This window comes from Paracoccus sp. TOH, assembly GCF_030388245.1.
Lineage (GTDB): Bacteria > Pseudomonadota > Alphaproteobacteria > Rhodobacterales > Rhodobacteraceae > Paracoccus > Paracoccus simplex.
In genome coordinates, this window is record NZ_CP098360.1 from 230001 (window position 1) to 285249 (window position 55249).

The following is a 55249-nucleotide window of genomic DNA, read 5'->3' on the forward strand; positions in this document are numbered from 1 at the left end:
GGCCGGGCCGCTGACGGTGCCGCCGGGCCGCAGATGCTGGTGATCGACGGACAGGCGCGAGATCAGCAGGCGTTCGTCCAGCGACTGGACCCGGACCTGTCCCGCCACCTGCGGAAACGTCCGGTCCAGAAAGATGTTCAGCGCCTCGCGATCCATCTGCAATGCCATGCTTCCCCCCTGCCCCATCGGCGGCTAGAGTGGACGGCAAAGCCCGGCAAAGGCAAGCCGCGCCGTGGCGTCAGGGAGGACGAGATGAAGGACGGAGACCCCCAGCCGCTGGTGCTGCGCCAGGATCAGGGCCATGTCGCGCGGCTGATCCTGAACAGCCCGAATAACTACAACGCGCTGTCCACCGCGATGATCGACGCGCTGTCGGATGCGCTGGACGAGATCGCCGCCGATGACGGGGTCCGGGTGCTGGTGCTGGCGGCACGCGGCAAGGCCTTCTGCGCCGGTCACGACCTGCGCGAGATCCAGGGCGCCCGCAACGACGCGGATGACGGCCGCGCCGCCTATGAGCGGTTGTTCTCGCATTGCTCGGCGCTGATGCAGAAGCTGCCCGCCCTGCCCCAGCCGGTCATCGCCGAGGTGCAGGGCATCGCCACCGCCGCCGGCTGCCAACTGGTCGCCAGTTGCGACATGGCCGTCGCCGCCGAGGGCGTGCGCTTCGGCGTGAACGGGGTGAATATCGGGTTGTTCTGCTCGACGCCGATGGTGGCGCTGTCCCGCGCCATCCCGCCGCGCGCCGCCTTTGAACTGCTGGTCACCGGCGAGTTTATCGACGCCGCGCGGGCCCGCGAACTGGGGCTGGTCAACCGCGTCATCCCGCCCGAGACGCTGGAGGCCGAAACCATGGCGCTGGCCGCGACCATCGCCGGCAAGCTGCCCGCCGCCGTGCGCATGGGCAAGCGCGCCTTCCATGCCCAGGCGCGGATGGGGCTGGCCGACGCCTATGCTTCGACCGGCGCGGTGATCTGCGAGAACCTGATGCGGCCCGACACGGCCGAAGGCATCCAGGCCTTCCTGGAAAAGCGGCCGCCGGACTGGGACTAGCCCAGCGCCGCCAGCCAGGGGAAGGTCTCGAGCAGCCAATAGGCGAAGACCGGGAAGGCGCCGGTCACCAGCGCCAGGCCGACGACGACCAGCAGCCCCCCCATGATGCGCTCGATCAGCTGCAGATGCGGCTTGATGCGGTTCATCACAGGAATCGCCCGGTTGATGAAGATCGCCGACAGCAGGAAGGGAATGCCCAGCCCCAGCGCATAAACCGCCAGCAGCGCCGCGCCGCGCCCGGCCTCCGCGCCGGTGGCGGCCAGCGACAGGATCATGCCCAGCTGCGGCCCGATGCAGGGCGTCCAGCCAAAGGCGAAGGCCAGCCCCAGCACATAGGCCCCCAGCGCCGAGCCGCCCTTGTCACCGGCATCCAGCCGCGCCTCGGTATCCAGAAAGGGGATGCGGATGATGCGCAGGAAATGCAGGCCCATGACGATCACCACCACCCCTGCCCCGCGCGCCAGCCAGTCCTGCCATTGCAGGAACAGCCGCCCGAAGGCCGAGGCCGCCATGCCCATCAGCAGGAAGACCGTCGAAAGTCCCAGGATGAAGAACAGCGCCGGGACCACGGCGCTGCGTTCGCCGGATTTCAGCCCGCCGACGCCGATGCCGGTCATGTAAGCCAGATAGGGCGGCACCACCGGCAGCACGCAGGGCGACAGGAAGGACAGGATTCCGGCCAGCAGCGCGACCATCGCGGCGGGCAGGAAGGCGGCGTCTGCAAGCTCGATTCCCAACATGTCCGGCACCTTGGCGCAAGGAAAAGGCGCGGGAAAGCCCCGCGCCCCTCACTCTTTTGTGGGAAGGCTGCGACAGATCAGCCCATCGACCACCAGCCGCGCCGCTTGGGCCGTGCCGAAGTCTCCTCCTCGGCCAGCTCCGGCTCGGGCTTGGCGGCCGGAGCCTCGGCTTCATTGGCGGTTTCCGGCTGCGGCGCCGGCTGTTCTGCCTCGGCTTCCGGCGCCGGAGCTTCAGCTTCCGCAGCGGGCTCCTCGGCGGCAGGCGCTTCCGCCGCCTCGACCTCGGGTTCCACCGTCTGCGCCGCCTCGGCCACAGCAGCCTCGCCCTCGGCAGCCGTGACGCTCGGCTCGACCGGCTGGGCTACGGCGATCTCCGGGGCGCTGTCGGCGGCGGGCTCATCCTCGGCCTTGCGGCGCCGGGTGCGCGTACGGCGGCGGGGCGCGGCGGCCTCCTCGGCGACCGGTTGTCCGGCAGCGGCTTCCTCGGCGACCGGCTCGACCAGCTCGGGCGCCAAGCCTTCTGCGGCCTCTTCCGCGACCGTTTCGCCGTCCGCCTCTTCGGCGTGATGGCCTTCGCCGTCGCCGTTCTTGCCGCCGCGACGACGGCGACGGCGGCGGCGGCGCTTGCTGGCATCGCCTTCGCCATTCTCGGCTCGACCGTCCTCGGTCCGGCCGTCCTCGGCACGATCCTCGGCGGCGGCGTCCTCAACCTCGTCTTCCTCGGCCGGCTCCTCGTCGTCGATCTGCGCCATCAGCCGGGCATCGACCGAGACCACAGGCGAGGCCACCTCGGGCACGTTGCGGGTGGCGGTCTTGAACTTCTCGATGGCGTAATCGGGCGAGATCAGCCCCGGATCGGCTTCGACCCGCACCGCCATGCCGTAGCGGGCCTCGATATTCGCGATATGCTCGCGCTTGGCGTTCATCAGGAAATTGGCGACGGCGACCGGCGCCTTGACCAGCACCTCGCGCGAGCGTTTGCGGGTGCCCTCTTCCTCGATGGCGCGCAGGATGGTCAGCGCCAGACTGTCATCGGACCGGATCAGCCCGGTGCCGTGGCAATGCGCACAGGGCTGCGTGGTCGATTCCAGCATGCCCGGCCGCAGACGCTGCCGGCTCATCTCCAGCAGACCGAAGCCCGAGATGCGGCCGACCTGGATGCGCGCCCGGTCGGTCTTGAGCTTATCCTTGAAGCGCTTCTCGACGGCGGCGTTGTTCTTGCGCTCCTCCATGTCGATGAAGTCGATGACGATCAGCCCGGCCAGGTCGCGCAGACGCAGCTGGCGGGCGATTTCCTCGGCGGCCTCCAGGTTGGTCTTCAGCGCCGTGTCCTCGATCGAGCCTTCCTTGGTGGCCCGGCCCGAGTTCACGTCGATGGCGACCAGTGCCTCGGTCACGCCGATGACGATATAGCCGCCGGATTTCAGCTGCACGACCGGGTTGAACATGCCGCCCAGGTAGCTTTCGACCTGGAAGCGCGCGAACAGCGGCATCTGGTCCTGGTAATGCTTCACGTTCTTGGCATGCGACGGCATGATCATCTTCATGAAGTCCTTGGCGGTGCGATAGCCGCGATCGCCCTCGACCAGAACCTCGTCGATTTCCTTGCTGTAGATGTCGCGGATGGTGCGCTTGATCAGGTCGCCTTCCTCATAGACCGGCGCCGGGGCGATGGACTTGAAGGTCAGCTCGCGGATCTGTTCCCAGAGCCGCATCAGATATTCGTAATCGCGGCGGATCTCGGTCCGCGTCCGCTGGCTGCCGGCGGTGCGGATGATCAGCCCGGCGCCTTCCGGCACCTCCAGCTCGCTGGCGATCTCTTTCAGCTTCTTGCGGTCGGCGACGTTGGTGATCTTGCGCGAGATGCCGCCGCCGCGCGCCGTGTTCGGCATCAGCACGCAATAGCGGCCGGCCAGCGACAGATAGGTGGTCAGCGCGGCGCCCTTGTTGCCGCGCTCTTCCTTGACGACCTGGACCAGCATGATCTGCCGGACCTTGATCACCTCCTGGATCTTGTAGCGGCGGGCACGGGGCTTGCGGGGCGGCGCGATCTCCTCGGCCACATCCTCCTCGGCGACGGATTCGATGCCGTCATCCTCGGCGGCGTCGTCGCCATGCGCCTCATCGGCCTGCTCCTCGGCAACCTGCTCCTCGGCGGCGGTCGGGGCCGGCCCGGCGGCGATCTCCTCGGACGGCGCGGACTCGCCTTCCGACAGATCGACCACGGTCATGCCCGCGATCTCGTCCGAGACCACGACGGCATCGCCACTGTCGGCCGCAGCGGCCTTCGGCGCCTTGCGACGGCGCGGGCTGCGCTTGGGCTTATCGCTCTCGTCACTTTCTGCCGCGGCGGCCTGGCGTTCTTCCTCGATCAGGGCCTGACGATCGGCGGCGGGGATCTGGTAATAATCGGGATGGATTTCCGCGAAGGCCAGGAAGCCGTGGCGGTTGCCGCCGTAATCCACAAAGGCGGCCTGCAACGACGGCTCGACCCGCGTTACCTTGGCCAGGTAGATATTGCCCGCAAGCTGGCGCTTGTTGACGGTCTCGAAATCAAATTCTTCGACCTTCGTTCCATCGACCACGACCACCCGAGTTTCCTCGGCATGTGTGGCGTCGATCAGCATTTTCTTTGACATGTTTCCGTCTTTCGGGCAGCCGCACCGGCCCGCGCAGGGGCGGGATCGGGGTTTGGCTGCCGCATGAGGGGACAGCGAGCATCGTGCTGCCAGCAGCAATCGCGGCGACCGGGGAAAGCCCCTGCCACCGTTGCCGATCAAGCTGCATTGCGCGATCCATCGCGTCTGTTTACCTTTCTTGGCCCGTCCCGCACGAGGGCGGTCCGGGCGGCGATCTACGGTCGCCCAGAGGCCCCGTGGGGCTTGGGCAGGATTTTCCGCGCGTCGCACCACCGGCACTTTTCGGGTGTCGCGGCTGGCTACGCGCTGCGAAACTGTCGAGGAGGGACAACCAAAAGTTGCGGCGCCCGCCTTACAGGGGCAAGATAGCGGGGAAGCAGGCGTCGTTACAATCTGTTTTTAGACCCGCGGCCGGGATTCGCCGTTTTCGGCATCCTCCCGGCCAGCCGTGATCACAGATAATCGCCCCGGCTCAGCCCGTATTTCGCCATCTTCTCGTTCAGCGTCCGGCGCGGCAGGCACAACTCGTCCATCACCGCGGCGATGCTGCCCTTGTGGCGGCGCATGGTATTGTCGATCAGCATCTTCTCGAAGCTCTCGACATATTCCTTGAGCGGCTTGCCCTCGGTCGTCGTGGCCTCTTGCGTATCCTCGCCATCCGCCATCAGCAACGAGGCGATCGACCCCGAGCCGCGGCGGTTCTGCAGCACCGCGCGCTCGGCGACGTTGATGAGCTGGCGCACATTGCCCGGCCAGGGCGCCTGCAACAGCTGTGCGGCTTCCTGCGCGGTCACCTGCGGCGGCTCGCAGCCGTATTCCTCGGCGAATTGCTCGGTCATGCGGGTGAACAGGGACAGGATGTCCTCGCCGCGCGAACGCAGCGGCGGCAGGGTGATCTTCAGCGCCGTCAGGCGATAGAACAGGTCGGGACGCAGCGAATCCTCGGCCTTGCGCCCCTCGCCGCGGGCATTGGAAATGGCGATGATCCGCGTCTCGGCCGGGCTGCCCTGATCGGCGATGAAGGCCAGCAACCGGGCTTGCAACGGGTCGGACAGCGCCTCGATATCCTCAAGGCAGAGCGTGCCGCCGCGCGCCTCCTCGACGGCGGGCAGGCCGTTCTCGACCGGGCCGAACAGCTTCGCGGCCAGCACCTCGTCATTGTAGGCGGCACAGGAGATCGGCACGAATTTCTTCGAGGCGCGCGGCCCGACAGCATGCAGCGCATGGGCGACCAGGGTCTTGCCGGTGCCGGTCTCGCCGTCGATCAGCACATGGCCGTCGGCCTGGCCCAGGTCCAGGATATCCTCGCGCAGCCGGTCCATGACCGGGCTGGCGCCGATCAGCTTCGACATGACCTGCTGGCCTTCGGAAAGGTCGCGGCGCAGGGCACGGTTGTCCAGGGTCATGCGCCGGGCCTGGCTGGCCTTCTTGACCAGCTCGGTCAGGCGCTCGGGATTGAAGGGCTTTTCCATGAAATCCATGGCGCCGATCCGCATGGCCTCGACCGCCATCGGCACGTCGCCATGGCCGGTGATCATGATGACCGGCAGGCCGGAATCGATGCCCATCAGCCGCTTGAGGAAGGCCATGCCGTCCATGCCCGGCATCCGGATATCAGAAATGACCACCCCGGGCCAGTCCGCGCCGATGACCTTCAGCGCGTCGTCGGCGCTGGCGAAAGTCTCGGTGTCGAAGCCGGACAGGACCAGCCACTGGCTGATCGATTCGCGCATGTCGGGTTCGTCATCCACCACTGCGATCTTCAAAGTGCGGCTCATGGGCCTCTACCTCTTCTCGTTATTCCGCCGCCAGCCGGGTCCCCGCCTTCTGGCCGGGATCGTGCAGCGGCAGCTCAAGTTCGAATACGGCGCCCCGGCCGCCCTCATCCGACGCATTATGCGCGGTCAGGCGGCCCCCGAAATCGGCCGCGATCCCCGACGAGATCGCCAGGCCCAGTCCGGTCCCTTCTCCGGGCTTCTTCGTGGTGAAGAAAGGTTCAAACAGATTTTCCAGGTCCGAAACACCCGGGCCGTTGTCACGCACGGACAAGAATGCGTGAGAGCCCGAGCTGACGGTGATCTCGATGGCCGGATCGCGCAGGCCGCGCGTCGCATCCACCGCATTGCGCAACAGGTTGATGACGATCTGCTCCAACCGGATTCGGTCGCAATAGACCATGACCGGATAGCGCGGGATATTGCGCTGCAGCCGGATGGTGCGCGAACGCAGCTGCGGCTCCATCATCATCAGCGCGCTGGACAGCGCGGCGCGCAGATCGACCGGCTCGAAAGCCTCGCCGCCCTTCCTGGCATAGGATTTCAGCTGCCGGGTGATGGCGCCCATACGCTCGACCAGATCGTCGATGCGCTGGAAGCTCGACAGCGCTTCATCGGACCGGCCGCGCTGCAACAGCAGCCGGGCGCCGGCCAGATAGGTCTTCATCGCCGCCAGCGGCTGGTTCAACTCGTGGCTGACACCCGCCGACATCTCGCCCAGGGCGGCCAGCTTGCTGGATTGCTGGACGGTCTGCTCGGCCACGCGCAGTTCCTTCTGCATGCGCTCACGCTCGGCGATCTCGCGGGTCAGGCGCAGGTTCAGCGCCCGCAGATCGGCCGATTCGCGCATCCAGGCCGCCGATTCGACCCGCGCCCGGCGCGACAGCAGATAGAACACCGCCGCCAGCAGGATGGCAAAGCCCATGATCACCAGCGCCAGAACCGCGTTCACCCGCTCGCGCACCGAATCATAGGTGGTGAAGGCGATCATCTTCCAGCCGCGGAAGGGAATGCGGGTCTCGGACTGCATGACCGCGCGGCCCTGGACATAGGCGTCGGCGGGCGTGGCGGTCCAGTCCGCCGTCACCTGGAAGGCGCGGGCGATGGCCGAGGGCGCGGAACGCACCGCCAGCGCTTCGGGCAGGGTCAGGCCGCGCCAGCGCGGCTCGGTCGACAGGATGATCTGGCCGGAACTGTCGGTCACGGCAATGGCGTCGTAGATCCCGGCCCAGGACCGCACCAGCCGCGCCAGGTCGGCGCCGACCACGACCACGCCCAGCGTGCGCCCGTCCGCGACCACCGTGCGGGAATAGGTGAATTCATAGGCTCCCTGCGGCGAGGGCGAGACGGTGAACACCGTGTCCTTCGAGCGCAGCGCCTCGACGAAGAACGGCTCCTGCACGTAATTCGTGCCGATCAGGTTGCGATCGGTCGAGCCGACCACGCGCCCCGATGCGTCCAGCAGCTTGATCGAGGCGGCGGCGATCTCCTTCTGCGCCGAGATCAGCCGCGCCGAGGTGCCCGAGAATTCGTTGCCGATCAGCGCCGAAATCAGCGCCGGATCGCGCGCCAGCAGTTGCGGCACCACCGAGGTGCGCTGCAATTCCGACAGCAGGTTGCCGGTGTAAAGCGCCGAACGCAGCTCGGTCCGCACCCGGGTGGTTTCGGAAAAGCGCGCCGTCAGCCAGGCATTGGTAAACCAGATCGTGCCCGCGGCCACGACCAGCAGCGCGACGATCGCGCCGCGCAGGCCCCAACGGCTGGTCAACCCAGCCCTGCCCTCCGGGAACCCGGCAGAGTCCTGTTCTTCTCGCATGCGCCTCCGGCATCGCCCCGTCCAGGGGATCGACGAAGTCTAATCCGCGAAGGGTCGCTACTCAAGTCAGGCCGCGACAAGCTCCTGAACCAGCGAGGCGAACAGGCGCGCGCCGTCGGTTCCGCCATGCGCCGGATCGGCGGCCCGCTCGGGATGCGGCATCATGCCCAGCACCCGCCGGTTCTCGGACAGCACCCCGGCGATGTCCTCGACCGAACCGTTGACGCCCGGCACATAGGTGAAGGCGATGCGGTCCTGCGCCCGCAGCGCCGCCAGGCCGGCGGCGTCGATCTGGTAATTGCCGTCGTGATGTGCCACCGGCACCCGGATCTCCTCACCGGCCGCATAGGCCGCGGTGAAGGGGCTGGCCGCGGTCGCGACCTTCAGCACCACCTCGCGGCACAGGAAGCGCAACCCGGCATTGCGCATCAGGGCGCCCGGCAGCAGGTTCAGCTCGGTCAGCACCTGAAAACCGTTGCAGATGCCCAGCACGTAACCGCCGCGGGCCGCATGGGCCTTGATCGCGCCGGCGATGGGCGAATGCGCGGCGATGGCGCCGCAGCGCAGGTAATCGCCAAAGGAAAACCCGCCCGGCACCGCGACCAGGTCGGTGCCGGCAGGCAGCGCCTCGTCCTTGTGCCAGACGCGCGAGACCTCGGCCCCCGCCTGCCGCAAGGCGACGGCCAGATCGCGGTCGCAATTCGATCCGGGAAAGGTGATGACGGCAGCTTTCATGACGGACCTCCGGGATAATGCCTCGCGCCTCCCATACTGCAAGCCGGCGCAACTGTTAAGCGGCTTTGCACGACCGTCCGTCTTCTTCGTTCTCCAAACGCTCACATCCCCGACACCACGCCGGCCCCTTCACCGTTTCCCAAATACCCATGCGGCCCCACCACAAGCGAAAAGGGCCGGGGTTGCCCCCGGCCCTTCGCAATCCCATGCGGCGGATCAGCCCGCCAGCGCCTTGTTCAGGTATTCGTCGACCTTTTCCAGGTAGCCCATGGTGGTCAGCCATTTCTGGTCCGGCCCGACCAGCAGCGCCAGGTCCTTGGTCATGTGGCCGTCCTCGACCGCCTGCACCGTGACCTTCTCCAGCGTCTCGACGAAGTTCTTCAGCGCCGCGTTGCCGTCCAGCTTGGCGCGGTGCTTCAGCCCGCCGGTCCAGGCGAAGATCGAGGCGATCGAGTTGGTCGAGGTCTGGTTGCCCTTCTGATGCTCGCGATAGTGGCGCGTCACCGTGCCATGCGCGGCCTCGGATTCGACGATCTTCCCGTCCGGCGTCATCAGCACCGAGGTCATCAGCCCCAGGCTGCCGAAGCCCTGCGCCACGGTATCGGACTGCACGTCGCCGTCGTAGTTCTTGCAGGCCCAGACATAGCCGCCCGACCATTTCATCGCCGAGGCGACCATGTCGTCGATCAGCCGATGCTCGTAATGGATGCCCTTCTTCTTGAACTCGGCCTCGAACTCCTCCTCGTAGACCTTCTGGAACAGGTCCTTGAAACGGCCGTCATAGGCCTTCAGGATGGTGTTCTTGGTCGAAAGATAGACCGGATAGCCGCGGTTCAGGCCATAGTTCATCGAGGCGCGGGCGAAGTCGATGATCGACTCGTCGAGGTTGTACATCGCCATGGCGACCCCGGCGCCCGGGGCCTGATAGACCTCGTGCTCGATGGTCTCGCCATCCTCGCCGACGAACTTGATCGTCAGCTTGCCCTTACCCGGGAAGCGGAAATCGGTGGCCTTGTACTGGTCGCCGAAGGCGTGGCGGCCGACGACGATGGGCTGGGTCCAGCCGGGGACCAGGCGCGGCACGTTCTTGCAGATGATCGGCTCGCGGAAGATCACGCCGCCCAGGATGTTGCGGATGGTGCCGTTGGGCGATTTCCACATCTTCTTCAGGCCGAACTCCTCGACCCGGGCCTCGTCCGGGGTGATGGTGGCGCATTTCACGCCGACGCCGTATTGCTTGATCGCCTCGGCCGCATCCACGGTGATCTGGTCCGAGGTGCGGTCGCGCTCCTCGATGCCCAGGTCGTAATATTTCAGGTCGATGTCCAGATAGGGAAGGATCAGCTTCTGCTTGATGAAGTCCCAGATGATCCGGGTCATCTCGTCGCCGTCGAGCTCGACGACGGGGTTCTCTACCTTGATCTTCGACATGGGTGGTCCCTTCGATTAGGATTCGGCTCGGTGGCGCTATAGCGGCATTCAATGCGAAAGGAAAGCCCGGTATGCAATCGCATACCGATCAATGCGCCCACTTCGACAGACAGGCGTAAAGCAGCGGCGCCACCAGCCCGCAAGCGCTCGCCGGCAGCGCGAAGGAACTGGTGAAACCCTCGCACACGCCAAGGAACGAACGGCCAACCGTCAGGCCGACCAGCAGCAGGAAAAGCCAGGGCTGCTCCTCTCGCCGGATGCCGTGCGCAAAGGACAGCCGCAACGCCAGCAGGCAACGCAGGACCAAAGCAGTGCCTCGCCTATGCCGATCACCCGGGCTTCGAGCCGCGAAACGGCGCGGAATGCCTCGAAACCGCTGCCTGGCGCGTCATCCCCGGCGATCAGCGCCGCCACCAGTCGCAATCCGTGATCCAGCGCGGCCATCCCCAGCACGCATAAAGCAAGCGCGGCCAGCCGTCAGCCCATGTCAGCTCCGGAAATACACCCGCGCGCTTTCGCTGAGCCAGGACCACAGCGCCGGTGCGCCGCGTTCGATGCGCAGACCCACGCGCTCGACCAGCTGCTCGTAGGTCACGCGGTATTCGACCCAGGTTCCGCCGCCCGAGGCGATGTTCTGCATCACCGGCTGCGCCCGGTCCAGCGACTTGGCAAAGACCGCGTCCCGGGTCTCGTTGGCCTCGAACTCGGTCCAAAGCGCGCGCAACTCGCGGCCCTGGGCCTCGGGCAGCAGCCCGAAGATCCGCGCGGCGGCGGCCTGTTCGGCGGCCAGTTGCGCCGCGCCGTGATGCGCCGCGCCGCCCTGCGCATGGATCGGCACGTCGCCGGTGTCGATCTCGACCAGATCGTGCAGCAGCAGCAGGCGGATCACCCGGCCGATCGCCACCCCCTCGCCGGCATGGGGCGCCATGACCAAAGCGTAAAGCGCCAGGTGCCAGCTGTGCTCGGCGCTGTTCTCGCGCCGCGAACGGTCGCAAAGCAGGCTGGCGCGCAGCACCGATTTCAGCCGGTCGGCCTCGGCCAGGAAGGCCAGGCGCTGCGCCAGTTCGCCGCAGGGCGCACGCCCCTCCAGCAGGGCCTGCGCCGCCTCCATCGCCTCGGGCCATTCCGCCCAAAGCCGCCGGGCGCGGCCCGATGCCATGTTGTCGCGGACGATGGCGACATGATCGGGCAAGGGCTCGGGCGCGCCAAGCACCTGGAACAGCGGTTGGACATGGTCCATGCGCTTGGCCATGCGCGCGTCCGGGCTCTCGCCCGCCTCGAACTCGTGCCACAGCGCCAGCAACGCCTCGCCGCCGGGCAGCATGCCGAACAGCCGGCGTGCGGCGGCCTCCTCGGCCGCCTGCACGGCGGCCATGTCATGGGCCAGGTGGATCGGGTGGTCGCCCGTGTCGATCTCGACCAGGTCGTGCAGCAGGATCATGGCGATGGCCCGGTCCGAGGCACCGAACACCAGCGCATAAAGCGCGACATGCCAGCTGTGCTCGGCGCTGTTTTCCGGCCGCGACAGGTCCATCAGCACATTCGCGCGCTCGACCGACTTCAGCCCGTCGGCCTCGGTCAGGAAGGCGAAACGCCGGGTCAGGTCGGTCATCGGGGCCTCCTGTCGAAAGCGAGCCGGCTGAGCAGGCAGGACAGAATGAACGCCGGCAAAGCCAGAACTGCGCCAAGGAGCAGCCAATCCATCGCATGGCTGTAACCGCCATCGCCAGCCGGCCAAATGATGTAGGCGCACAGCGGCAGCAGTACCCCAAGGCACCACAGTGCCGTCAGAACGACAAAACCCGGACGAAGCACCTGAGGCCAAACGGACGCCAATCCGAAATGCCAGAGAAAGGAAGCCAATCCGCCGGCGATGACAAGGGCATCGAGCCGGCGTCCAAGCCCATTTCCGAAGGGAATCGGAACCCACCCCTGTTCGACCGCGCGGAAATTGACCGCGCGCAACTTGGCAACCAATGTCAGCAAAATGGCCACACAGGCCAAGAGCAACCCGGCGCCGGCCCAGATCAACCGACGCCGGCCAACCGTCACCGCGTGTTCTCGGTCAGGCGGCGCCGGACATAGGCCTGCACCGTGTCGATCATCGGCTTCATATGCGCCTCGTCGTCGCGGAAGAAGTGGTCGGCACCCTCGATTTCCTCGTGGGTGATGGTGATGCCCTTCTGCTCGCGCAGCTTGCCGACCAGCGCATGGGTGTCCTTGGGCGGCGCTACCCGGTCGGCGGTGCCGTTGATGATCAGCCCCGAGGACGGGCACGGCGCCAGGAACGAGAAGTCATACATGTTCGCCGGCGGCGCGACCGAAATAAAGCCGGTGATCTCGGGCCGGCGCATCAGCAGCTGCATGCCGATCCAGGCGCCGAAGCTGAAGCCCGCCACCCAGCAATGCTTGCTGTTGGGGTTCATCGCCTGCAGATAATCCAGCGCCGAGGCGGCGTCCGACAGCTCGCCGATGCCCTGGTCGAATTCGCCCTGGCTGCGGCCGACCCCGCGGAAGTTGAACCGCATGACGGTGAAGCCCATGCGGTGGAAGGCATAGTGCAAATTGTAAACGACCCGGTTGTTCATCGTCCCGCCGTATTGCGGGTGCGGGTGCAGGATGATGGCGATGGGGGCGTCGGGCGCGGCTTGCGCGTGATAGCGCCCCTCGAGACGACCTTCGGGACCGGGGAAAATCAGTTCGGGCATGGGCTTCCTTTGAAACTCGGGTTCCTTGACCCAGTGGCGTCGCGGCTCTAGATCGTCAATCTGGGAAGCGCGCCCGACATAGGCAAGACGCATTCAAGGACGGCGCCGGGGGAATTAGCCCCTGGCTCGCGCGTCGTCAATGGTTTGCGCCGGGAGGAGAGGCAAGATGAAACTGTCCACCAAGGGACGTTATGCGATGGTCGCCCTGGTCGATCTGGCCATCGCCAAGGGCGACGACCTGACATCGCTGGCCGAGATTTCCAAGCGTCAGGACATCTCGCTGCCCTATCTGGAACAGCTCTTCGTGCGGCTGCGCCGCGCCGGGCTGGTCGATTCCGTGCGCGGCCCGGGCGGCGGCTACCGGCTGGCCAAGGCTCCCGAGACCATCCGCGTGGCCGATGTGCTGGAGGCAGTGGACGAAACCGTCAGCGCGCTGCATGTCGGCGCCGGCGCTTCGGGCGGGGTCTCGGGGTCGCGCGCGCAGACGCTGTCCAACCGGCTTTGGGAAAGCCTGTCGGCGCATGTCTATGTGTTCCTGCACAATCACACGCTGGCGGATGTGGCAAGGAACCAACTGCTGCCCTGCCCCGCCCTGCCCAAGATCCTGTCGATCGTGGACGACTAGGCCATGCGGGTTCTGGTCGCCGGTCTGGGCAACATGGGCCGCAGCCATGCGCTGGCCTGGCTGAAGCAGCCGGGGGCCAAGCTGGTCGGTCTTGTCAACCGCAGCCCGGTCGACCTGCCCCCCGAGCTTGCTGCGATCCCGCAAAGCCAGGATTTCGACGAGGCGCTGCAACGCCTGCGCCCCGATGTCGCGGTGATCGCCACCTATTCCGACAGCCATGCCGATTATGCCGTCGCCGCGATGCGGGCCGGGGCGCATGTCTTCGTCGAGAAGCCGCTTGCCACCACGGTGGAGGATGCGCGCCGCGTGGTCGAGACCGCCGCCGAGACCGGGCGCAAGCTGGTAGTCGGTTATATCCTGCGCCACCACCCGAGCTGGCAGCGCCTGATCGCCGAGGCCCGGGCGCTTGGCGGGCCCTATGTATTCCGGCTGAACCTGAACCAGCAAAGCACCGGCCCGACCTGGGAGGTGCACAAGGCCCTGATGCGCACCACGCCGCCCATCGTCGATTGCGGGGTGCATTACGTCGACGTGATGTGCCAGATCACCGACGCGCCCCCGGTCGAGGTGCGCGGCATGGGCCTGCGCCTCTCGGACGAGATCGCGGCCGGGATGTACAATTACGGGCATTTCCAGGTGCTTTTCGAGGACGGCTCGCTGGGCTGGTACGAGGCCGGCTGGGGGCCGATGATGTCGGACACCGCCTTCTTCGTGAAGGATGTGGTCAGCCCCCGCGGCGCGGTCAGCATCCGCATGGCCGAGGATGCGCGCTCGGACGAGATCGACACCCATACCCAGACCTCGCGGCTGCGCCTGCACCGGGTCGGAGAACCCGACCGCGATCTGTCCATGGCCGGAGAACCCGGCCATCAGCAGCTTTGCGATGCCGAGGCCGCCTTCATGCTCCGCGCCATTGCCGAGAACATGGACCTGAGCCGCCACATGCGGGACGCCGTCTCCTCGCTTGCCGTCTGCCTGGCGGCCGATGAATCCGTCAGGACTGGCCAGCCGGTGCGATTGCGCTGATCGCGTCATGCCCTTGTCACCATTCCTTGCGAAACGGCGCGCATGGCCCTAAATGAGCCTTTCCTTTTGACCTAGCACGGTTTCGCAACCGGGGGACCCGCGCCATGTCCGATCTGCAGACGCCCTATTACCTGATCGACCTTGCCAAGCTGCGGGTGAACATGGAGCGGATCCGCTCTCTGCGCGAACGCTCGGGGGCGAAATGCCTGCTGGCGCTGAAATGCTTCGCCACCTGGTCGGCCTTCGACTTCATGCGCGACTTCATGGACGGCACCACCTCCTCCTCGCTGTTCGAGCTGCGGCTGGGGCATGAGAAATTCGGCAAGGAAACCCATGCCTATTCCGTCGCCTGGGCCGATCACGAGATCGACGAGGCGCTGGGTTACGCCGACAAGATCATCTTCAACAGCCTGGGCCAGCTCGACCGGTTCGGGACGCAGGCTGCGCAGCGCGGCATCGCCATGGGGCTGCGACTGAATCCGCGCTTCTCGACCTCGGGCTTCGATCTGGCCGACCCGGCCCGGCCCTTCTCGCGGCTGGGCGAATGGGATCTGAACCGGCTGGAGGCGGCGCTGGACCGCATCTCGGGCGTGATGATCCATTACAATTGCGAGAATGCCGATTTCGAGCTGTTCGACGCGCAGCTTGGCCGGATCGAGGCCGAGTTCGGCGGCTTCCTGGAAAAGCTGGACTGGGTCTCCCTGGGCGGCGGCATCCATTTCACCGGCGAGGACTATCCGCTGGACCGGCTGGCCGACCGGCTGAAGGCGTTCTCGGAACGTTTCGGCGTGCAGGTCTTCCTGGAACCGGGAGAGGCCAGCATCACCCGCTCGACTTCGCTGGAGGTGACGGTTCTGGACGTGATCCATCACGGCAAGGACGTGGCCATCGTGGATAGCAGCATCGAGGCGCATATGCTCGACCTGCTGATCTATCGCGAGACGGCGAAACTGCCGCAGGACGGCGAGCATCCCTTCCAGATCGCCGGCAAGACCTGCCTCGCCGGCGACATCTTCGGCGAGGGCCGCTTTCCGCAGCCGCTGCAGGTCGGCGACCGCATCAGCATCGCCGATGCCGGCGGCTATACCATGGTCAAGAAGAACTGGTTCAACGGCGTTCCCATGCCTGCCATCGCCATCCGGGCCGAGGACGGAACGATCCGCGAGGTTCGCCGGTTCAGCTACGACGATTACCAGGCCAGCCTGTCCTGACCAGGCGCAAGCCATCCCCTTTCCCAGCCCCCGAAAAGGAGAACGAATTGGCCAAGAACGTGCTCATCATCGGCGCCGGCGGCGTCGCCCAGGTGGTCGCGCATAAGGTGGCGCAGAACGCCAAGGAATTCGGAACGCTGCATATCGCCAGCCGGACCGTGTCCAAGGCCGAGAAGATCATCGCGAGCATTCGTGAAAAGGGCCATTCGGTCGAATTCACCGCGCATCCGCTGGACGCGATGGACAGCAAGGCGGTGGCCGGGCTGATCCGCCAGATCGACGCCGGAATCGTGATCAACGTCGGCTCGGCCTTCGTCAACATGACCGTGCTGCAGGGCTGCATCGAGACCGGCGCCGCCTATATCGACACGGCCATCCACGAGGATCCGGCCAAGATCTGCGAAACGCCGCCCTGGTATGCCAATTACGAATGGAAGCGCCGCGAGGATTGCGAGAAGGCCGGCGTCACCGCCATTCTGGGCGCGGGTTTCGACCCCGGCGTGGTCAACGCCTATGCCCGGCTGGCCGAGGACGAATATTTCGACAAGATCGACTCGATCGACATCGTGGACATCAATGCCGGCAGCCACGGCCGCTGGTTCGCGACCAATTTCGACCCCGAGATCAATTTCCGCGAATTCACCGGCACGGTCTATTCCTGGCAGGGCGGCGAATGGCGGCAGAACAAGATGTTCGAGGTCGGCCGCGAATGGGATCTGCCCGTGGTCGGCAAGCGCACCGCCTATCTGTCCGGCCATGACGAGGTGCACAGCCTCTCGGCCCGCTACAAGGACGCCGATGTGCGCTTCTGGATGGGCTTCGGCGAGCATTACATCAATGTCTTCACGGTGCTGAAGAACCTCGGCCTGCTTTCCGAGCAGCCGGTCAGAACCGCCGAGGGGCTGGATGTCGTGCCGCTGAAAGTGGTCAAGGCGGTGCTGCCCGACCCGGCCAGCCTCGCCCCCGATTACGAGGGCAAGACCTGCATCGGCGACCTGGTCAAGGGCACGCTGGACGGCAAGCCGGGCGAGGTCTTCATCTACAACGTTGCCGACCACAAGGACGCCTATAACGAGGTCGGCAGCCAGGGCATCAGCTACACCGCCGGCGTGCCGCCGGTCGCGGCGGCGATCCTGGTCGCCCGCGGCACCTGGGACGTGAAAAAGATGGCCAATGTCGAGGATCTGCCGGCCCGGCCCTTCCTGGAACTGCTGGGCGCCCTGGGCCTGCCCACCCGCGTCATCGACGCCTCGGGCGATCATCCGCTGTAAGCGTCAAGGCTCCGATCAACCTTAATCAACCCCGCGCCGAGGAACCCCGGCGCGGGGTTTGCGTTTTGCGCCTGCTGCAGCGCGCGGGGAAGTCCCGGGGAAGCATGGAGGGATCATGACACCGGCCGACGACAGAAACCACATGTTCCCCATCTCTGCGCCGGCCGAGAAACGGTCGCTGCCGCGTGTCGCGAACTGGGCGGTGATCGGCATCTTCCTGCTGCTGCTGTTCGGCTTCTTCGCCCAGGCCCGCAGCTTCCTGATGCCAGTCACGCTGGCGCTGCTGCTGTTTTTCGTCTTCATCCCCTTTCGGCGGCTGATGGACCGGCTGGGGATCGGCGCCGTGGTCACCGCCGCCATCGTGTCGCTGGGGTTGGTGGTCTCGGTGGTGGTGATCGGCTTCGTGATCTCCGGCCCGGTGAACCGGCTGGTCGAGAACGCGCCGCAGATCACCGAACGGCTGGAACAACGCTTCACCGAATTGCGCAGCAATTTCCGCGGCATCGAGCGCGCGGCCGAAAAGATCGACGAGATTGCCGGCGGCGGCGCGCCCAAGCCCGAACCCGCCGCCGCGCCGGACGCCACGCCGCCCGACGCGACGCTGACCGGCACGCTCAGCGCGGTCCCCGCCCCCGGCACGCCGCAGCCGCCCGACCAGCAGATCGAGGTCGAGGTGAACGCCACCCCGGAAACCTCGACGCTGGCCAGCGTGCTGAACCTTGGCCCGGCCTTCGTCGGCCAGATCATCTTCACGCTGTTCCTGCTGTTCTTCCTGCTGTCCTCGGGCGACCTGCTCTATCTGAAGATCGTGCAGAGCTTCGACAGCATGCGCGAAAAGCGCGCCGCCTATCTGGCGCTGCGCGAGATCGAGGACAGCCTGGGCACCTATCTGGGCGCCATCACCCTGATCAATGCCTGCCTTGCCGTCGCCATCGGCCTGGCGATGTGGGCCTGGGGCATGCCCAGTCCGCTGCTGTTCGGGCTGGCCGCCTTCCTGCTGAACTACATCCCCTATCTGGGGTCGGTCACCGGCATCATCATCGCGACCCTGGTCGGTCTTTTCGTCCATGACGACCTGTTCACGCCGCTGATGGTCGGGCTGACCTATCTGGGCCTGACCGCATTGGAAGGCCAGCTCATCACTCCGTATTTCGTCTCGCGGCGCTTGCAGCTCAATACGGTGGTGGTGTTCCTGACCGTGGCGCTCTGGGCCTGGCTCTGGTCGGTGCTCGGCATGATCGTGGCGGTGCCGCTGCTGGTGGTCATGCGCGTGCTGGCCGATCACATCCCCGGCCTGGAGAAATTCGGCAACTTCCTGGCCGGCGAGGATCCCCCGGCGCTGGAGGACGAGGACGAGGAGGAGGCGCGCGAACTGGTCGAGGCCGGCGACGAGGCCGAGACCGCCGCGGAAGCCTCGGCCGCGACCATGGTGCTGGCCACCAAGGAGTGATCGCCCGGCCCCATGCAGGCACTGGATAATCGCGCAAAACATGGCATGATCGCGACGCCAGCCGTGGACGAATCGCGACATGCCCGAATACGACGCCTCACCCGACCCGAACCAGCCGCGGCTGCGCATCGGCTTTCTGCTGACCCCGCGTTTCACGCTGTCGGCCTTTGCCACATTCGTGGACGTGCTGCGCCTGGCCGCCGATGACGGCGACGGCTCGCGGCCGATCCGCTGCCGCTGGCGGGTGCTTTCCCCCGACATGGCGCCGGTGCAGTCCTCCTGCGGGATGCGCATCGAACCCGAGGAGCGGCTGGGCGACCCGGCGCGCTTCGACTACATCATCACCGTCGGCGGGCTGATCGACGGCGGCCCCGGCCTTTCGCCGGACCAGGCCGCCTTCCTGCGCCGGGCGGCGGCAGCGCGGGTGTCGCTGGGCGGGCTTTGCACCGGGGTGTTCGCCATGGCCCGGATCGGGTTGATGGACGGTTACCGCTGCTGCGTCAGCTGGTTCCACCACCAGGATTTCCTGGCCGAGTTCGAGAAGATGCGCCCGGTCTCGGACCAGATCTTCGTCGTGGACCGCGACCGGCTTTCCTGCTCGGGCGGGGTCAGCGCCGCGCATCTGGCGGCCTTCCTGATCGACCGCCACCTGGGCCGGGCGGCGGCGCGCAAGGCGCTGTCGATCCTGATGATCGACGAGCCGATGGAGGGCGACCGCCCCCAGCCCGGCCTGCCGCTGGAGCTGAATGCCCGCGACCCGCTGGTGCGCCGCGCCCTGCTGGCCATGCAGCAGAACCTGCACGCGCCCCTGCCCATCGCCCGCATCGCCCGCGACCTGGGCGTCGGCCGGCGCAAGCTCGAGCGGCATTTCAACGCCGACCTCGGCATCCCGCCCGCCGATGCCTCGATCCGCATCCGGCTGGCGCAGGCCCGGATGCTGCTGGCGCGCACCGACCGCACCGTGACCCGCATCGCCGAGGAAACCGGCTTCTGCGACGCCTCGCATCTGATCCGGGTCTTCCGCGAGACCGAGGGCACCACCCCCGACCTCTGGCGCCAGAGCCGCGACATTCTGGCTGCGGACGCGCTTTAGGCCGCAGCGCGCGTTGCTTCCGCCCAGCCTGCAACCGCCGCCGATCCTTCGCATAATGGCGGCGTTTTTCGCATGAGCATGGGAGCAAGACATGCCGAACAAAGCCACAGTCCGGGGCCTGCTGATCGACGCCAGCCTCGCCCCCATCGCCGGGGGCAAGATCGTCGCCACGCTGGCCGGGTCCGACGTGTTCGAGGATGGGGTGCGGGTGGTGACGCAGAAGGTCGAGGCCACCACCGACGCGCAGGGCGCATGGTCGCTGCCGCTGATCGTCAATGCCGAGGGCGCCGCGGCCGGCACCAGCTGGACCATCGAGGGTTACGACCCCTATATCGCCAAGGTCTTCGAGCTGAAATCGCTGTTCATCGCCACGCCGCTGGCGATCACCCTGGCCGATCTGGAAAAGACCAGCGCGCAGAACCTGAGGGCGGCCAGAGAGGGCGATGCGGCGCGGCTGATCGTGGCGGCAAGCCATGACGCATACGAGGCCCTGCCGGCCGACCGCAAACGCGGCAATGACATCGTGCTGATCAAGGCGGCCTGACATCCCGGCACCCCGCCTGAAGGCGGCCGTATCACCTGCGATGTTCAGGGGGAGAATGGTAGCGGAGGAGGGATTTGAACCCCCGACACAAGGATTATGATTCCTCTGCTCTAACCAGCTGAGCTACTCCGCCACGGAGTGGGTGCGATTTACGGCGGGCGGCTGGGGGCGTCAAGGGCTCTCGAACAGTTTTCCGCAAGTTTTTCCGTGCCGTCCCCGTCGCATGGCGGACCCCGAAAAAACAGCGCGCCCGCCTTCGGGAAACCGGGGCGGGCGCTTGCATGAAAGCCGCTTGCGGATCAGACCGCGATGCCGTTGCGGCCGGCCAGATCGGTGAAGAACTGCCAGGCCACCCGCCCCGAACGCGAGCCCCGCGTCGCCTGCCATTCGATGGCTTCGGCGCGCAACTGGTCCTCGGCGATCTGCAGCCCATAGGCATCGCAATAGCCGCGCACCATGGCCAGGTATTCGTCCTGCGAGCAGGGATGGAACCCCAGCCACAGCCCAAAGCGATCCGACAGCGACACCTTCTCCTCGACCGCCTCGCCGGGATGGATCGCGGTCGAACGCTCGTTGTCGATCATGTCGCGCGGCATCAGGTGGCGCCGGTTCGAGGTGGCGTACAGGATCACGTTGGACGGCCGGCCCGAGATGCCGCCATCCAGAACCGCCTTGAGCGACTTGTACTGGGTGTCGTCATGGCTGAAGGACAGGTCGTCGGAAAACAGCAGGAAGCGCCGATCCCGCGCCCGGCCCAGGATCGCCAGCAGCCGGCCGACCGTGCCCAGATCCTCGCGCGCGATCTCGACCAGCACCAGCGGCAGGCCCTGGCGCACCGCCTCGGCATGGGCGGCCTTCACGAGCGAGCTCTTGCCCATCCCGCGCGAGCCCCACAGCAGCGCATTGTTCGCCGCATGGCCCCGGGCGAATTGCAGCGTATTGGCCAGAAGCGTGTCTCGGGCGCGGTCGATGCCGATCAGCTGCACCAGATCGACGCGGTTGACCTCCTCGACCGGCTCCAGCCGGTCGGGGTCGGGATGCCAGACATAAGCCGTCGCCTCGCTGAAGCTCGGTTCGGGCGCCGGCGGCGGCGCCATGCGCTCCAGCGCCTGCGCGATTCGGTTCAGCACCGCATCAGACATCGGCCTGCTCCTCCAGCGCGCGCTTCCTCTCGATGCGGCGCACCAGGAAGATCGAGGTCTCGTAAAGCCCGTAGATCACCGAGAACAGCACGATCTGGCTGATGACATCGGGCGGCGTCACCATGGCCGCCAGCACCAGGATCACCACCACGGCATAGCGGCGCACGCTGGCCAGCCCTTCCGAGGACACTAGCCCCGCCTTGCCCATCAGGGTCAGCGCCACCGGCAGCTGGAAGGACAAGCCGAAGGCCAGGATGAACTTGGTGGTCAGCGTCAGGTATTCCTCGACCGAGCCCTGGAAAACGATGCCGGCCCAGGGTTCCTTGGCGGCATCGGCCGGCGCCACGGCGGCCCCGGCCGCGGCGGTCGCGGCGGTCGCTGCGGCGGCGGGATCGTCCGGCAGCGCCAGCGGCCCCTGCTGGAAGCCCAGGAAGAAGTCGAAGGCCCAGGGCAGGATGATGTAATAGGCAAAGGCCGCGCCCAGCAGGAACATCACCGGCGAGGCGACCAGGAAGGGCAGCAGCGCGTTCTTTTCGCTGCGATAGAGTCCCGGCGCCACGAAACGCCACAGCTGATAGCCGACCACCGGAAAGGCCAGCACGAAACCGCCGAAGAAGGCGATGCGCATGGCGACGAAGAAGCCTTCCTGCAGCTTCAGCAGGATCAGGCCGCAGGTCTGGCCACGCTTTTCAAGCGCATGGCAGATCGGCTGGGTCAGGAAGTCGAAGATCGGGTTCCAGACGAAATAGCACAGCACCATCGCCACCACGAAGGCCAGCACCGACCAGATCAGCCGGGTGCGCAGCTCCTTCAGGTGCTCGATCAGCGGCGCGGAGGAATCGTCGATATCGTCCGGCTTGGCAGTTTTTGTCGCCACGGATCGGCCTCTCCTGTCAGTCTTGTCACGCGCGGTCCGAGCGGCGCACCGCATGCAGGCGCCGGCGCCCGTCGGCGGTCTCCGGCGTCTCTTCGGCCGCGACCGGCGGGGCGGCGACGCCCGGCGCGGGCGGCAGGGCCGCAGCAGGCGGGGCGGCGGGCGCGTCGCCGCCATTCGCCGCAGGGGCAGCCGGTTTCGGCGCCGCGGGATCGGGCAGCGGCGCCTTGCCGGCCTGATCCTTGGGGTTCAGCGGATCCCATTTCTCGAAACGCTCGGTCGCACGCTCCAGCGCGTCAAGGCCAAGCCCGCGTTTCGAGGTCAGCGTGTTCACGTCCTTGAGCGTCTTGGCCGCGTCATCCAGGCCCGAGGATTTGGCGGCATCCTCCATGGCGCTGCTGAACTCGCGCGCCATCGACCGCGCGCGCGCGGTGATCCGGCCCAGCGTGTGGAACAGCTTGGGCAGGTCCTCGGGGCCAATGACGATCAGCGCCACCACGCCGATCAGCAGAAGCTCGCTCCAGCCGATATCCAACATGCGCGCCGGACCGGGGGATCAGAGCTTGGTCGTGTCGTTCGGCGTCACGTCGCGCAGCGAGCTGTCGGCCGCCGTCCGGGCACGTTCTGCCTCGAACTTGGCGCGCTCGGCGGCCAGCTCGGCGCGGGCACGGTCGATGTCGTCGGTGGTCTTCATCTCGACCTCCTTGACCTCGCTGCGCGCCGCCGCATCGCCTTCCTCGCTGCCTTCCTTCACGCCTTTCTTGAAGGCGGTGATGCCCTTGCCGACCTCGCCCATCAGGGACGAGACCTTGCCGCGCCCGAAAAGGACCAGAACGACGATGGCGATCAGCAATAGCGCCATCGGTGAAGGTGCGTGCATGTCTTTACCTCCGTGGCAGGGCCCGAAAGCCTTGCGTGTCTTCACATGCTTCCCGATATAGGTGCGGAACGCGCCTCACGAAACCCCCAATTCCGTGATCGGACGCATTGACGCGCCGCCGCGCTTCCCCCCGCGCATGAAGCGGGCCATATTGCGGAAACCATGGACCCTGTTCAGATCGTCAGCGCCTTTGTCACGCTTTTCGTGGTGATCGACCCGGTGGGGCTGGTGCCGCTGTTCATCGCGCTGACCCGCGACATGGCGCCGCAACGCCGCCGCCGAATCGGCTGGCGGGCGCTGGCGGTGGCGGCGGGGCTGATGACGCTGTTCGGTCTGGCGGGCGAGGCGATCCTGCAGGGCATCGACATCTCGCTGCCGGCCTTTCGCATCGCCGGCGGGCTGCTGCTGTTCCTGACCGCGCTCGACATGCTGTTCGAGCGGCGCACCGAACGGCGCGAGGGCCAGGCCCGGGACGATGACGACGACCCGTCGGTCTTTCCGCTGGCGACGCCGCTGCTGGCCGGGCCGGGGGCGCTGGCGACCATGATCCTGCTGGTGGGACAGGACCAGAGTCCGGTTCACACCCTGATGATCCACCTGGCCATGCTGGCGGTCTTGGGCATCGCCGCGGCGCTTTTCGCCATGGCGGGGCCGATCGCCCGGTTGCTGGGGCGCACCGGGACCATGGTGGTCACCCGGCTTTTCGGCATGCTGCTGGCGGCGCTCTCGATCCAGTTCGTGATCGACGGGCTCAAGGGAACGGGACTGTTCTGATGGGCGAAGAATTCGGCCGCACGGCCTACCTTGTATTGCTGCTCGTCGCGGTGGGCGGCTTCCTGCTGGTCGAGCTGCGCGCCCGGCCGGGCAAGACCCTGCGCCAGGCGGCAGCCTGGGGCCTGATCTTCATGGGCGCCCTGGCACTGGCCGGCCTGTGGGAGGACATCCGCAACACCGTCTCGCCGCAGGCCCGGATGCTCGAGGGCGGCCGGGTCGAGGTGCCGCTGGGCAATGACGGCCATTTCCACCTGACGGCCGAGGTGAACGGCATCCCGGTCCGCTTCGTCATCGACACCGGCGCCACCACCATCGCGCTGGGGCCGCGCGACGCCGGGCGCGTCGGCATCGACCCCGACAGCCTCGGCTATGTCGGCCAGGCCCGGACCGCGAACGGCATCATCGAGACCGCGCCCGTCACCCTCGACAGCGTGACCCTGGGCGAAATCCACGACAGCCGCGTCCCGGCCATGGTGCTGCGCAGCGATCTCGATCAATCGCTGATGGGCATGTCCTACCTGTCACGCTTCGCCCGCGTCAGCATCGAGGGCAACCGCCTGATCCTGGAACGCTGACGGCTTTCTCCGTTTTCCAAATACCCCGGGGGGAGCGCGGCACGCGCGGGGGGCAGCGCCCCCCTTACTGCTTGCGCTCCCAGCGGCCGCCGGCCTCGGACCAGTATTCCGCCGGCACGCCCTCGGCCGTCAGCGCCCGCCATTGCGCGCGGGCGCGGTCCAGCGCCTCGGGGTCGTTGCCGTCGAACAGGATGCAGGCCCGCTCCAGCGCCGCGCATTCCGCCCCCGAGACCTCGACGCCCTCCAGCGCGATCAGGCAGCGCGCCGCATTCGCCGCCGCCTGCCCCTCGACGGTCAGCAACACCGGCTGGCGGGCATCATGCGGCCCGCCGGCCAGGCCATGCGGCAGGAAGCCCTCGCCCAGCCACAGCGTCTCGTCCAGCGCCACCTGGCGGGCGCGGTCCCTGCCCCGCAGCTCGACCCGCCAGCCGGCCTGCAGGCTCTTGCCGATCAGCATCGGCAAGAGCTGGCCCGGCCCCGAACGGGTCAAATGATAGAACAGGGCCGAGCCCATCACCTGCCCTCGAAGCGGTCGCGCACCAGCCGGTCCAGGGTCATGACGCCCCAGCCGCTCGCGCCCTTGGGCGCCAGCGCCGTTTCGGAAGGCGGCAGCGCCACGCCGGCGATGTCCAGATGCACCCAAGGCGTGCCCTCGCGCACGAAGCGCTGCAGGAACTGCGCCGCGGTGATCGAGCCGGCCGCACGCCCGCCGGTGTTCTTGATATCGGCCAGGCGCGAGTCGATCAGCTTGTCATAGCCCGGCCCCAGCGGCAGGCGCCAGGCGCCCTCGCCCTCGGTCTTGGCGGCGGCCAGCACCGCATCGGCGAAGACGTCGTCGTTCGAGAACACGCCGGCATTGTCATGGCCCAGCGCGATGATCACCGCCCCGGTCAGCGTCGCCAGATCCACCATCGCCGCGGGCTTGAAGCGGTCCTGCGCGTACCAGAGCACATCGGCCAGCACCAGCCGGCCCTCGGCATCGGTGTTGATGACCTCGATCGTGTCGCCCTTCATGGATTTCACGATGTCGCCGGGACGCTGGGCGCGACCGTCGGGCATGTTCTCGACCAGGCCGACCAGACCCACGACATTGGCCCGCGCCCGGCGCAGCGCCAGGGTCCGCATGACGCCCGCGACCACGCCGGCGCCGCCCATGTCCATGGTCATCTCTTCCATGCCGGCGGCGGGCTTGATCGAGATGCCGCCGGTGTCGAAGACCACGCCCTTGCCGACCAGCGCCAGCGGCGCCGCCTCGCCGCCGCCGTTCCAGCGCATCACCACGACCTTGGACGGGCTTTCCGAGCCCTGCCCCACGCCCAAGAGCGCCCGCATCCCCAGCCGCGCCAGCTCGTCCTCCTCCAGCACCTCGACTTCAAGGCCCAGCTCGCGCATGGCCAGCAGCCGGTCGGCGAAATCGCTGGTGGTCAGCACGTTGGCCGGCTCGTTCACCAGGTCGCGGGTGAAGAACACGCCCTCGGCCACCGCGGCGCCATCGCCGGCCGCGCGGGCCAGCGCCTCGGGATCCTTGTGCATGAACACCACCCTGCCGCGCGGCTTGGCACCGGGCGCCGATTCGGCGGCGCGGGCGCCACCATCGGCCGCATCCGACAGCCGCGCATCCTCGGCCGCCCCGCTGCGGCTGGTGGTCACGGCCGGCTCGGCCGGCGCGTCGCCTTCGGGCACGCCATTCCCCGGGCCGGCGCCGTTTCCGGATGGCTTCGTCTTGTAGGCCGAGAAATCATAGGCGCGCAGCGCCAGCCCCAGCGCCACCTCGGCCGCGCGCGGATGGTTGCCGGCCACCACCAGCGTATCGGCCTTGCCCAGTTTCGCGCCGATGCTCGCCCCGGCAGCGCGCGCCGTGGCCGTGTCGGCATTCTGCGGCAGGGACACCAGTTGCAGCGCCTCGGCCTTCAGCCCGGACGGAAAGGCCAGTTCCAGCGCCTTGCCAGGTTTCACCGCCTTCCAGGCCTCGGATTCCAGCGCCCGGACCGCCGCTTCGCGCGTGCCGCGCGGCAGCCCGCCCGGCAGCCGCCCGGTCTGCGGCACCAGGATGGCGATCCGGCCCGGCCGCGAGGCAAGCTCGGTTAGGTCCGTCGCCGTGAAGGAAATTTCGACCGGGTGCGTCATGATCCTGCCTTTCGCGTTGATCCGTCTTCGGCGAAAACTAGTCGCGCAACCCCGCCTTGACCAGAGCCGGGGCTTTCCCAATCCCCGCGCAGCCGCTAATCAATCTGGATCCGAGCCGCTGAAAGCCCCCATGCCCCGCATCGACCGATACATCCTGTCGCAGCTTTTGACCCTGTTCGGGTTCTTTGCGCTGGTGCTTGTCTCGGTCTACTGGATCAACCGCGCCGTGTCGCTGTTCGAGCAGCTGATCTCGGACGGGCAGACGGCGCTGGTGGTGCTGGAATTCACCGCGCTGACCCTGCCGCTGGTGATCTCGGCCGTGCTGCCCATCGCCGCCTTCGCCGCCAGCGCCTATGGCACCAACCGGCTGGCCTCGGAATCCGAGCTGGTGGCGATGCAGGCGGCGGGCATGTCGCCCTGGCGGCTGGCGCGGCCGGTCCTCGTCTTCGGTGTGCTGGTGGCGCTGATGGTGGCGCTGCTGGTGCATGCGCTGGTGCCGATGGCGCGCGGGCGGCTGACCGACCGCCAGGCCGAGATCGCCCAGAACGTCACCGCGCAATTCCTGCGCGCCGGCAGCTTCCAGTACCCGGTGCGCGGTGTGACGCTGTACATCAGCGAGATCGCGGCCGACGGCCGGCTGATCTATTTCTTCCTCGAGGATGCGCGCGACCCCGCGAACCAGACCACCTATACCGCGACCGAGGCGCTGCTGGTCCGCACCGATGCCGGCCCGCGGCTGGTGATGATGCAGGGCATGGTGCAGAACCTGCGCCGCACCGGCGAACGGCAAAGCCTGTCGGTCACCCGCTTTTCCGAGCTGGCCTATGACCTCGGCTTGCTGATCGACCCGGCGGTCAGCCGCAAGCGCGACCTGCGTGCCTATCCGACGTTGCGGCTGCTGGACCCCGACCCGGAACTGCTGGCCGCCACCGGCGCCACCGCCGACAAGGCCCTGGCCGAGGCGCATGAGCGGCTGGCGAAGCCGCTGCAGGCGCCGGTGGCGGCGATGCTGGGCTTTGCCATGCTGCTTCTGGGCGGGTTCAGCCGCTTCGGGGTCTGGCGGCAGGTGATCTGGGCGGTGATCGCGCTGATCGTCGTGCAATTTCTCAGCACCGCGGCCGAGAACCAGGTGGCGGGCGACGCCTCGCGCTGGCCGCTGATATATGTCTCTCCGCTGCTGGGGGCGGCGGCCTGCGTGACGGTGCTGTGGCTGGCCGCCCGGCCGCGCCGGCTGCGTGGCGAGAGCGGGGGGGCCGCGGCATGATCCTTTCAGCCTATGTGGCGCGGCGCTTCCTGCGCATGTTCGTGCTGATCGCCGCCATCTTCGGCGCCATCCTGTTCCTGATCGACATCGTCGAGCAGATCCGCCGCTTTTCGGACGAGAATATCGGCCTGTCCGGCGCGGCGGTGCTGTCGCTTCTGAACATCACCGCCAGCTTCTATTCCATCCTGCCGCTGATGACGGTTCTGGCGGGGATCGCGCTGTTTCTCAGCCTGTCGCGCAGCTCGGAACTGGTGGCGATCCGGGCCTCGGGCCGCTCGGCCCTGCGGGTGCTGGCGGCGCCGGCGGTCACGGCGGCGCTGGTCGGGATCCTGTCGGTCGCGGTGCTGAACCCGATGGTGGCGGGCACCTCGAAACGCTATGACGACGCGGTGGCACGGATGAAAAGCGGCGGCGGTCAGACGATCAGCGTCGGCGACAGCGCCGTCTGGCTGCGCCAGGCGCTGCCGATGACCGGGCCGGGCGGGGCCGAGACCCCGGGCCAGGTGGTGATCCAGGCCAGCCGGGCCAGCGCCGACGCCACCACGCTTTACGACGCCACCTTCATGATCTTCGCGCCCGACCAGGGACCGACCCGCCGCATCGACGCCCGCCAGGCGCGGCTGACCGAGGGGGCCTGGCTGCTCAGCGAGGTCAAGGAATGGCCGCTGACCCAGCCCAATCCCGAGGCGATGGCCCGCACCGCGGCCGAGCTGACGCTGCCGACCGACCTGACCGCCGCGCGCATCCGCGACAGTTTCGGCAAGCCCGAGGCGATCCCGATCTGGCAGCTTCCGGCCTTCATCAAGGGGCTGGAGCGCGCCGGCTTTTCCGCCCAGCGCCACAAGGTCTGGTTCCAGATGGAGCTGGCGCGGCCGCTGCTGATGGCGGCCATGGTGGCGCTGGCCGCGGTCTTCACCATGCGGCACATGCGCGGGCGCAAGATGGGGCTTCTGGTGCTGGCCGGTTTCGGCTGCGGCATCGCGCTGTTCTTCCTGCGCAACCTGGCGCAGGTGCTGGGCGACAATGGCGGCATCCCGCCGGTGCTGGCCGGCTGGGCGCCGCCCATCGTGGCGCTGTTCCTTGCCCTGGGGGCATTATTGCGGCTGGAGGACGGTTGATGGCGCGCAAGCGACAAAACGGCGGCGGCACGGCCCGCGCGGCCCTGCTGGCGGCGGTCCTGCCGGGGCTGGGCCTGCCCGGCATCGCCCTGGGCCAGAGCCTGACCCCCGACGGCCAGACCCTGCCGATCTATGGCGAGACCGGCAGCCTGTTCGAGGGGCCCTCGGGCCCGGCGCTGGCGCCGACCGAGGATTCCGACAGCAATGCCCGCTTTGCCGACGGCACCGAGGCCTCGCAGACGCCCTCGGTGGCGCGGCCCGGTTCGGTGCGCATCCAGGGTAGCGGCGACGGGGACGCGGCCAGCCCGGCCACGCTGCTGGCCGACCAGGTGACGCTGGATGCCGAGAACCGGCTGACCGCCTCGGGGGGCGTGGTGATCTGGCATCGCGGCGCGCGGCTGATCGCCTCGCGGGTGATCTACGACAACGACACCGGTTCGGCGGTGATCGAGGGACCGATCCACCTGACCGAGCCCGCCCGCGCCGGCACGCCGCAGGAAACCATCGTCATCGCCGACAGCGCGCAGCTGGACCCGAACATGCAGGACGGCATCCTGCGCGGCGCCCGGCTGGTTCTGGCGCGCGAGATGCAGCTGGCGGCGCGGCAGATGCGCCGCAGCGAGAACGGCGCCGTGACCCGGCTGGACAATGTCGTCGCCTCGAGCTGCCAGATCTGCGCCGAAAACCCGATTCCGCTATGGGAGATCCGCGCCCGCTCGATCACCCACGACACCCGCACCCGCAAGCTGCATTTCGACCACCCGCAGTTCCGCGCCCTGGGCCTGCCGATCGCCAGCCTGCCCTGGCTGACGGCGCCCGACCCGACCGTCGAGCGGATGACGGGTTTCCTGCGGCCGCAGTTCCGCACCACCTCGGGGCTGGGCTTCGGCATCAAGCTGCCGTATTTCATCACCCTGGGCGATCATGCCGACCTGACGGTGACGCCCTATGTCGCCGCCTCGCGCACCCGGACGCTGGAGCTGCGCTATCGCCAGGCCTTCCACAACGGTGCCATGGAGTGGAACGGCGCCGTCTCGCGCGACGACATCGAGCAGGGCGAGACCCGCGGCTACCTGTTCGGCGCCGGCCGCTTCGAGCTGCCGCGTGGCTACCTGCTGGGCTTCCAGATCCAGATGGCCAGCAACCGCGCCTATCTGCTGGATTACGATATCTCGGACGCCGACCGGCTGTGGAGCGGCATCACCCTGGACCGGGTGCGCCGCGACCGCATGGTGATGGCCCGGATCGGCAATTACGAATCGCTGCGCGACGACGAGCCGGACGAGTTCACCCCCTCGGTCGTGGCCGATGCGCTGTGGAAGCGGCGCTGGACCCCGGACCGCATCGGCGGCATCGCCAGTCTGGAATGGTCGCTGCACGCGCATCGCCGTTCTTCCTCTGCGGACAAGGTCGGCCGCGACATGGCGCGCGGCTCGGTCAGCCTGGACTGGCAGCGCAGCGAGATCCTGCCGGGCGGCGTCCTGGGCAAGGTCGAAGGCCGGGTCGATGCCGACCTCTATCGCATCAACCAGGACAGCGATTACGAGGACTGGGTGATGCGCGCCGATCCGACGCTGGCGGCCGAACTGCGCTGGCCGCTCGCGCGTCATTCCGGCGGGGTCACCCATATCATCGAGCCGGTCGCGCAGCTGATCTGGTCGCCCGAGCGCGAGGCCGAAGACGACGTGCCGAACGAGGACAGCCGGCTGATCGAGTTCGACGAGGGCAACCTGTTCTCGCTGGACCGCTTTCCCGGCTGGGACGCGCGCGAGTCGGGCTTCCGCGCCAATCTGGGCCTGAGCTGGACCCGGATCGACCCGACCGGCTGGTCGATCGGCCTGACCGCCGGCCGTGTGTTCCGCACCGATCCGGACCCGGCCTTCGCCTATATCGACGGATCCGACAACCCGGCCTTCACCGGCCCGCAGGGCAAGACGCGCTCGGACTGGCTGCTCTCGGCCACCTATCAGGGCGCGAACGGGCTGGCGCTGGTGAACCGGGCGCTGTTCGACGACAGTTTCTCGATCAGCCGCAACGAATTGCGGCTGGGCTGGTTCCAGCCCGGCCTGCAGGTCTCGGCCGGCTATCTCTGGCTCGATTCGGATGAAAGCGAGAATCGCCGGCGGGACGTCTCGGAACTGACCATGGCCGGGGGCTGGCAGATGGCGCAGGGCTGGTGGGCCACGACCGAGGCCCGCTACGACTTCACCGCCGACCGCGCACAGAAGGCGCAGCTGGGGCTGGAATACCGCAACGAATGCGTCACCGTGGAAATGTCGGTGCAACGGCGCTTCACCTCCTCGGACGAGCTGCGGCCCGATACCAGTTTCGACCTGGGCATCCGCCTGGGCGGCTTCGGCCAGCAAAAGGCCGGCCCGGGAACGGTGGCGCGTCGCGCCTGCCTGCGCTAATGTCCGGCAAAACCATGCGGCGAGGGAGCTGATGCGGCGAATTCTTCTGGGGGCGGCGATGGCCGCGATGCTGGCCGGGAACGGGGTTTCCCCGGCCCTTGCGCAGGGCAATCCGTTCCAGCCGCTGGTCTATGTGAACGATTCGGCCGTCACCCGCTACGAGCTCGACCAGCGCGTGCGCTTCATGCAGCTGCTGCGGGCCCCCGAATCCGATCCGGCCTCGGCCGAAAAGGCGCTGATCGACGACCGACTGCGGCTGTCCGCGGCCAGGCAGATGGGCATCACCCCCAGCGACGAGCAGATCGACGCCGGCCTGGCGGAATTCGCCGGCCGCGCCAATCTGGGCGTCGAGGAATTCACTGGCCAACTGGCCCGCGCCGGCGTCGAGCGCCAAGCCTTCCGCGACTTCATCTCGGCCGGCGTGGTCTGGCGCGAGGTGGTGCGCCAGCGCGTGGTGCCGCAGGTCCGGGTCACCGATGCCGAGATCGAGCAGGAACTGCAGAAGATCATCGAGACGCCGCGCACCACCCATGTCGCGCTGTCCGAACTGATCATCCCCGCCCCGCCGGGCGAGGAGGCGCGGGCGATGCAGATCGCGGAATCGCTGGTGCAGAACGTGCGCTCCGAGGGCGATTTCGCCGCCGCGGCCCGGCGCTATTCGGCGACGCCCTCGGCAGAAAGCGGCGGCCGCCTGCCCTGGACGCCGCTGGCCAATCTGCCGCCGGCACTGCAGCCCATCATTCTGTCGATGAAACCGGGCCAGATCAGCCAGCCGCTGACCGTTCAGGGCGCGGTGGTGCTGTTCTTCCTGCGCGACACCCGCGGCACGCTGCGCCCCGGCGCCCGCGAGCAGGTGCTGGATTTCGTCCGCTTCCGCCTGTCGAGCGCCGAGGAGGCGAACCGCATCGCCGCCGTCTCGGACAGCTGCGCCGATCTGTTCGTCCATGCCCGCGGCCTGCCGGCCGAGCAGATCCAGCGCCAGACCCTGCCGCAGGGCCAGATCCCGACCGGCGAGGCGCTGCGCCTGGCGGTGCTGGACGACAACGAATCGACGGTGATCAGCTATGGCGGCGCGGTAACGCTGCTGATGCTGTGCAAGCGCGAACCGGCGCTGCTGGCCGCCGAAACCTCGCCGGCCGCCGTCCCGGTCACGGCCGGAGGGGCAGAGGGCGCCGAGGACGGACAGGCCGCGGCCCCCGATCCCGATGCGCTGCCCGGCCGCGACGAGGTGCGCAACATGATCTTCAACCGCAAGGTCGGACAGGCGGCCGAGAGCTATCTGGCCGAGCTGCGCTCGAATGCCATCATCCGCCGGCCGTGAGCCCGGGCAAGGCGGACCCGGGGCGCCTCGCCCCCGGGCCCCCGAAAGGATTTGGAAAACAGAGACAATGACGGAAGCGCGGCCGATCATCCTGACCTGCGGCGAGCCTGCCGGCGTCGGCCCGGAACTGGCGCCCAAGGCGCTGGCCTCGGGCGTGCCCTTCGTCTTTCTGGGCGATCCGCGGCATCTGCCCGAAGGAACCGCCTGGACCGAGGTGGATGCGCTGGCGCAACCGGTGGCTCCGGGCCTGCTGCCGGTTCTGCGCCATGATTTTCCGGCGCCGGCGGTGCCCGGACGGCCGGATCCCGCCAATGCGCGGGGGGTGATCGAGGTGATCGCCCGCGCCGTCGGTCTGGCCCTGTCCGGCGCGGCCGGCGGCATCTGCACCCTGCCGATCAGCAAGGCGGCGCTGAAGCGCGGCGCCGGCTTCGCCTTTCCCGGCCATACCGAATATCTGGCGCATCTGGCGGGCGATGTGCCGGTGGCGATGATGCTGGCCTCGACCACGGTGGAGCCGCCCTGCCGCGTCGTGCCGGTGACGATCCACATCGCGCTGCACGAGGTGCCGAAGGCGCTGACCCCGGCACTGCTGGAGCAGGCGATCCGCATCACCGACGCCGCCATGCGCCGCGATTTCGGCATCGCCGCTCCGCGGCTGGCCATTGCCGGGCTGAACCCCCATGCCGGCGAGAACGGCGTCATCGGCGACGAGGAAACCCGCTGGATCACGCCGCTGATCGCCCGGTTGCGCGGCGCGGGTTTCGACCTGGCCGGCCCGCTGCCCGCCGACACCATGTTCCACCCGGCGGCCCGCACCCGCTATGACGCGGCGCTTTGCGCCTATCACGACCAGGCGCTGATCCCGATCAAGACCCTGGATTTCTCCGGCGGCGTGAACGTGACGCTGGGCCTGCCCTTCGTGCGCACCTCGCCCGACCACGGCACCGCCTTCGACATCGCCGGCCGGGGCATCGCCGACGCGCAAAGCGGCATCGCGGCGCTGCGCATGGCCCATGACATGGCGGGCCGGCGATGAGCGCGATCGACGGGCTGCCGCCGCTGCGCGAGGTGATCGCGCGGCACGAGTTGCGGGCGAAGAAACAACTGGGGCAGAACTTCCTGCTGGACCTGAACCTGACCGCCAAGATCGCGCGCGCGGCCGGCGATCTGTCGGGCTGCGACGTGATCGAGGTCGGGCCGGGGCCGGGCGGGCTGACCCGCGGGCTGCTGGCCGAGGGTGCGCGGCATGTGCTGGCCATCGAAAAGGACGAGCGCGCCCTGCCCGCCCTGGCCGAGATCGCCGCCGCCTATCCGGGCCGGCTGGAGGTCGTCCACGGCGATGCGCTGGAGGTCGATCCGCTGGCGCATCTGACGCCGCCGATCCGCATCGTGGCGAATCTGCCCTACAATGTCGGCACCGAGCTGCTGATCCGCTGGCTGACGCCGGCGGCCTGGCCGCCCTTCTGGCAGTCGCTGACGCTGATGTTCCAGAAGGAGGTGGCCGAGCGCATCGTGGCCCGGCCGGGCGGCAAGGCCTATGGCCGGCTGGCGGTGCTGGCGCAATGGCGCAGCGAGGCGCGGATCGTCATGACTCTGCCGCCCGAGGCCTTCGTGCCGGCGCCCAAGGTGCATTCGGCGGTGGTGCAACTGACCGCCTTGCCCGAGCCGCGGTTTCCGGCCGATCCGGCGGTGCTGAACCGGGTGGTGGCGGCAGGTTTCAACCAGCGCCGCAAGATGCTGCGCGCCTCGCTGAAGGGGCTGCATCCGGCGATCGAGGATCTGCTGGTCGCCGCCGGCATTGCCCCGACCGCCCGGGCCGAAGAGATCGGCCTGGAACAGTTCTGCGCGCTGGCGCGGGGACTGGCCGCCGCGCCGCGCTGAGGCTTATTCGCCGGATGCCTTTTCGGCCGGCTTCTTGCGGCTGCGCGGCGCGCGCGGCGTCGTGCTGGCGCCGGCGGCCGCGGCGCGGGTGCGCCGACGCGGCGCGGGCGCGGCCTCGCCGGTCTCGGCCGCGGGTTCCTCAGCAGCGGCGGCAGGCTTTTCAGCGGCGCGCTTCTCGGCCGCCGGTTTCCGGGCCGGGGCGGCCGGTTCGGCCGGCGTTTCCGCCGCAGCGGGTTCGGCGGTCTGGGGCGCCTCGACGGCCGCAGCGGCCTCGGGGGTCTCGACCGGACCGGCAGCTTCCTCGTCCGAGGCGATCACCGGCGGCAGGCCCGATTCCGCCGGGCCGGCGGGGCGGGACGTCTGACGCTCTTCGCGGCGGTCCTCCCGCCGGTCGTCGCGGCGCTCATCGCGGCGTTCGTGCCGCTCCTGGCGGTCCGGCCGGTCCTGGCGGTGCTCATAGCGCTGGCCGTTCTGGCCGTGGCCGTTCTCGGTCTGGCCGTTGCCGTCCTGGAAATCGTCGTCGCGGCTCTGGTGCTGCTGGTTCTGGCGCTCCGCCTGTTCGCGCTGCGCCTCGCCCAGCAGGCGGGTGTAATGCTCGGCATGCTGAAGGAAGCTCTGCTCGGCGACCCGGTCATTGGAAAGCTGGGCGTCGCGGGCGAGCGTCAGGTATTTCTCGATGATCTGCTGGGGCGTGCCGCGCACCTTGCCCTCGGGGCCCGAGGAATCGAAGACGCGGTTGACGATATTGCCCAGCGAACGCTGTCGGTTCGACTTGTTACGCGAACGGGATTTGGATGATCTCATCAGCTTGTTTGTCAGTTTTCGTCCGGCTTCGGCCGGCTGAGGTTGGGGTCATCTCGAAGGCGGGTGCCAGACCGGGTTGCGGCTGCAGGGCCGTTTCCCGCTTTACCAGGGAATTTCTGGGTTATCTGAGTATAGCTGACCCGTGCGTGGGCAGCGCCCCCGTCACAGTTGCGAATAAACACGCCGCCGCGCCGCTTACAAGCAAAAATTTCGTCGAATGCCGCAAAACACGCGGATCATTGCCGGCTCAGGTGGGCTTGCGGGCGGCGACCACCCGGTCGCGCCCGTCCAGATCGGACAGGATTCGCGGCTGCACCAGTCCCGCGGCCTGCATCAGCGCCGCCACCTGCCGGCCCTGCGTCGGGCCGATCTCGACCAGCAGCCGGCCGCCGGGCCGCAGATACAAGGGCGCGCCGGCGGCAATGGCCCGATAGGCGGAAAGCCCGTCCGCCTCGTCGGTCAGAGCGCCGCGCGGTTCCCATTCGCGAACCTCGGGCGACAGGTGATCCATCTCGGCCAGCGCGATATAGGGCGGGTTCGAGACGATCAGATCATATTCCCCCTCCACCCGCGCGAACCAGTCGGATTCGATGAAATCCGCGGCAACCCCTATCCTCCCGGCATTGTCCCGCGCCACCTGCAGCGCCGCGGCCGAGATGTCGGTCGCCACGCCGCGCACGCCCGGCCGTTCGGCCAGAAGCGAGATCAGGATGGCGCCCGTGCCGGTTCCCAGATCCAGCACCGAGGCGAAGGGCTCGGCCAGCGCCGCCTCGACCAGGGCTTCCGTCTCGGGGCGCGGGTCGAGCGTGTCGCGGGTCACGCGGAATTCATGCTTCCAGAAGGCGCGGCGCCCCAGGATCTGGCTGACTGGCTGACGCGCGGCGCGGGCCGCAAGGGCTGCGTCGAAACGGCGCAGCGCCTCGGCCGGCAAGGGTGCGGCCAGCGCGGCGGCCAGGTGGTGGCGCGGCAGGTCCAGAGCATGGGCCAGCAGCAGCCGCGCATCCTCGGCGGCGCCGGGCACCCCGGCATCAACCAGCAGCGCGGCGCCCCGGCGCAGGGCCTCGGCACCGGAAGGCGCGGCGGCCATGGGATCAGCTTCCCTGCGCGGCCAGCCGCGCCGCCTGGTCATGGGCGGTCAGCGCATCGACGATCTCGCCGATCTCGCCCTGCATGATCCGGTCCAGCGAATAAAGCGTCAGCCCGATGCGGTGATCGGTCATCCGGCCCTGCGGGAAATTATAGGTGCGGATGCGTTCGGAGCGGTCGCCCGAGCCGACCTGCGACTTGCGGTCGGCGGCACGTTCGGCATCGGCGCGCGACCGCTCCATGTCGTAAAGCCGCGCCCGCAGCACCGCCATGGCATTGGCGCGGTTCTGGTGCTGGGATTTTTCGCTGCTGGTCACCACGATGCCGGTCGGCAGGTGGGTGATGCGCACCGCCGAATCGGTGGTGTTGACGTGCTGGCCACCGGCGCCACTGGCGCGCATGGTGTCGATGCGGATGTCGCCGGCAGGAATGTCGATATCGACCGCCTCGGCCTCGGGCAGCACGGCGACGGTCGCGGCGCTGGTGTGGATGCGGCCGCCCGATTCCGTTTCCGGCACGCGCTGGACGCGATGCACGCCGGATTCGTATTTCAGCTTGGCGAAGACCCCCTCGCCCGCGATCCGCGCCACCGCCTCGCGCACGCCGCCCAGGTCAGATTCGGCCAGTTCGAGTAGTTGGAACTGCCAGCCCTGCGATTCGGCGAAGCGGCGATACATCGCCAGCAGGTCGCCGGCGAAAAGCGCCGCCTCCTCGCCGCCGGTGCCGGGACGAATCTCCAGGATCGCCGGCCGGGCATCGGCGGCGTCGCGCGGCAGAAGCGCGATGCGCAGCGCATGCTCCAGCCCGGGCAGCAGGTCGCGCAGCCGGCCCAGTTCGTCGGTGGCCAGCTCGCGCATCTCGGGATCGGCCAGCATGGCCTGGGCCTCGGCAATGCCGCCCAGAGCCGCGCGCCATTCGGCGATCTGCGCCACCACCGGCTTCAGCTCGGCATATTCGCGGCTGATGCCGGCGATCTCGTCGGGCGCCGGGCCGGCATTGAGCAGCGCCTCGAGATATTCGAAACGCTCGACGATCTGGGAAAGGCGGTCCTGCGGCAGCATGACAGGGGATTAGCCGCTGCATCCGCGGCCGGCAAGGCGGAACCGCGACCCAGATCAAGGCACGCCGCGCCCTGCAGAGGCATCACAGGGCCGGCGCGCGGCGCTTGGGCTTCGCTGCAGGAAGAGTCTCCAACAGGCTGGAGAAAAAGAAAAAAGGGGCCGTGCGGCCCCTTTCCTCATGTCGCCCTCGGGCGGCTCATTCGGCCTTCACGGCCTCGACGGTGATCTTGATCTCCACCTCGTCCTCGACCGCCGGGGCGAACTTGCCCAGGTTGAACTCGGTGCGCTTGATCTCGGCCTCGGCGTCGAAACCGGCGGCCTCCTTGCCGACCATCGGATGGGCGGCGACCTGATTCAGGTCCACATCCAGCACCACCGGCTTGGTCACGCCGTTCAGCGTCAGATCGCCGGTGACCTTGGCCTCCTTGTCGCCATCAAGCTCGACCTTGGTGGATTTGAAGGTCGCCACCGCGCCGGCCGCATCGGTGTTGAAGAAATCCGCCCCGAACAGGTGCTTGTCCAGCTCAGGCGAGGGGGTGCGCAGGCCGGAAAGCGGGATGGTCGCCTCGACGCTGGAATTGGCCGGGTTCTCGGCATCCAGCATCAGCTTGCCGGTCACGCCGTTGATGATGCCGGTGCTGGTCGAGAACCCCATGTGATCGTAGTCAAACACCACCTGGCTATGCGCCGGGTCGAAATCATACTGCACCGGCGCGGCCATGGCGGCCCCGGCGCCAAGGACGGCAACCGCGGCGAAAGAGGTGAAGACGGCTTTCATGCTGGACTCCTGATTAAATTTCTCATGAACGGTTCCCACAGGAAATGCCCCAATATCAACAAAGGTTTCCTTGCATTTGCCTGACAATTTCGTGTTTCGCCGCGGCGCGGAAACAGTGTCGCCGCACCGGCGAATATGCGGGCCTTGCGGGCGTTTTGCCTTGCATCCGGCGGCATGATCGCTATAAGGCCGCATCCTTCCGCAAATGCGAAACCGGCGCAGCCTCTCGTGGCGGGGCGCGGAAGGGTTGTCCCGCCGTTGAAGTGCGCCCTGAAAAAAGGTGCAGACATGCCGCTTTACGAGCATGTGCTGATCGCCCGCCAGGACCTGTCGAACACGCAGGCCGAGGGGCTGATCGAACACTTCTCCACCGTTCTCGCCGACAATGGCGGCAAGGTGGTCGACAACGAATATTGGGGTGTGCGCACCCTCGCCTACAAGATCAACAAGAACCGCAAGGGCCATTACGCCTTCCTGCGTTCGGACGCGCCCTCGGCCGCCGTGCAGGAGATGGAGCGCCTGGCCCGCCTGCATGACGACGTCATGCGCGTGCTGACGGTCCGCGTCGACGAGCACAAGGACGGCCCCTCGATCCAGATGCAGAAGCGCGACGAGCGCGAGCGCGGCGATCGTGGTGACCGTGGCGAGCGCCGCGACCGTGACGGCGACCGCGGCGAACGCCGCGAGCGTCGCGACCGCGACGACCGGAACTAAGGGAAAGGAACCAGGATCATGGCCAACAAACCCTTCTTCCGCCGCCGGAAAGTCTGCCCCTTCTCGGGCGACAACGCCCCCGCCATCGACTACAAGGACACCCGTCTGCTGCAGCGCTACATCAGCGAACGCGGCAAGATCGTGCCCTCGCGCATCACCGCCGTCTCGGCCAAGAAGCAGCGTGAACTGGCGCGCGCCATCAAGCGCGCCCGCTTCCTCGCCCTGCTTCCCTATGCCGTGAAGTAAGGAGAGACGATCATGCAAGTCATCCTGCTGGAACGTGTGGCCAAGCTGGGCCAGATGGGCGAAGTCGTGAAGGTCAAAGAGGGCTTCGCGCGCAACTATCTGCTGCCGCAGGGCAAGGCGCTGCGCGCCTCGGAAGCCAACATCAAGGCCTTTGATGAGCGCAAGGCGGAACTCGCCGCCCGCAACGACGAAAGCCGCAGCGAGGCCGAGAAGCTGGCCGCGAAGCTGGACGGCCAGACCTTCGTCATCATCCGCTCGGCCTCGGATGCCGGCGCGCTCTACGGCTCGGTCACCCCGCGTGACGCCGCCGATGTCGCCAATGCCGAGGGCTTCGCCATCGAGCGCCGCCAGGTCGTGCTGACCGGTCCGATCAAGGATCTGGGTCTGCACGAGGTCCGCGTGCACCTGCACCCGGAAGTCGACGTGACCATCAAGCTGAACATCGCCCGTTCGGCCGAGGAAGCCGAGCTGCAAGCCTCGGGCAAGTCGATCCAGGAACTGGCCGCCGAAGCCGATGCCGCCGCCGATTTCGAGATCGCCGAGCTGTTCGACGAAATCGGCTCGGCCGGTCGCGACGAGGATGAAGCCGCGAACTGATCGCGCCTTCCCACCGAACCGGAAGAACGCGCCGCGACCCGGCGCGTTTTTTCATGTCCGCTGGCCGGCGCAAAATGCGCTTGCACAAGCCCCGCCGGGGCCGGAACATTCGTGCGGGTTGCGGGGTTTAGTCGCCAAGCGCCCCATCGCGAAAGGAATTCCCGCCATGCGCTCCCAGGACGAGCCGCCCGCAGACCATACCGAAGCCGACGTGACCAGCGAAACCCGCTTCGGCCCCCGCCCGGTGCCCGAGGGCCATCGCCGCCCTGCCGCCCATCACGAGTCGCGGCGCATCCCGCCGCATGGCGATGTCTCGCCCGATGGCACCCGCCCCTGGCCGCACCCGTCGCGCGGTGCGAAATGGCTGACCTGGGGCGGCACCACCCTGGCCGCGGCGGCACTGACCGCCGGCACGGTGATCGCGGCGCGCCGGGTCATCGACCTGCTGTCGGAAGACGAGCCGCCCCGGCGACGCGGCAGCCTCGCCCCGCGCTTCGCCGAGATGGACCAGGCCGAGCGCGAGGCCATGCGCCGGCGCACCCTTCAACGCGAGGCCGAAGCGGCCCGCGAAGCCGCGCGCATCCGTGCCGAGGCCGAGCGCGGCCGGCCCCGTCCCCGCCGGCAGCCGCGCCAGAGCCTGATGCAAGAGGTCGACGCGAATACCGCCAGCCTGGCCCAGGGCGTCGAAAGCGTCATGCGTTCGGTCAGTTCCGCCATGGCCGGGTTCCGCTCGGTCGCCGGTCAGGCCACGACCATCATGCAGGAGTTCGGCGATGCCGCCGCTCTGGCTCAGGGTATCTTCGGCCGTCAGGGCCGCGAGGAGGCCGATACACCAAGGCCGCGCCATCCGCAGCCGGATGACCGGCACGGCGCGCATATGCCCGATCTGCGCGACGACCCGCTGCTGCATGACCCGATGGAGGGACCGGAGCCCGAAGGCCCGGCCGACCACGACCCGCGCACCCACCGGCTTTGAGCTTCAAAGGCGCTGGCTGTCGCGGCGGGACACGGCGCGATGAAGCGCCGCTTTCCGGATCCTGCAGCCGCCGCAGCCCGCTCTTTCTGCATGGAAAAAGGCCGGCCCCGAGGGGCCGGCCTTTCGCATAGATGGCGGGACCGGATCAGGCCTGGTCCAGCGCCTCGATGGCCTTTTCCAGCTCTTCCTTGGTCACGTCCTTGTCCGCGACCTTGGCGCCTTCGACGATATGGTCGACGACCTTGTCTTCGAAGATCGGCGCGCGCAGCTGCTGCTGGGCCTGCGGATTCTGCTGGATGAACTCGAAGAAGGCGCGTTCCTGGCCCGGGAACTGGCGGGCCTGGCGCAGCACGGCCTGGGTCATCTCCTGATCCGACACGGTGATCTCGGCCTTCTGGCCGATCTCGGCCAGCAGCAGGCCCAGGCGGACCCGGCGCTCGGCCAGCGACTTGTGCTCCTCGGTGGGCTCGATCTCGCCATGGTTATGGCCGTGCTCCTCCGGGTGCTCCTCGTGCCAGAGCTGGTGCGCGATCTGATGCGCCTCGGCCTCGACCAGCGATTCGGGCAGGTCGAACTTGACCAGCGCGTCCAGCTTGTCCAGCAGCGCGCGCTTCAGCACCTGGCGCGACGCGCCCTTGAACTCGGCCTCCAGCCGCTCGCGGATCTGGCCCTTTAGGGCGTCCAGGCTTTCGGCGCCGAATTTCTTCGCCAGCTCGTCGTCCAGCTCGGCCGGTTTGGGGGCCTTGACCGCCTTCACCGTGGTCTCGAAGACGGCATCCTTGCCGGCCAGATGCGGGGCGCCGTATTCCTCGGGGAACTTGACCTCGACCTTGACCTCGTCGCCGGCTTTCGCGCCGACCAGCTGCTCCTCGAAGCCGGGGATGAAGCTGCCCGAGCCCAGCACCAGCGGATAGTCCTCGGCGGTGCCGCCCTCGAAGGCCTCGCCATCGACCATGCCCTTGAAGTCGATCACGACCTGGTCGCCGTCCTTGGCCTTGCTGCCCTTCTTGCGGTCATCAAAGGACTGGGCGTTCTTGGCCAGGTTCTCCAGCGCCTCGTTCACCTGCTCGTCGCTGGCCGAGACGACCAGCCGCTCAAGCTCGATGCCCGACAGGTCGGCTTCCGGGATCTCGGGCAGGGCCTCGTAGGCGACGGTGACGACGACATCGTCGCCCTCTTTCCAGGTTTCGCCATTGACCATCTCGATCTTCGGCTGGACGGCAGGACGGTCGCCGGATTTCTCCAGATGGGCGCGCAGCGCCTGGTCGATGGCTTCCTGCATGGCGTCGCCAATGACGCGCTGGCCGAACTGCTTCTTCAGCAGCGCCATCGGCACCTTGCCCTTGCGGAAGCCCTTCATCTCGACCTCGGGCTGCGCCTCTTTCAGCTTCGCATCCACCTGCGTCGCCAGATCGGCCGCCGGCAGGGTGAACTCATAGCCCCGCTTCAGCCCTTCGTTCTGGGTTTCCTTGACCTGCATTTGTCTTCCTTCATCCAACCATGCCGCGGCAGGAAGGCCAGCCCTCCATTCCGGCGACGAAGCCCTTGCCCCGCGCCCCCGCCTGTTTCAGCGCGCTAGCTAGGGGATTTCGCCGCCCATAGCAAGGAGGAAGGCGGGTTTTGGCGCTGTTGCGGGCGATCCGGCAGGCGGAAAGCCGGCCGGCGCCGCCGGCGGAAAGCGGCAGCGGATGAGCGTGCTTTCCGCTGCCGCCCACCCGGCCTTCGGCGGCGGAACGCGCCACGGCAAACATGGACCAATCGCGCTTTTTGAGGGGGCGGCCGGCGGCCGACCCTGGGGACCGACACCCCCGCCCCAGGCGGTTTTGCGCAACCGCCGGCCGTGATGCCCGGGAAATCATCGCATTGCCGAAATTAGGTCAGCAAATAATACCTAACTTATGGACATATTCCCTTCCTCACGCCGGCAGGGCATACAGGCGGTGTTCCGTAAGTGGTTGTTTGTTAAACTTGGTAAGCGGTTCTTTGTTACCTGTTCAAACCTGACCGGGCGGGCGCGCCGTACTGCGCCCGCCCGGTTGTGAATCCGCCGTCCGTCGCCGGATTCCTCCCCGCCGGGGCGACTGTTCCTGCCGCCAGATTGGCGCCGGAGTCCCCCTTGGCGATAGCGCGCCATCGCTGGATCGCAACAAAACAGCCAAATGGGCCCGACCCTTGGCTGCACGGCATCCCAAAATGAAAAAGGCCGCCCAAGGCGGCCTTTTTGCGTGAACTGGCGGCGTCGTCAGGTCCGGGCGCGCACCACCTGCAGCAGCGGCATCACCTCGGACATGTCCGGCCCATGCGGCTGGCCGGTCAGGGCCTTGCGCAGCGGCATGAACAGGCCCTTGCCCTTGCGGCCGGTCGCCGCCTTCACCGCATTGGTGAACTCGCCCCAGCTTGTTTCGGTATAGGGCGGCGGCGGCAGCAGCTTCATCGCCTCGGCGATGAAATCGGCGTCCTCGGCATCGACCTGCGGCTCGGCGCCTTCCGAGAAGATCTCCCACCAGCCGGCCAGATCGTCCAGCTTGGTGATGTTCTGCGAGGCGACGCGCCAGAACCGCTCGGCCAGCGCATCGGGCACGCCAAGCGCGGCAATGCGGTCCTTGACCTCGGCAAAGGGGCGCGCCTGGTTCGCCTCGCGCGTCAGCGGCCACAGATCCTCGGCGTCGAACTTGGTCGGCGAGGCGCCGAATTGCGACAGCTCGAACCCCTCGGCCAGCTCGTCCAGCGACATCCTCAACTCAACCGGCTGCGAGGAGCCCAGCCGCGCCATCAGCGACAGAAGCGCCTCGGGCGCCACGCCGTTTTCGCGCAGATCCTTGATCGCCAGCACGCCCAGGCGCTTGGACAGCTCCTCGCCCTGGGCCCCGGTCAGCAGGCTGTGATGGGCAAAGGCCGGCGGCTCGGACCCCAGCGCGCGGATGATCTGGATCTGGGTCGCGGTATTGGTCACATGGTCGGCGCCGCGCACGATATGCGTGACCGCCATGTCGGCGTCATCGACGGAGCTCGCGAAGGTGTAAAGCACCTGCCCGTCGGCGCGGATCAGCACCGGGTCGGAAACGCTGGCCGCGTCGATGGAAATGTCGCCCAGGATGCCGTCGGTCCACTCGATCCGCTCCTGATCCAGCAGGAAGCGCCAGTAGCCGTCGCGGCCCTCGGCGCGCAGCCTGTCCTTGTCCTCGGCCGAGAGCTTCAGCCCGGCGCGGTCATAGACCGGCGGCTTGCCCATGTTGAGCTGCTTCTTGCGCTTCAGGTCCAGCTCGGTCGGGGTTTCGAACACCTCGTAGAGCCGCCCGGCCTCGCGCAGGCCCTGCGCCGCCTCGGCATAGCGGTCCAGGCGGTCCGACTGGCGCTCGATCCGGTCCCAGGTCAGGCCCAGCCATTCCAGGTCGCGCTGGATGCCGTCGGCATATTCCTGCTTCGACCGCTCGCGGTCGGTATCGTCCAGGCGCAGGATGAAGGTGCCGCCCGCCTTGCGCGCGATCAGATAGTTCATCAGCGCCGTGCGCAGGTTGCCGACATGGATATGGCCGGTGGGCGATGGGGCGAAACGGGTGGTGGTCATGGGAGGTCTCCTGTCGGCTTCGCTCTTTCACAAACGGCGGTTTTTGTCCATATCGGGACCAAAGACGAGGTGAGCCGATGCTTGACTGGAAAGACGCCGAGGCCCCCGACGCGGCCATGATCGAGGAACTGGCGCGCGAGGCCATCGCCGGGCTGCCGCCGGAATTCGCCGGTCCCGCCGCGCAGGTGGTGCTGCGCATCGAGGATTTCGCCAGCGAGGAATTCCTGGACGAGCTGGAGATCGACGACCCGCTGGAGCTGACCGGGCTTTACGACGGCGTGCCGATGACCGAGAAATCCGCCAGCGAGCCGCAGCATTTCCCCGATACGGTCTGGCTGTTCCGCCGCGCCATCCTGGACGAATGGGCCTCGCGCGGCGACGTGACCCTGGGCCAGCTGGTCGCGCATGTCGTGGTCCATGAATTCGCCCATCATTTCGGCTGGTCCGACGACGACATCGCCGCCATCGACCGCTGGTGGGAATGATGGGCCAGGCGCCGATCCTGACCATCACCCTGAACCCCGCGCTTGACGTCACCACCGCCGCCGAGCGCGTGGTGCCCGACATCAAGCTGCGCTGCGCGGCGCCGCGCGTCGACCCGGGCGGCGGCGGCATCAATGTCAGCCGGGCGATCCGCGCCATGGGCGGCGACAGCACGGCGCTGGTCGCGCTTGGCGGCGCCACCGGCCAGCGCATCGCCGAACTGCTGGCGGAAACCGGCATCCCGCTGATGACCCTGCCGGCGCCGGGCGAGACCCGGCAGTCCCTGACCGTGGACGACCGCACCATCCGCCAGCAATACCGCTTTGTCATGCCCGGCCCGGAATGGTCCAGGGCCGATGTCGCGGCCGCGCTGGAGGCCGCCGCCGGCGCCGCCGGACCCGGCGCGCTGGTGGTGCTGTCGGGCTCGAACCCGCCGGGCGTGCCGGCCCGCTTTGCCGCCCTGCTGGCCGAGCGGCTGCGCGGCAGCGGCGCACGGCTGATCGTGGACACCTCGGGGCCGGCGCTGGCCGAGATCGCCGCCGCCACCGACCGCCGGGTCGAGATCCTGCGCATGGATGACGACGAGGCCGAGGGGCTGGCCGGCCGGCCCCTGCCCTATCGCGCCGACACCGCCGCCTTCGCGGCCAGCCTCGTCGCCTCGGGCGCGGCGCATGGGGTGATCGTGGCGCGCGGTCGCGACGGCAACATCATCGCCACCGACCAGGGCATCTGGCATGCCGAGGCGGCGCGGGTGCAGGTGGTCAGCAAGGTCGGCGCCGGCGACAGTTTCCTGGCCGGCTTCACGCTCGGCCATGCCCGCGGCTGGCCGGTCGGCGAGGCGCTGGGGCTGGCCGCCGCCGCCGCCTCGGCCACGGTGCTGACGCCAGCGACCGAGCTGTGCCGGGGCGAGGATGTCGAGCGGCTGTTCGCCGCCCGCGTGGTGACGCAGATGCGCGCCGCGGCCCGGGGCTGAGAAGGCCGGGGGCTAGCCGCGCCCATCCATGCGCACGAAATCCAGTACGCTGCCCTGCGCGGGGCGCAGCTCGGACCAGTTGTCGATCTGGAAATCGACCACCAACGTCGCCGCGGTCGGATAGCGGCGGAAATCCGGGTCCAGCGGCGCCCGCGCCGGCAGCATGGCGGCGAATTCGGCGATGCCGGGATTGTGGCCGATCATCATCACCGTCGGGGCCGAGGCGCTGCGCAGGATCTCCAGCATCTTCTCGGGCGTGGCGTGGTAAAGGCCCGGTTCGTAACGGATCTGCGGCCGCACCTCCAGCGGCGCCATGGCGATGCCGGCCCAGGTTTCGCGCGTGCGCTCGGCGGTCGAGCACAGCACTTCCTCGGGTTCATAGCCGCGGCTGGCCAGCCAGTCACCCAGCTCGCGGGCCGAGCGGCGGCCGCGAGCGTTCAGCGGCCGGTCGTGATCCGGTTGCGCCGGATCGTCCCAGGACGATTTCGCATGGCGGGTCAGGATCAGACGGCAGTGTCCGGGAGGGGTCATCGAATTGCCTTTTCGGCCATACGGTTAAGGTTGGGCAACGGGACCGAGCCTGCCACAGCTTCCGCCGCGCGGGCAACCACTCTTTTCGCCGGGCCGGCCGCCCCGATTCTACAGCCCGCTATCGCCCTGGCGCAAGCCGCGCGGCTTGACCCGCGGCTCGGTCGAGCGGATCAGCGAACCGGCGCCATGTTCGGTGAACAGCTCCAGCAGGCAGGCATTCGCCACCCGCCCGTCCAGGATCACCACGGCGCGCACGCCCTCCTCCAGCGCCTTCAGCGCGGTCTCGGTCTTGGGGATCATGCCGCCGGCGATGGTGCCGTCGGCGATCATCGCCCGCACCTGGTCGGGATGCATCGCGGTCACCACCTCGCCCGAGGCGTCCTTGACCCCCGAGACATCGGTCAGCAGCAGCAGCCGGTCGGCCTTGAGCGCCCCGGCAATGGCGCCGGCGGCGGTGTCGCCGTTGACGTTGAAGGTCTCGTTATCCTCCATCCCCGTCGCCACCGGGGCGATGACCGGGATCAGCCCGGCATTGTAGAGGTCGCGGATGATCTGGACGTTCATCTCGACCGGGCGGCCGACGAAGCCCAGTTCGGGGTCGTCCGGCTCGCAGACTATCAGGTCGTCGTCCTTGCCGGAAATGCCGACAGCGCGGCCGCCGGCATCGTTGATCGCCTGCACGATGCGCTTGTTGACCAGGCCGGACAGCACCATTTCGACCACCTCGACGGTCTCGCGGGTGGTGACGCGCTTGCCGCGCACGAAACGGCTTTCGATGCCCAGCTTGCCCAGCAGGTCGTTGATCATCGGGCCGCCGCCATGGACCACGACCGGGTGGATGCCGACCTGTTTCATCAGCACGATGTCGCGGGCGAATTCCGCCATGGCCTCGTCGTCGCCCATGGCATTGCCGCCGAACTTCACCACCACCACAGCGCCGGAATAGCGCTGCATGTAAGGCAGGGCCTCGGACAGAGTGCGGGCGGTGGCGATCCAGTCACGGTTCATCTTCTGCTTTCTCATCGAAGGCCCCTGTTCGTCGCGCCCGACCCTAGGACGCCGGTGCCGATCAGTCCAGAGCGGCCCGGTCAAGATTCGATTCAGTCGAGACCGGCGATGATGGCGCGCAGCGTGGCGATGCCCTGCCCCTTGTCCGAGCTTGTGACCACAAGCTCGGGGTAGGCGGCGGGATGCTTCTGCAGCGCCTCCTGCACCTGCGCGACGGTGGCCTCCATCGCCTGGGCGCCGATCTTGTCGGCCTTGGTCAGCACCACCTGGAAGGGCACGGCCGAACGGTCGAGCAGCTTCATGATCTCGTGATCGACATCCTTCACGCCATGGCGCGAATCGATCAGCGCAAAGGCCCGGCGCAGCGTCGGCCGGCCGGCCAGGTAGTTCTTCAGCAGCGCCTGCCATTTCGCCACCACCGCCACCGGGGCCCTGGCGAAGCCATAGCCGGGCAGGTCCACCAGATAGGCCTGGTCGCCCAGGGTGAAATAGTTGATCTCCTGCGTGCGGCCCGGCGTGTTCGAAGCCCGCGCCAGCCCGTTCCGGCCGGTCAGCGCGTTGATCAGACTGGACTTGCCGACGTTCGAGCGGCCGGCGAAGCAGATCTCGGGCCGGTCGGCGGGCGGCAGCCCGTCCATGGCGACCACGCCCTTGAGGAAATCGACCGGCCCGGCGAACAGCTTGCGCGCCGCCTCGGCCACCTCGGCATCGGGCTCGGGGGCGACGGGAAAGGCGACCTTCATGCCCGCACCTCGTCCCCCAGCGCGATCTCGCCGCCGGTCACCACCTCGGCATAGATGCCGAAGTCGCGATGGCCGAATTGCGCCTCCAGCGCCTCGGGCATGGCGATGTCGATGCGGCCGGTCGCGGGGTCGGCGCTGGTCGCCGGGCAGCGGCCGATGGTCTCGGTCACCCGCAGCTCGACCTCGCCCACGGTCAGGACATGGCCGATCAGATCGCGCTCGGCATAGGGGGCCCAGCCGTCCAGCCACAGATTGCCACGCCAGCGTTCGATGCCCAGAGCCATCCCCAGCCGCGATTCCAGGTCGGCCAGGCTCGACAGCGACAGGATGGAGATCCAGGGCTGATTCACATCGGTCCAGCCGGTCGGCCCCCGCACCAGACGGGTGGGGCCAGGCTTGCCCTCGGACCAGAGCGGGCGGACCCAGTCCACCAGCCGCGCGCCCTCGGTCTCGGGGTCGAAGTCCAGATCGGCCAGGTCAGGATGGGTCAGGCGGATCCGCCCGTCCTCCGCACCCTCGCCCCAGCCGCCCTGCACCGCCTGCAGCCCGGCCGATGCGGCGCCGCGCAGAAAGCAGGACTTGGGCAGCCAACGCTGCGGCACGTCGCCGGCGTGACGCTCGCCGCCCTCGGTCAGCAGCGCCCAGAGCCGGTCGCCCGGCAGCCGCCGCGCCGCGGCCAGGCGGGCGCGGCGCAGGTCCTCGCCGCCGATCGCCTTGATCGGGTGCCGGCGGATCCGGGCGATGCGGCCGGTCATTTGCCGCCCTTGTCCCCGGGCTTGCCCTTGTCACCGGCCGCCTTGGATCGTGCCGGCAGGCTGGAGCGGATGTTGCCGAACAGGTCGGGGCGGTGGCCATGCATCGACATGATCGTGTATTGCTGCAGGATGGTGATGGTGTTGTTGGTGATCCAGTACAGCACCAGGCCCGAGGCGAAGCCGCCCAGCATGAACATGAAGATCCAGGGCATCCAGGCGAAGATCATCTTCTGCGCCGGATCGGCCGGGGCCGGGTTCAGCTTCTGCTGCATCCACATCGAGATGCCCAGCAGGATGGCGAGGATCGGCAGGGTGAAGCTGTGCAGGAAGCTGCCCTGTCCCGGCGTCGCCCAGGGCAGCAGGCCGAAAAGGTTCCACAGGCTGGACGGGTCCGGCGCCGAAAGGTCGCGGATCCAGCCGATCCAGGGCGCATGCCGCAGCTCGATGGTGACGAAGATCACCTTGTAGAGCGAGAAGAAGATCGGGATCTGCAGCAGCACCGGCAAACAGCCCGCGGCGGGGTTCACCTTCTCGCGCTTGTAGAGCTCCATCACCTCTTTCTGGTATTTCATCCGGTCGTCGCCGATGCGGCCCTTGATCGCCTCCATTTCCGGCTGCAATTCCTTCATCTTGGCCATCGAGATGTAGGATCTGCGCGCCAGCGGGAAGACCAGCAGCTTCAGCACGAAGGTCAACGCGATGATCGCCCAGCCCATGTTGCCGATCATGCCGTGCAGCCAGTGCAGCAGGCGGAAGATCGGCTTGGTCAGGAAGTAGAACCAGCCCCAGTCGATGGAATCGACGAAACGGTCGATGCCGGGATTTTCCTGATAGCCGTTGATGACCTCCCAGACCTTGGCGCCGGCGAACAGGTGGCTGGCGCTGGTGCCGGTGGCGCCGGGGGCGACGGTCTGCACCGGCATGCGCGTCTCGGCCTGGTAGATGTCGGCGCCGGGGGCGTATTTCACCACCGCCGTGAAGGGATTGCCCGGCGCGGGGGCCAGCGTCGTCATCCAGTACTTGTCGGTAAAGCCGATCCAGCCGTTTTCCTGGACCTCGATCAGCTGCGCCGGCCCCTCGCCCGGCAGCGCGGCGAGATCGGGCAGGTTCTTGTATTTCTCCTCCAGAAGCTTGCCGTCGGTCATGCCGACGATGCCTTCGTGCAGCACGAAGAAGTTCTGGGTATCGGGCTTGCCGTGGCGGGCGAGGATGCCGTAGGGCGCGGCCGAGAACGGCGCCGAGCCGGTGTTCTCGACCGATTGCGTCACGGTGAACAGGAACTTGTCGTCAAGCTCGTAGATGCGGCGGAAGATCTGCCCCGCGCCGTTGTCCCAGCGCAGCGTGACCGGCTGGCCGGGCGCGAGGGTCGAGCCGGATTCGATGGCCCACAGCGTGGCCGGGCCGGGGACCAGCGCCGGATCGGTGCCGGCGGCGGGCATCCAGCCATAGACGGCGTAATAGGGTTTCTGCACCGCAAGCTGGGTGTCGCCGCCCGGCGCGACCGGGCTGCCCTGGGCCTGCAGCTCGGGCTTGGCGGTGGGCGAAAGCAGCCGCACGAAGGGCGAACCGGGGTCCAGCGTCTCGTGATAGCCGGTCAGTTCCAGATCGTCGATCCGCCCCCCCGCCAGCGAGATGGTGCCGGCAAGCGAGGGCGACTCGATCTTCACCCGGCCGGCCTTGGCCGAGGGATCGGCGCTGGTCGCCGCATCGGCCGCCAGAGCCGGGGCGGCGCCCTGCGGCGCGGCGCCAGGCGCCGCCGGACTGCCCGTGCCGGGCGCGGCGCCTTGCCCCGTGGTGCCCTGCCCGGTCCCTTGCGTCGTGGTCTGCGCCCCATCCTGCGCGGGCGGCGCCGGCTCGGGGGCGAAGAAGATCGACCAGACGAGCATGACGAGGGCCGAAAGCACCATCGCCAGGATAAGGTTGCGGTTGTTGTCTTGCATTCCGGACCAGCCCTTCGTCGTCACCCAGCCTGAGGGTTCGGGCCGCTTCAACAGAAGCGACCGGCAAAGGTCAAGGGAATTTGCCCGAAAACCGCCGAGCGGACTGTGCAGCGCCCGGCCGCGCGCCGGCGGACGCGCCACGGTCGCGGCACCGGCAGAGCGGCGTCGAGGCCAAGGGAAGCAGGCCATTTCGGCCGCATGGCCCAAACCGATCACCAGGCGGCATGGCGCGGGTCAGACCCTGCGCCGCAGATCGAAGGGCGCCGGCAGGGAATGGCCATGCTCCAGCAGGAAATCGTCGACCGCGCCGGGCTCCAGCGGCGGCAGGACGGCCGGCCCCTGCACCGCGTCGAAGCCGATCTGCGCCAGAAAGGCGTTCTCCTCTGGCGTGGCGACGCCGTCGGCCAGGGTCTTCAGCCGCAGGTGTTCGGCCAGCGCCAGGATGGCCAGAATCATGCGCTGCTGGTCGGCCCGCCGGTCGCAACCCGCGATGAAGTCGCGGCCGATGCGGACCCGGCCGATGCCGAAGCGGCGCAGGTCGGCCAAGCCGGCGCTGCCGGTGCCGAAATCCCCCAGCGCAATGGCGCAACCCGCCGCGGCAAGGCTCTGCAGGCTCGCCGACACCGGCATCCGGCCGCCGCGGCCGCCGACGGGCTCGCAGATCTCGATCTCCAGCCGGTCGGGCGAGAGATCCTGGCGGTCCAGTTCCCACAGGATCGAGTCGGCCAGCACCGGGTCGGCCAGCATCCGGTCCGACAGCGGCAGCGACAGCAGCGGCACGCGCGCGCCCATCCGGTCCCAGCCCTTGAAGGCGCTCAGCGCCAGGCGCAGCACATGCGCGGCGATCCGGCCCAGGCTTTCTTCGTCGAGACGCGGCTCGACCTCCTCCAGATCACGGCCGTCGCGATCGTCGATACGCAGCCGCGGCAACGCCCGCAGCGCCAGCACCTGACCGGTATCGCAGCAGATCTGCGGCTGGAACAGCAGGGCGACGCGCTCCAGCGCGAAGGGCGCGGAGTCTGTCCCGCCATCCTCGGCGCCAAGCTCGACGAACCGCAACTGCCCCGCGACCGAGAGCGGGCTGCAACCCTGGAGCGCCGCCCGGCCCTGCGCGTAAAGCGCATCCGGCGGCCGGGTGCCGCTTTCGTCGCTGACGATGACCCCGTTCAGCACCGGGCAGATCCGCAGCTCCGGCAGTTCGACCCCGGCGCGGCAGATGGTCTGCAGGCGCGCAAGCAATCCGGGAACCGCCTGCCGCCGGCCAATGGCGAAAAGGCCCAGGATCTCGGGCGAGCCGGGGGCGCGGGATTGCGGCAGCAGCCGCAACTCGGCGACCAGGCGGCGCGCCAGCAGGTCGAGCATCTGTTCCAGCAGCGCCGGGCCAAGGCCCAGGCGCAGGGTCTCGACATTCTCGATCCGCAGCACCAGCGCCAGCCGGGCCCTGTCCTGCCCGGCGCCCGTCCTCTTGACCAGCCGTGTCAGCCGCGCCGCCGCGGCGGTGATTCCGTAAGCCATGCCCAGATCCGAATCTGTTGTCCGGCTTGCAGACTAGCCCGCGACGCTTTTCGTTCGGTTAATGTTCGCGCAGGATCGGCACGGGTTTTTCGCTAAAATCCGACGCATCCGGCATCAGCGCCGTGAAGTCGAACAGCTTCGGGTCCGGCAGATGCGAGGGGCGCACGTTCATCAGCGCCCGGAACATGACCTGACGCCGGCCGGGCGCGCGCGTTTCCCATTCGTCCAGCAGCTTCTTGACCTGCATCCGCTGCAGCCCCTCCTGACTGCCGCAGAGGTCGCAGGGGATGACCGGATAGTTCATGGCGCGGGCGAACCGCTCGCAATCGGCTTCGGCCACGAAGGCCAGCGGACGCAGCAGGTTCAGATCCCCCTCTTCGTTCAGGAGCTTGGGCGGCATCGAGGCCAGCCTGCCGCCATGGAACAGGTTCATGAAGAAGGTTTCCAGGATATCGTCGCGGTGATGGCCCAGCACCACGGCCTGGCAGCCCTCCTCGCGGGCGATGCGATAGAGGTTGCCGCGGCGCAGGCGCGAGCACAGGCTGCAATAGGTCCGCCCCTCGGGCACCTTCTCCTTCACGATGGAATAGGTGTCCTGATACTCGATGCGATGCGCCACCTGCCGGTCGGTCAGGAATTCCGGCAACACGGTCGCGGGAAAGCCGGGCTGGCCCTGGTCGAGGTTGCAGGCCAGCAGCTCGACCGGCAAGAGCCCGCGCCATTTCAGCTCGTGCAGCACGGCGAGCAGCGTGTAGCTGTCCTTGCCGCCCGACAGGCAGACCAGCCAGCGGTCGCCGGGGCGGATCATGTCATAGGTCTCGATCGCGGCGCGGGTCTCGCGCACCAGGCGCTTGCGCAGCTTGCGGAATTCGGTCGAGGACGGGGCGCCGCGAAACAGCGGGTGGATTTCCTCGGCCGTGTCGAAATTCTCGGTCTCGCTGGCGATATCGTCCCGCATCATTCGTCCTCGTCGGGCTTGCGCGCCCTGATTAGCATGAAAAGCGCCGCGGCGTCAGTCCTGCGGCTGTTCCGAACCCGGCACAGGATCGTGGCCATGCCCGCCCCAGGGATGGCAGCGGCAGATGCGCCGCGCCGCCAGCCAGCCGCCCCGCACCGCGCCATGCCGCTCCAGCGCCTCGAGCGCATAGGCCGAGCAGGTGGGCTGAAAGCGGCAGCCATGCCCGACCCAGGGGCTGGCAACCAGCCGGTAGCCGCGCACCGGCAGCGCCAGCAGATGCGCGAGCGGGCTCATTTGCCATGCACCCGCGCCAGTGCGGCGGCAAGGTCGGCGCGCAATGCGGCGAAGTCACGGTTGACCGTGGAGTCCGGCCGGCCGACCAGCACGTAATCCCAGCCGGGCCGCGCCGCGGCCGGCATGACCTCGCGCGCCAAGGCCCGCAGCCGACGCTTGGCGCGGTTGCGCATCACCGCGTTGCCGATCTTCTTCGAGCAGGTGAAGCCGACCCGGATCGCCTGCCCCGCCTCGTCCTCGGGACGCCAGCGGGCCTGCAGCAGAAAACCGGGCATGCCCTGCCGGCGGGCCGAGGCCGCACGCAGGAAATCCGCCCGCTTGCGCAGGGTCTCCAGCCCAGCCCGCGCCTCGGCCGCCGAAACGGCAGAAGCCGCCCTGTCCGGCGTCGGCTCAGCGACGGGCCGGTCAGCGGCGGCTGCTTCGGGGGTGCTGCCCATCACGGAAAGCCCACGCCCTGAGGCGCGAAGGCTTACGCGCTGAGGGACTTGCGGCCCTTGGCGCGGCGGGCGTTGAGCACGCGGCGGCCGCCCTTGGTCGCCATGCGCGCGCGGAAGCCGTGGCGGCGGGCGCGAACCAGGTTCGACGGCTGGTAGGTGCGTTTCGACATCTTTCAACTCCGGGTCGGGGCGTGTCAGGGTATGGGCCACCAGCCCACGCAAGACGCGCCGGTCATTCGAGGCCCGCTGGATAGTCGCCCGCGCCGGCCAAGTCAACCGCAATAGGTGGATTTCGGCAGAGTTGCCGCCGACGGGCAGCAGGCAGGGAACTTAGGCAATGTCACGCATGTTTGAACTGCGCGGCCCCAGCCATTATGTGAAGCAACGGCGCCGAGACAAGGGGAATTGCAGAACCGACCATGTCCCTGAATACCCTTTCCGGCCGATTCGCGCTGCTGACGGGCATTTTCGTGCTCTTGGCGGAAGTGTTGATCCTGTTGCCGTCGATCGCAAACTATCGGCTGGATTTCCTGGAATCGCGGCTCGAGCGCGCGCAGATCGCCAGCCTTGCGCTGCTGGCGACCGACGAATCGCTGGCCTCGGACCTGGAATCCGAGTTGCTGGAGAATGCCGGCGTCTTCAACGTGGTGCTGCGGCGCAACGACGTGCGGCAACTGGTGCTGTCCTCGCCGATCCCGGGGCCGATCTCGGCCACCTACGACCTGCGCGAGCAGCCGTTCTGGACCTCGATCCGCGATGCCATGGTGCAGCTTCTGGATCCGCACAACCAGGTGATCCGGGTGATCGGCGCCCCGGTGAACCAGGCCGGCCAGCTGATCGAGATCACCACCGACACCCAGGGCCTGCGCACCGAGATGATCGACTATGGGCTGCGGTTGTTGCTGATCTCGGCCGCCTTCTCGATCCTGACCGCGATCCTGCTGAACGTGGCGGCGCAAAGGCTGCTGCTGGTGCCGATCCGCCGGGTCATCAACCACATGACCGCCTATGCCGGCGCGCCCGAGGATGCGCGCTCGATCATCACGCCGACCGCGCGGCTGACCGAATTGAACGAGGCCGAGACGGCGCTGGCCGCCATGCAGCGCACCGTGACCTCGGCGCTGAAGCAGAAGGACCGGCTGGCGCAACTGGGCCAGGCCGTGGCGCGCATCAGCCACGATCTGCGCAACATCCTGACCACGGCGCAGATCTTCGCCGACCGGCTGGAGACCAGCGCCGACCCCGCGGTGCGCCGGGCCGCGCCCAAGCTGGTGAATTCGATCAGCCGGGCCGTGAAC

The 55249-nt window shown here is 68.2% G+C and carries 56 protein-coding genes and 1 tRNA gene (2 of these 57 only partly in view); 23 read left to right on the top strand and 34 right to left on the bottom strand.

Annotated elements, in window-relative coordinates:
* Positions 1–168, bottom strand: partial view of a PaaI family thioesterase gene (locus NBE95_RS01070; protein ID WP_289894063.1) — the 5' portion only. The gene continues 255 nt to the left of window position 1, outside the view; only the first 168 of its 423 coding nucleotides appear in the window; the start codon lies at positions 166–168; its stop codon lies off the left edge, out of view.
* Positions 169–252: 84 nt separating this feature from the next.
* On the opposite strand from NBE95_RS01070, the gene NBE95_RS01075 reads away from it, so the two are divergent.
* Positions 253–1053, top strand: coding sequence for an enoyl-CoA hydratase (locus tag NBE95_RS01075; protein WP_289894064.1), 801 nt, complete (start codon positions 253–255; stop codon positions 1051–1053).
* Here the strand turns inward: NBE95_RS01075 and NBE95_RS01080 are convergent.
* The 10 genes from NBE95_RS01080 to NBE95_RS01125 all read right to left on the bottom strand — a co-directional run bounded on the left by NBE95_RS01080 (position 1050) and on the right by NBE95_RS01125 (position 12897).
* The gene (locus NBE95_RS01080; RefSeq protein ID WP_289894065.1) at positions 1050–1793 is read right to left on the bottom strand and encodes a cytochrome c biogenesis protein CcdA; all 744 of its coding nucleotides are present in this window, start codon (positions 1791–1793) and stop codon (positions 1050–1052) included. The two genes, NBE95_RS01075 and NBE95_RS01080, sit on opposite strands and share 4 nt — an antisense overlap.
* Before the next feature lie 77 nt (positions 1794–1870).
* Complete coding sequence (locus NBE95_RS01085; protein WP_289894066.1) at positions 1871–4432, bottom strand: Rne/Rng family ribonuclease; 2562 nt, start codon at positions 4430–4432, stop codon at positions 1871–1873.
* A gap of 452 nt (positions 4433–4884) precedes the next feature.
* Positions 4885–6210 (bottom strand): sigma-54 dependent transcriptional regulator, encoded by a 1326-nt coding sequence (locus NBE95_RS01090; protein ID WP_289894067.1) that lies wholly within the window; start codon positions 6208–6210, stop codon positions 4885–4887.
* A 19-nt stretch (positions 6211–6229) separates the two neighbouring features.
* Positions 6230–8023, bottom strand: coding sequence for an ATP-binding protein (locus NBE95_RS01095; RefSeq protein ID WP_289894068.1), 1794 nt, complete (start codon positions 8021–8023; stop codon positions 6230–6232).
* A 66-nt stretch (positions 8024–8089) separates the two neighbouring features.
* Positions 8090–8758 carry a phosphoribosylformylglycinamidine synthase subunit PurQ gene (gene purQ, locus NBE95_RS01100; RefSeq protein WP_289894069.1) on the bottom strand — a complete coding sequence of 223 codons (669 nt, stop codon included), beginning with the start codon at positions 8756–8758 and terminating at the stop codon, positions 8090–8092.
* 216 nt (positions 8759–8974) lie between these two features.
* Positions 8975–10189 (bottom strand): NADP-dependent isocitrate dehydrogenase, encoded by a 1215-nt coding sequence (locus tag NBE95_RS01105; RefSeq protein WP_289894070.1) that lies wholly within the window; start codon positions 10187–10189, stop codon positions 8975–8977.
* Between the two features lie 88 nt (positions 10190–10277).
* The gene (locus NBE95_RS01110; RefSeq protein WP_289894071.1) at positions 10278–10496 is read right to left on the bottom strand and encodes a hypothetical protein; all 219 of its coding nucleotides are present in this window, start codon (positions 10494–10496) and stop codon (positions 10278–10280) included.
* Positions 10497–10676: 180 nt separating this feature from the next.
* Positions 10677–11801, bottom strand: coding sequence for an HD domain-containing protein (locus NBE95_RS01115; RefSeq protein ID WP_289894072.1), 1125 nt, complete (start codon positions 11799–11801; stop codon positions 10677–10679).
* On the bottom strand, positions 11798–12220 hold the full coding sequence (locus NBE95_RS01120; RefSeq protein ID WP_289894073.1) for a hypothetical protein: 423 nt from the start codon (positions 12218–12220) through the stop codon (positions 11798–11800). The genes NBE95_RS01115 and NBE95_RS01120 overlap by 4 nt, the downstream gene beginning before the upstream one ends.
* Before the next feature lie 17 nt (positions 12221–12237).
* Complete coding sequence (locus NBE95_RS01125) at positions 12238–12897, bottom strand: alpha/beta hydrolase (protein WP_036749011.1); 660 nt, start codon at positions 12895–12897, stop codon at positions 12238–12240.
* A gap of 166 nt (positions 12898–13063) precedes the next feature.
* Here NBE95_RS01125 and NBE95_RS01130 point away from each other — a divergent pair, with 166 nt between their 5' ends.
* The 7 genes from NBE95_RS01130 to NBE95_RS01160 all read left to right on the top strand — a co-directional run bounded on the left by NBE95_RS01130 (position 13064) and on the right by NBE95_RS01160 (position 20117).
* Positions 13064–13522: an Rrf2 family transcriptional regulator gene (locus tag NBE95_RS01130; RefSeq protein ID WP_289894074.1), complete on the top strand. Its 459-nt coding sequence runs from the start codon at positions 13064–13066 to the stop codon at positions 13520–13522.
* A 3-nt stretch (positions 13523–13525) separates the two neighbouring features.
* A complete protein-coding gene (locus NBE95_RS01135) occupies positions 13526–14548 on the top strand; it encodes a Gfo/Idh/MocA family oxidoreductase (protein ID WP_289894076.1) in 1023 nt (340 codons plus the stop codon).
* A gap of 104 nt (positions 14549–14652) precedes the next feature.
* Entirely contained in the window at positions 14653–15759 is a 1107-nt protein-coding gene (locus NBE95_RS01140; protein ID WP_289894077.1) for a carboxynorspermidine decarboxylase, read from the top strand.
* Between the two features lie 47 nt (positions 15760–15806).
* Positions 15807–17030, top strand: a complete 1224-nt coding sequence (locus tag NBE95_RS01145; RefSeq protein WP_289894078.1) for a saccharopine dehydrogenase family protein — start codon at positions 15807–15809, stop codon at positions 17028–17030.
* A 142-nt stretch (positions 17031–17172) separates the two neighbouring features.
* A complete protein-coding gene (locus NBE95_RS01150) occupies positions 17173–18480 on the top strand; it encodes an AI-2E family transporter (RefSeq protein ID WP_289894079.1) in 1308 nt (435 codons plus the stop codon).
* A 79-nt stretch (positions 18481–18559) separates the two neighbouring features.
* Entirely contained in the window at positions 18560–19573 is a 1014-nt protein-coding gene (locus tag NBE95_RS01155; RefSeq protein ID WP_289894080.1) for a GlxA family transcriptional regulator, read from the top strand.
* Between the two features lie 91 nt (positions 19574–19664).
* Positions 19665–20117: a hypothetical protein gene (locus tag NBE95_RS01160; RefSeq protein ID WP_289894081.1), complete on the top strand. Its 453-nt coding sequence runs from the start codon at positions 19665–19667 to the stop codon at positions 20115–20117.
* Between the two features lie 56 nt (positions 20118–20173).
* Here NBE95_RS01160 and NBE95_RS01165 read toward each other — a convergent pair.
* The 5 genes from NBE95_RS01165 to NBE95_RS01185 form a co-directional block, all read right to left on the bottom strand.
* Positions 20174–20250 (bottom strand) — tRNA-Met (locus tag NBE95_RS01165).
* 166 nt (positions 20251–20416) lie between these two features.
* Positions 20417–21259 (bottom strand): ATP-binding protein, encoded by an 843-nt coding sequence (locus tag NBE95_RS01170; RefSeq protein ID WP_289894082.1) that lies wholly within the window; start codon positions 21257–21259, stop codon positions 20417–20419.
* Positions 21252–22136: a twin-arginine translocase subunit TatC gene (gene tatC, locus NBE95_RS01175; protein WP_289894083.1), complete on the bottom strand. Its 885-nt coding sequence runs from the start codon at positions 22134–22136 to the stop codon at positions 21252–21254. The genes NBE95_RS01170 and tatC overlap by 8 nt, the downstream gene beginning before the upstream one ends.
* Before the next feature lie 25 nt (positions 22137–22161).
* Positions 22162–22671, bottom strand: a complete 510-nt coding sequence (gene tatB, locus NBE95_RS01180) for a Sec-independent protein translocase protein TatB (protein ID WP_289894084.1) — start codon at positions 22669–22671, stop codon at positions 22162–22164.
* Between the two features lie 18 nt (positions 22672–22689).
* Positions 22690–23013, bottom strand: coding sequence for a twin-arginine translocase TatA/TatE family subunit (locus NBE95_RS01185; protein WP_289894085.1), 324 nt, complete (start codon positions 23011–23013; stop codon positions 22690–22692).
* A 162-nt stretch (positions 23014–23175) separates the two neighbouring features.
* On the opposite strand from NBE95_RS01185, the gene NBE95_RS01190 reads away from it, so the two are divergent.
* Together NBE95_RS01190 and NBE95_RS01195 are read left to right on the top strand one after the other, a co-directional pair.
* Positions 23176–23787 (top strand): MarC family protein, encoded by a 612-nt coding sequence (locus NBE95_RS01190; protein WP_289894086.1) that lies wholly within the window; start codon positions 23176–23178, stop codon positions 23785–23787.
* Positions 23787–24362, top strand: coding sequence for a TIGR02281 family clan AA aspartic protease (locus NBE95_RS01195; protein ID WP_289894087.1), 576 nt, complete (start codon positions 23787–23789; stop codon positions 24360–24362). The genes NBE95_RS01190 and NBE95_RS01195 overlap by 1 nt, the downstream gene beginning before the upstream one ends.
* 64 nt (positions 24363–24426) lie before the next feature.
* Here NBE95_RS01195 and NBE95_RS01200 read toward each other — a convergent pair whose 3' ends face one another.
* Positions 24427–24876, bottom strand: a complete 450-nt coding sequence (locus NBE95_RS01200) for a DNA polymerase III subunit chi (protein WP_289894088.1) — start codon at positions 24874–24876, stop codon at positions 24427–24429.
* Complete coding sequence (locus tag NBE95_RS01205) at positions 24876–26489, bottom strand: leucyl aminopeptidase (protein WP_289894089.1); 1614 nt, start codon at positions 26487–26489, stop codon at positions 24876–24878. Before NBE95_RS01205 ends, NBE95_RS01200 begins: the two co-directional genes overlap by 1 nt.
* 130 nt (positions 26490–26619) lie before the next feature.
* Between NBE95_RS01205 and lptF the strand changes: the two genes are divergently transcribed.
* From lptF to rsmA, 6 genes are all read left to right on the top strand, one after another.
* Positions 26620–27753, top strand: coding sequence for an LPS export ABC transporter permease LptF (gene lptF / locus NBE95_RS01210; RefSeq protein ID WP_289894090.1), 1134 nt, complete (start codon positions 26620–26622; stop codon positions 27751–27753).
* On the top strand, positions 27750–28871 hold the full coding sequence (gene lptG / locus NBE95_RS01215; RefSeq protein WP_289894091.1) for an LPS export ABC transporter permease LptG: 1122 nt from the start codon (positions 27750–27752) through the stop codon (positions 28869–28871). The genes lptF and lptG overlap by 4 nt, the downstream gene beginning before the upstream one ends.
* Complete coding sequence (gene lptD, locus NBE95_RS01220) at positions 28871–31282, top strand: LPS assembly protein LptD (protein WP_289894092.1); 2412 nt, start codon at positions 28871–28873, stop codon at positions 31280–31282. Before lptG ends, lptD begins: the two co-directional genes overlap by 1 nt.
* Positions 31283–31313: 31 nt before the next feature.
* On the top strand, positions 31314–32603 hold the full coding sequence (locus NBE95_RS01225) for a peptidylprolyl isomerase (protein WP_289894093.1): 1290 nt from the start codon (positions 31314–31316) through the stop codon (positions 32601–32603).
* A 67-nt stretch (positions 32604–32670) separates the two neighbouring features.
* On the top strand, positions 32671–33639 hold the full coding sequence (gene pdxA, locus NBE95_RS01230; protein WP_289894094.1) for a 4-hydroxythreonine-4-phosphate dehydrogenase PdxA: 969 nt from the start codon (positions 32671–32673) through the stop codon (positions 33637–33639).
* Entirely contained in the window at positions 33636–34484 is an 849-nt protein-coding gene (gene rsmA / locus NBE95_RS01235) for a 16S rRNA (adenine(1518)-N(6)/adenine(1519)-N(6))-dimethyltransferase RsmA (RefSeq protein ID WP_289894095.1), read from the top strand. The genes pdxA and rsmA overlap by 4 nt, the downstream gene beginning before the upstream one ends.
* A 3-nt stretch (positions 34485–34487) precedes the next feature.
* Here rsmA and NBE95_RS01240 read toward each other — a convergent pair whose 3' ends face one another.
* From NBE95_RS01240 to NBE95_RS01255, 4 genes are all read right to left on the bottom strand, one after another.
* The gene (locus NBE95_RS01240; protein WP_289894096.1) at positions 34488–35288 is read right to left on the bottom strand and encodes a DUF4167 domain-containing protein; all 801 of its coding nucleotides are present in this window, start codon (positions 35286–35288) and stop codon (positions 34488–34490) included.
* Between the two features lie 247 nt (positions 35289–35535).
* A complete protein-coding gene (prmC, locus tag NBE95_RS01245; protein WP_289894097.1) occupies positions 35536–36375 on the bottom strand; it encodes a peptide chain release factor N(5)-glutamine methyltransferase in 840 nt (279 codons plus the stop codon).
* 4 nt (positions 36376–36379) lie between these two features.
* The gene (gene prfA / locus NBE95_RS01250) at positions 36380–37435 is read right to left on the bottom strand and encodes a peptide chain release factor 1 (RefSeq protein WP_289894099.1); all 1056 of its coding nucleotides are present in this window, start codon (positions 37433–37435) and stop codon (positions 36380–36382) included.
* Between the two features lie 196 nt (positions 37436–37631).
* Entirely contained in the window at positions 37632–38213 is a 582-nt protein-coding gene (locus NBE95_RS01255; protein WP_289894100.1) for a YceI family protein, read from the bottom strand.
* 288 nt (positions 38214–38501) lie between these two features.
* On the opposite strand from NBE95_RS01255, the gene rpsF reads away from it, so the two are divergent.
* From rpsF to NBE95_RS01275, 4 genes are all read left to right on the top strand, one after another.
* Complete coding sequence (gene rpsF / locus NBE95_RS01260; protein WP_289894101.1) at positions 38502–38927, top strand: 30S ribosomal protein S6; 426 nt, start codon at positions 38502–38504, stop codon at positions 38925–38927.
* Between the two features lie 18 nt (positions 38928–38945).
* Positions 38946–39173 carry a 30S ribosomal protein S18 gene (rpsR, locus tag NBE95_RS01265; RefSeq protein WP_011747229.1) on the top strand — a complete coding sequence of 76 codons (228 nt, stop codon included), beginning with the start codon at positions 38946–38948 and terminating at the stop codon, positions 39171–39173.
* Positions 39174–39185: 12 nt separating this feature from the next.
* Entirely contained in the window at positions 39186–39770 is a 585-nt protein-coding gene (gene rplI / locus NBE95_RS01270; protein ID WP_289894102.1) for a 50S ribosomal protein L9, read from the top strand.
* A 166-nt stretch (positions 39771–39936) separates the two neighbouring features.
* Positions 39937–40746, top strand: coding sequence for a hypothetical protein (locus NBE95_RS01275; RefSeq protein WP_289894103.1), 810 nt, complete (start codon positions 39937–39939; stop codon positions 40744–40746).
* Positions 40747–40891: 145 nt separating this feature from the next.
* On the opposite strand, the gene tig is transcribed toward NBE95_RS01275, so the two are convergent.
* Both tig and gltX read right to left on the bottom strand, forming a co-directional pair.
* A complete protein-coding gene (gene tig / locus NBE95_RS01280; RefSeq protein ID WP_289894104.1) occupies positions 40892–42226 on the bottom strand; it encodes a trigger factor in 1335 nt (444 codons plus the stop codon).
* Positions 42227–42988: 762 nt separating this feature from the next.
* Positions 42989–44314 carry a glutamate--tRNA ligase gene (gene gltX / locus NBE95_RS01285; protein ID WP_289894105.1) on the bottom strand — a complete coding sequence of 442 codons (1326 nt, stop codon included), beginning with the start codon at positions 44312–44314 and terminating at the stop codon, positions 42989–42991.
* 77 nt (positions 44315–44391) lie between these two features.
* Between gltX and NBE95_RS01290 the strand changes: the two genes are divergently transcribed.
* Together NBE95_RS01290 and NBE95_RS01295 are read left to right on the top strand one after the other, a co-directional pair.
* A complete protein-coding gene (locus tag NBE95_RS01290; RefSeq protein WP_289894106.1) occupies positions 44392–44799 on the top strand; it encodes a metallopeptidase family protein in 408 nt (135 codons plus the stop codon).
* Positions 44799–45770: a 1-phosphofructokinase family hexose kinase gene (locus NBE95_RS01295; RefSeq protein WP_289894813.1), complete on the top strand. Its 972-nt coding sequence runs from the start codon at positions 44799–44801 to the stop codon at positions 45768–45770. The genes NBE95_RS01290 and NBE95_RS01295 overlap by 1 nt, the downstream gene beginning before the upstream one ends.
* Before the next feature lie 12 nt (positions 45771–45782).
* Here the strand turns inward: NBE95_RS01295 and NBE95_RS01300 are convergent, their stop codons facing one another.
* The 10 genes from NBE95_RS01300 to rpmH all read right to left on the bottom strand — a co-directional run bounded on the left by NBE95_RS01300 (position 45783) and on the right by rpmH (position 54121).
* Positions 45783–46301, bottom strand: a complete 519-nt coding sequence (locus NBE95_RS01300) for a histidine phosphatase family protein (protein ID WP_289894107.1) — start codon at positions 46299–46301, stop codon at positions 45783–45785.
* A 108-nt stretch (positions 46302–46409) separates the two neighbouring features.
* Complete coding sequence (gene argB / locus NBE95_RS01305; RefSeq protein WP_289894814.1) at positions 46410–47309, bottom strand: acetylglutamate kinase; 900 nt, start codon at positions 47307–47309, stop codon at positions 46410–46412.
* A 92-nt stretch (positions 47310–47401) separates the two neighbouring features.
* The gene (yihA, locus tag NBE95_RS01310) at positions 47402–48052 is read right to left on the bottom strand and encodes a ribosome biogenesis GTP-binding protein YihA/YsxC (RefSeq protein ID WP_289894108.1); all 651 of its coding nucleotides are present in this window, start codon (positions 48050–48052) and stop codon (positions 47402–47404) included.
* Positions 48049–48807 (bottom strand): MOSC domain-containing protein, encoded by a 759-nt coding sequence (locus tag NBE95_RS01315; RefSeq protein WP_289894109.1) that lies wholly within the window; start codon positions 48805–48807, stop codon positions 48049–48051. Before NBE95_RS01315 ends, yihA begins: the two co-directional genes overlap by 4 nt.
* Positions 48804–50747 carry a membrane protein insertase YidC gene (yidC, locus tag NBE95_RS01320; protein WP_289894110.1) on the bottom strand — a complete coding sequence of 648 codons (1944 nt, stop codon included), beginning with the start codon at positions 50745–50747 and terminating at the stop codon, positions 48804–48806. The genes NBE95_RS01315 and yidC overlap by 4 nt, the downstream gene beginning before the upstream one ends.
* A 234-nt stretch (positions 50748–50981) precedes the next feature.
* Positions 50982–52262: an EAL domain-containing protein gene (locus tag NBE95_RS01325; RefSeq protein WP_289894111.1), complete on the bottom strand. Its 1281-nt coding sequence runs from the start codon at positions 52260–52262 to the stop codon at positions 50982–50984.
* 58 nt (positions 52263–52320) lie between these two features.
* The gene (gene ttcA, locus NBE95_RS01330) at positions 52321–53220 is read right to left on the bottom strand and encodes a tRNA 2-thiocytidine(32) synthetase TtcA (RefSeq protein WP_289894815.1); all 900 of its coding nucleotides are present in this window, start codon (positions 53218–53220) and stop codon (positions 52321–52323) included.
* A 54-nt stretch (positions 53221–53274) separates the two neighbouring features.
* Positions 53275–53514: a membrane protein insertion efficiency factor YidD gene (gene yidD, locus NBE95_RS01335; protein WP_289894112.1), complete on the bottom strand. Its 240-nt coding sequence runs from the start codon at positions 53512–53514 to the stop codon at positions 53275–53277.
* Complete coding sequence (gene rnpA, locus NBE95_RS01340; protein WP_289894113.1) at positions 53511–53951, bottom strand: ribonuclease P protein component; 441 nt, start codon at positions 53949–53951, stop codon at positions 53511–53513. Before rnpA ends, yidD begins: the two co-directional genes overlap by 4 nt.
* Before the next feature lie 32 nt (positions 53952–53983).
* The gene (gene rpmH / locus NBE95_RS01345; protein WP_017998233.1) at positions 53984–54121 is read right to left on the bottom strand and encodes a 50S ribosomal protein L34; all 138 of its coding nucleotides are present in this window, start codon (positions 54119–54121) and stop codon (positions 53984–53986) included.
* 249 nt (positions 54122–54370) lie between these two features.
* Between rpmH and NBE95_RS01350 the strand changes: the two genes are divergently transcribed.
* Positions 54371–55249 carry the 5' portion of a HAMP domain-containing sensor histidine kinase gene (locus NBE95_RS01350; RefSeq protein WP_289894114.1) on the top strand. Its footprint extends 552 nt past the window's final position, so the window shows 879 of its 1431 coding nt (coding positions 1–879); its start codon is at positions 54371–54373; the stop codon falls past the right edge of the window.

Bases quoted from the DNA above. Each gene is read 5' to 3' on its own strand.
- NBE95_RS01255 (WP_289894100.1), bottom strand. From the start codon at position 38,213: ATGAAAGCCGTCTTCACCTCTTTCGCCGCGGTTGCCGTCCTTGGCGCC.
- NBE95_RS01225 (WP_289894093.1), top strand. From the start codon at position 31,314: ATGCGGCGAATTCTTCTGGGGGCGGCGATGGCCGCGATGCTGGCCGGG.
- NBE95_RS01105 (WP_289894070.1), bottom strand. From the start codon at position 10,189: ATGTCGAAGATCAAGGTAGAGAACCCCGTCGTCGAGCTCGACGGCGAC.
- prmC (WP_289894097.1), bottom strand. From the start codon at position 36,375: ATGGCCGCCGCGCCTTCCGGTGCCGAGGCCCTGCGCCGGGGCGCCGCG.
- tatB (WP_289894084.1), bottom strand. From the start codon at position 22,671: ATGTTGGATATCGGCTGGAGCGAGCTTCTGCTGATCGGCGTGGTGGCG.
- NBE95_RS01190 (WP_289894086.1), top strand. From the start codon at position 23,176: ATGGACCCTGTTCAGATCGTCAGCGCCTTTGTCACGCTTTTCGTGGTG.
- rpsF (WP_289894101.1), top strand. From the start codon at position 38,502: ATGCCGCTTTACGAGCATGTGCTGATCGCCCGCCAGGACCTGTCGAAC.
- NBE95_RS01170 (WP_289894082.1), bottom strand. From the start codon at position 21,259: ATGTCTGATGCGGTGCTGAACCGAATCGCGCAGGCGCTGGAGCGCATG.
- rpsR (WP_011747229.1), top strand. From the start codon at position 38,946: ATGGCCAACAAACCCTTCTTCCGCCGCCGGAAAGTCTGCCCCTTCTCG.
- NBE95_RS01290 (WP_289894106.1), top strand. From the start codon at position 44,392: ATGCTTGACTGGAAAGACGCCGAGGCCCCCGACGCGGCCATGATCGAG.
- NBE95_RS01140 (WP_289894077.1), top strand. From the start codon at position 14,653: ATGTCCGATCTGCAGACGCCCTATTACCTGATCGACCTTGCCAAGCTG.
- NBE95_RS01125 (WP_036749011.1), bottom strand. From the start codon at position 12,897: ATGCCCGAACTGATTTTCCCCGGTCCCGAAGGTCGTCTCGAGGGGCGC.
- NBE95_RS01085 (WP_289894066.1), bottom strand. From the start codon at position 4,432: ATGTCAAAGAAAATGCTGATCGACGCCACACATGCCGAGGAAACTCGG.
- NBE95_RS01295 (WP_289894813.1), top strand. From the start codon at position 44,799: ATGGGCCAGGCGCCGATCCTGACCATCACCCTGAACCCCGCGCTTGAC.
- rpmH (WP_017998233.1), bottom strand. From the start codon at position 54,121: ATGTCGAAACGCACCTACCAGCCGTCGAACCTGGTTCGCGCCCGCCGC.
- NBE95_RS01325 (WP_289894111.1), bottom strand. From the start codon at position 52,262: ATGGCTTACGGAATCACCGCCGCGGCGGCGCGGCTGACACGGCTGGTC.
- gltX (WP_289894105.1), bottom strand. From the start codon at position 44,314: ATGACCACCACCCGTTTCGCCCCATCGCCCACCGGCCATATCCATGTC.
- NBE95_RS01205 (WP_289894089.1), bottom strand. From the start codon at position 26,489: ATGACGCACCCGGTCGAAATTTCCTTCACGGCGACGGACCTAACCGAG.
- NBE95_RS01185 (WP_289894085.1), bottom strand. From the start codon at position 23,013: ATGCACGCACCTTCACCGATGGCGCTATTGCTGATCGCCATCGTCGTT.
- ttcA (WP_289894815.1), bottom strand. From the start codon at position 53,220: ATGCGGGACGATATCGCCAGCGAGACCGAGAATTTCGACACGGCCGAG.
- yidC (WP_289894110.1), bottom strand. From the start codon at position 50,747: ATGCAAGACAACAACCGCAACCTTATCCTGGCGATGGTGCTTTCGGCC.
- NBE95_RS01155 (WP_289894080.1), top strand. From the start codon at position 18,560: ATGCCCGAATACGACGCCTCACCCGACCCGAACCAGCCGCGGCTGCGC.
- argB (WP_289894814.1), bottom strand. From the start codon at position 47,309: ATGAACCGTGACTGGATCGCCACCGCCCGCACTCTGTCCGAGGCCCTG.
- lptF (WP_289894090.1), top strand. From the start codon at position 26,620: ATGCCCCGCATCGACCGATACATCCTGTCGCAGCTTTTGACCCTGTTC.
- NBE95_RS01090 (WP_289894067.1), bottom strand. From the start codon at position 6,210: ATGAGCCGCACTTTGAAGATCGCAGTGGTGGATGACGAACCCGACATG.
- NBE95_RS01095 (WP_289894068.1), bottom strand. From the start codon at position 8,023: ATGCGAGAAGAACAGGACTCTGCCGGGTTCCCGGAGGGCAGGGCTGGG.
- yihA (WP_289894108.1), bottom strand. From the start codon at position 48,052: ATGAAGGTCGCCTTTCCCGTCGCCCCCGAGCCCGATGCCGAGGTGGCC.
- yidD (WP_289894112.1), bottom strand. From the start codon at position 53,514: ATGAGCCCGCTCGCGCATCTGCTGGCGCTGCCGGTGCGCGGCTACCGG.
- tig (WP_289894104.1), bottom strand. From the start codon at position 42,226: ATGCAGGTCAAGGAAACCCAGAACGAAGGGCTGAAGCGGGGCTATGAG.
- NBE95_RS01115 (WP_289894072.1), bottom strand. From the start codon at position 11,801: ATGACCGACCTGACCCGGCGTTTCGCCTTCCTGACCGAGGCCGACGGG.
- prfA (WP_289894099.1), bottom strand. From the start codon at position 37,435: ATGCTGCCGCAGGACCGCCTTTCCCAGATCGTCGAGCGTTTCGAATAT.
- NBE95_RS01160 (WP_289894081.1), top strand. From the start codon at position 19,665: ATGCCGAACAAAGCCACAGTCCGGGGCCTGCTGATCGACGCCAGCCTC.
- pdxA (WP_289894094.1), top strand. From the start codon at position 32,671: ATGACGGAAGCGCGGCCGATCATCCTGACCTGCGGCGAGCCTGCCGGC.
- NBE95_RS01275 (WP_289894103.1), top strand. From the start codon at position 39,937: ATGCGCTCCCAGGACGAGCCGCCCGCAGACCATACCGAAGCCGACGTG.
- NBE95_RS01080 (WP_289894065.1), bottom strand. From the start codon at position 1,793: ATGTTGGGAATCGAGCTTGCAGACGCCGCCTTCCTGCCCGCCGCGATG.
- NBE95_RS01195 (WP_289894087.1), top strand. From the start codon at position 23,787: ATGGGCGAAGAATTCGGCCGCACGGCCTACCTTGTATTGCTGCTCGTC.
- NBE95_RS01240 (WP_289894096.1), bottom strand. From the start codon at position 35,288: ATGAGATCATCCAAATCCCGTTCGCGTAACAAGTCGAACCGACAGCGT.
- NBE95_RS01200 (WP_289894088.1), bottom strand. From the start codon at position 24,876: ATGGGCTCGGCCCTGTTCTATCATTTGACCCGTTCGGGGCCGGGCCAG.
- purQ (WP_289894069.1), bottom strand. From the start codon at position 8,758: ATGAAAGCTGCCGTCATCACCTTTCCCGGATCGAATTGCGACCGCGAT.
- NBE95_RS01150 (WP_289894079.1), top strand. From the start codon at position 17,173: ATGTTCCCCATCTCTGCGCCGGCCGAGAAACGGTCGCTGCCGCGTGTC.
- NBE95_RS01300 (WP_289894107.1), bottom strand. From the start codon at position 46,301: ATGACCCCTCCCGGACACTGCCGTCTGATCCTGACCCGCCATGCGAAA.
- NBE95_RS01315 (WP_289894109.1), bottom strand. From the start codon at position 48,807: ATGACCGGCCGCATCGCCCGGATCCGCCGGCACCCGATCAAGGCGATC.
- rsmA (WP_289894095.1), top strand. From the start codon at position 33,636: ATGAGCGCGATCGACGGGCTGCCGCCGCTGCGCGAGGTGATCGCGCGG.
- lptG (WP_289894091.1), top strand. From the start codon at position 27,750: ATGATCCTTTCAGCCTATGTGGCGCGGCGCTTCCTGCGCATGTTCGTG.
- NBE95_RS01130 (WP_289894074.1), top strand. From the start codon at position 13,064: ATGAAACTGTCCACCAAGGGACGTTATGCGATGGTCGCCCTGGTCGAT.
- NBE95_RS01135 (WP_289894076.1), top strand. From the start codon at position 13,526: ATGCGGGTTCTGGTCGCCGGTCTGGGCAACATGGGCCGCAGCCATGCG.
- rplI (WP_289894102.1), top strand. From the start codon at position 39,186: ATGCAAGTCATCCTGCTGGAACGTGTGGCCAAGCTGGGCCAGATGGGC.
- NBE95_RS01075 (WP_289894064.1), top strand. From the start codon at position 253: ATGAAGGACGGAGACCCCCAGCCGCTGGTGCTGCGCCAGGATCAGGGC.
- lptD (WP_289894092.1), top strand. From the start codon at position 28,871: ATGGCGCGCAAGCGACAAAACGGCGGCGGCACGGCCCGCGCGGCCCTG.
- rnpA (WP_289894113.1), bottom strand. From the start codon at position 53,951: ATGGGCAGCACCCCCGAAGCAGCCGCCGCTGACCGGCCCGTCGCTGAG.